The organism is Streptococcus koreensis (genome assembly GCF_003627135.1).
Taxonomy (GTDB): domain Bacteria; phylum Bacillota; class Bacilli; order Lactobacillales; family Streptococcaceae; genus Streptococcus; species Streptococcus ilei.
Genome location: NZ_CP032620.1, coordinates 230,686 through 288,356, shown reverse-complemented (window position 1 = coordinate 288,356; position 57,671 = coordinate 230,686). Strand labels below are relative to the sequence as shown.

Genomic DNA, 57,671 nt, shown 5'->3' with positions numbered 1-57,671 from the left:
AAATGCTATTTCCAAAATATAGAAAACTAATTGATAAAAGAAGAAATACAAGATCCTAGCCCTCGAGGCTATTCATTTAAAAGTAAAATAAAATTATGTAAAAAACGTAAAGTAGCCAAATTGGCTACTCATTTTCAAGAATAAATTAAAATTATGTAAACTAGAGGTAACAACTATGAATAACAACTTTAACAATATGGATGATCTTTTCAATCAACTAATGGGAAACATGGGAGGTTTTCGTTCTGAAAGCCGTCGCTATATGATCAACGGTCGTGAAGTGACACCGGAAGAATTCGCTATTTACCGTCAAACTGGACAACTTCCAACTGAAGGAAGCGAGCAAGTGCAACACCATCAAGGTAAAGGCATGAAACAAGATGGGATCCTTGCAAAACTTGGTCGTAACTTGACTGAAGAAGCTCGTGAAGGAAAATTGGATCCGGTCATTGGACGTAACAAAGAAATTCAAGAAACAGCTGAAATCTTGTCTCGTCGTACCAAGAACAATCCTGTCCTTGTCGGGGATGCAGGTGTTGGTAAGACGGCTGTTGTAGAAGGATTGGCTCAAGCTATCGTGAACGGTGATGTTCCAGCAGCTATCAAGAACAAAGAAATCATCTCCATTGATATTTCTGGTCTAGAAGCTGGTACACAATACCGTGGTAGCTTTGAAGAAAATATTCAAAACTTGGTCAACGAAGTTAAAGAAGCTGGAAACATTATCCTCTTCTTTGACGAAATCCACCAAATCCTTGGTGCAGGTAGCACAGGGGATGGTCAAGGATCTAAAGGTCTTGCGGATATCTTGAAACCAGCTCTTTCACGTGGGGAATTGACCGTGATTGGGGCAACCACTCAAGATGAATACCGCAACACCATCTTGAAAAACGCAGCTCTTGCACGTCGTTTCAACGAAGTCAAGGTTAATGCTCCATCTGCTGAAGATACCTTCAAGATCCTCCAAGGAATCCGTGAATTGTATCAACAACACCACAATGTGGTCTTGCCTGATGAAGTCTTGAAAGCGGCAGTTGATTATTCTGTTCAATACATTCCACAACGTAGCTTGCCTGATAAGGCCATCGACTTGGTCGATGTGACAGCTGCTCACTTGGCAGCACAACACCCAGTGACAGATGTCCATGCTGTGGAACATGAAATTGAAGAAGAAAAAGCGAAACAAGAAGTTGCAGCTGCTAAAGAAGATTACGAAGCAGCCCTTAATGCAAAAATTCGGATCGAAGAACTTGAAAAACAAATTGCAAACCATACAGAAGATCACAAGGTGACGGCAACTGTCAATGACGTAGCAGAGTCTGTCGAACGGATGACTGGTATTCCAGTATCACAAATGGGTGCAACTGATATCGAACGCTTGAAAGATATGGGTCACCGTTTGCAAACCAAGGTTATTGGTCAAGACAAGGCTGTTGAAGCCGTTGCCAAAGCGATCCGTCGGAACCGTGCAGGCTTTGACGAAGGAAACCGCCCAATCGGTAGCTTCCTCTTCGTAGGTCCTACTGGTGTCGGTAAGACTGAGTTGGCTAAACAATTGGCCCTTGATATGTTTGGTACTAAAGATGCCATCATCCGTTTGGACATGTCAGAATACAGCGATCGTACAGCCGTTTCTAAGTTGATCGGTACAACTGCCGGTTATGTCGGTTACGACGACAACAACAATACCTTGACAGAACGTGTTCGCCGTAATCCATACTCTATCGTCCTTCTTGACGAGATTGAAAAGGCGGATCCTCAAGTGATCACCCTGCTCCTTCAAGTCTTGGATGATGGTCGTTTGACAGATGGTCAAGGAAACACCGTTAACTTCAAGAATACGGTCATTATCGCTACTTCAAACGCTGGCTTTGGTTATGAAGCTAACTTGACAGAAGATGCGGACAAACCAGAACTCATGGATCGTTTGAAACCATTCTTCCGTCCAGAATTCCTCAACCGCTTCAATGCTGTCATCGAATTCTCACACTTGAGCAAGGAAGACCTTTCTAAGATTGTTGACTTGATGTTAGCAGAAGTGAATAAAACGCTTGCTAAGAAAGACATTGATTTGACAGTTACCGATGCGGCTAAAGAATATATGACTGAAGAAGGATACGATGAAGTCATGGGTGTTCGTCCACTCCGTCGTGTGGTTGAGCAACAAATCCGTGATAAGGTGACAGACTTCCACTTGGATAACCTTGACGCAAAACACTTGTTGGCTGATATGGAAGATGGAGAATTGGTTATTAAAGAGAATGGAACCTCAGAAGAATAACCGAGACGTCTAGCTCCATAAACAAGAGAAAATCAGTTTGAAAAAGAAGGCTAGGAAGAAATTCTTAGCCTTTTTTATGTCAACAAAAGAAAATATATGAGGTATAGTTTTATCGTTTTTTTTCCCAGAAAGTGAAAAATGATAAAAAATAGGTATGTTTTTTCATAAATTAGTGCAAAATACAGCATGAAAATGCCTTAGAAAGCGTCTGTAAGCAAGATTTTCTTATAAATGAACAAATAAATTATATAATATATAAAAGACTAAATTTAAGGGGATAGGATGATTTTATGAAAAATCCAATTGATATTTATTCGACAAAAGATTATAAGAAAGTTGAAGCTGTCGTTCAATTGATGGTGGATGGAAAGGTGACAAGTTATAGAGTAGCGACTGAGACAGATATTAGCAAGATGAGTCTAGCTACCTTGACAAAAGGAACCAGTAAAATAAAAAACATTACCTACCAAACAGCCATGTTGTTGATTGAATGGTATGATAAAAATCATGAAAAATATGGAATCACAATCGATTAGCAAAAACCTATTTTTTATGGTTTTTTCTTTTTCTAAAAAAAGGAATCACTAGGAAAGCTGTCTGGATCGAATAGTGAGTAGACCATCTCCATCTACCGACTTATTTTTTGAAAATCAGGGGTTCGTATTGAAAATACCTATAAAATTTGCTATAGTAGAGCATATATGATTTAAAAAGGAGAAATGGTATGCAAAGTGGTACAACCTTGCTATTTATGCTTGCGCTAATGGTCGGAATGATGTTCTTCATGAGCCGTAGCCAAAAGAAACAATACCAAAAACGGATGGAAAGCTTGAACAAGCTTCAAAAAGGGTATGAAGTGATTACCATCGGTGGTTTGTATGGAACAGTTGATGAAGTAGACACTGAACGTAAAACCGTTGTCTTGGACGTGGATGGCGTATACCTCACATTTGAATTGACAGCTATTAAAACAGTTTTGCCAGTTTCAGAAGGAGTGACAGCTGGTGCAGTTGAAGGCGCTGGTGACTCAGATTCTATCATCGACGGTGAATAATAAGAAAGAGCGATCAAAGGGTCGCTTTTTTCATTTTTAGCTTGATGCCCCCTAGAAAAGGGGCTAGACTGCCAATTTAAGCGGATTTATGATATAATGAAGCGATAAAAGCAGTGAAATAGGTAGAAAAACATGTTTCGTTTTAAAAAGAAAGAAAAATTAAGTGTTCCCTTAGAAGTGCCCAAGCACATTGGAATCATCATGGATGGGAACGGTCGTTGGGCCAAAAAACGGATGCAACCTCGTGTCTTTGGCCACAAAGCCGGCATGGAGGCTCTGCAAGAAGTAACCATCGCAGCCAAGGAGATGGGAGTGCAAGCCCTAACGGTCTATGCTTTCTCAACGGAAAACTGGACACGTCCTCAACAGGAAGTGAGCTTTATCATGAATCTTCCAGTTGAATTTTACGATCGTTTTGTTCCAGAACTTCATAGAAATAATGTGAAGATCCAGATGATTGGCGAGGTTTCTCGTCTTCCGAAGGAAACCTTAGAGGCTCTGGAAAAGGCAGAGACGTTAACCCACTCCAATACAGGCTTGATTTTGAATTTTGCCTTGAACTATGGAGGACGGGCGGAACTGACCCAAGCAGTCAAACAAATCGCCCAGGAAGTTCTCGATGCGCACTTAAATCCGGGTGACATTTCAGAAGAGACCATTGCCAATTATTTGTATACCAGTAGTCTACCCAAGGACTTGCGAGATCCTGATCTGATTATTCGGACCAGTGGCGAGCTTCGCTTGAGCAACTTTTTACCTTGGCAAGCAGCCTATAGTGAGCTTTACTTTACCGATGTGATGTGGCCTGACTTTGGAGAAAAGGCCTTGCATGAAGCAATAGAAGAATACAGCCATCGTCATCGACGTTTTGGTGGTGTATAGGAGAGAAATAGATGAGAAAAGATTTACAGAAGCGAGTGATTTTTGGAGGAATCGCCCTAGCATTCTTTATCCCAGTTGTTCTTATGGGAGGCCTTGTGTTCCAGATTGTAGTGGGACTTATCGCTATGTTGGGTGTTCATGAATTGTTGAAGATGAAAGGTCTGCAGACTGAAACCATCGAAGGAGCCTTGGCCATGCTAGCAGCTCTTGTGTTGGCGTTGCCTTTAGAGAGTTACCTTCCCTTCTTACCAGCGGGTGGCAATTTCATCGCCTATGGCCTTTTGGTCTTATTATTGATGGGAACGACTGTCTTGGCGCAAGGCTACACCTATGACGAGGTTGTCTATCCGATTGCTTCAAGTTTTTATGTTGGCTTTGGTTTCCATGCTTTGATTCAAGCACGCTTAGCAGGTGTAGATAAGATTCTCTTGGCCCTCTTTATTGTTTGGGCTACGGATTCAGGAGCCTACTTTATTGGGAGCCAGTTCGGTAAGAAAAAACTCTTGCCAAGAGTATCACCTAACAAGACTGTTGAAGGAAGTCTAGGCGGGATTGCTTGTGCTGTCGTTGTGACGATGATCTTTATGATGCTAGATCGTACCGTTGCAGGCTCTTACGGTTGGGTGACCATGATTCTCTTTACCATTCTTTTCAGTATAGCAGCTCAGTTTGGTGACCTAGTCGAAAGTGCCATCAAGCGCCATTTTGGAGTGAAAGACTCTGGCCGTTTTATTCCTGGTCACGGTGGTGTCTTGGATCGATTTGATAGCTTGATTTTTGTTTTCCCACTGATGCTATTCTTTGGTCTGTTTTAAACAGAAATCATCCTATCATCAGATAAAACGAAGGAGCGTGTATGCAATTTATTGCCTTTATTATCATTTTTGGCGTCATTGTCCTGGTACATGAGTTCGGCCATTTCTATTTTGCAAAGAAATCAGGCATCCTTGTTCGCGAGTTTGCGATTGGGATGGGGCCCAAGATTTTTGCCCATGTAGGCAAAGACGGAACAGCCTATACTATTCGAATCCTTCCATTGGGGGGCTATGTCCGAATGGCAGGCTGGGGCGAAGATACAACAGAGATTAAGACAGGAACGCCTGTCAGTCTAACTTTGAACCCTGAGGGAACAGTTGTTCGGATCAACCTTTCTGGGAAAAATATCGATCAGACAGCTCTTCCCATGAATGTCACAGATTTTGATTTTGAGGATAAACTTCAAATTACAGGAATCGTTATCGAAGAGACCAAAACTTATCCTGTCCACCATGATGCAACCATCGTTGAGGAAGATGGGACAGAAGTACGGATTGCTCCTCTGGATGTGCAGTATCAAAACGCTAGTATCTGGGGACGCCTGATGACCAACTTTGCTGGTCCAATGAACAACTTTATCTTAAGTATTGTCGTGTACTCTCTCCTTGCCTTTATGCAGGGAGGTGCAGTGGACTACTATAGCAACCATGTTCAGGTCGTTCCCCAAGGAGTGGTGGCTAAGGCTGGTTTGAAAGACAATGACCAGATCGTTCAAATCAATGAATACAAGGTCTCCAACTGGGATGAGTTGACAGATTCTGTCCAGAAGGCGACCCGTAACCAAGGAAAAAATCCAGAAGTAACGATTACCTATGAACGAGACGGGAAAACTCAAAAAGTGACGGTTCAACCAGAAGAAGATGGGGGACGGTATTATATCGGTGTGACCAATGCTGTCAAGACAGGCTTCCTAGATAAGCTTTTCTCAGGTGTGACAGATACTTGGTACACAGCAACTCGTATTTTGACGGCCTTGAAGGATATCATCTTCCACTTTAGTTTGAACAAGTTGGGTGGTCCGGTAGCAATCTACAAAGCTAGTTCGCAAGCTGCGGAGCTAGGACTTCCAGCGATCTTATCTTTGATGGCCATGCTGTCTATTAATATCGGAATCTTTAACTTGATTCCTATTCCGGCTTTGGATGGTGGGAAAATCTTGATCAATCTGATCGAGCTTGTTCGTAGAAAACCTCTTAAACAGGAGGTAGAAACCTACTTGACCCTTGCTGGAGTGGCGGTCATGGTTATCTTGATGATTGCTGTGACTTGGAATGATATCATGAAATTATTTTTGAAATAGAAAAGGAATGAATCTGAATGAAACAAAGTAAAATGCTTATTCCAACACTTCGCGAAATGCCAAGTGATGCGCAGGTCATCAGCCACGCTTTGATGCTACGTGCTGGTTATGTTCGTCAAGTATCAGCAGGTGTCTACTCTTACCTACCACTTGCCAACCGTGTAATCGAAAAAGCTAAGAAGATCATGCGTCAGGAATTTGATAAGATTGGTGCCGTTGAGATGTTGGCTCCGGCCCTTCTCAGCGCTGACCTTTGGCGCGAATCTGGCCGTTATGAAACTTACGGGGAAGACTTGTACAAATTGAAAAATCGTGAGAAGTCAGACTTTATCTTGGGGCCAACTCACGAAGAAACTTTCACAGCTATTGTCCGTGATTCGGTCAAGTCTTACAAGCAGTTGCCACTGAATCTCTACCAAATCCAACCCAAGTACCGTGATGAAAAACGTCCACGGAATGGACTTCTTCGGACCCGTGAGTTCATCATGAAAGATGGTTATAGCTTCCACGCTAACTACGATAGCTTGGATGTGACCTATGATGACTACAAGGCAGCCTATGAGCGTATCTTCACTCGTAGTGGTTTGGACTTCAAAGCTATCATCGGTGACGGTGGAGCTATGGGCGGTAAGGATAGCCAAGAATTTATGGCCATCACTCCTTCACGTACAGACCTTGACCGTTGGGTGGTCTTAGACAAGTCAGTCGCATCATTTGATGAGATTCCTGCAGAAGTGCAAGAAGAAATCAAGGCAGAATTGCTCAAATGGATGGTTTCTGGTGAAGATACGATTGCCTACTCAAGTGAGTCAAGCTATGCAGCTAACTTGGAAATGGCGACAAACGCCTACAAACCAAGCAACCGTGTTGTGACGGAAGAAGAAGTGGCTCGTGTGGAAACACCAGGTGTCAAATCAATTGATGAAGTAGCTGCCTTCTTGAATATCTCTGAAGACCAAACAATCAAGACCTTGGTTTATATTGCAGACCAAGAGCCAGTTGTAGCTCTATTGGTTGGCAACGACCAACTCAATGAAGTCAAGTTAAAAAACCACCTTGGAGCAGATTTCTTGGAACCTGCAACAGAGGCAGAAGTGAAAGAATTGTTGGGAGCTGACTTTGGTTCTCTTGGTCCAGTCAATCTTCCAGAAACTGTCAAAATTATTGCAGATCGCAAAGTGCAAGATAGCCGCAATGCTGTTGTGGGTGCTAACCAAGATGGCTACCACTTGACGGGTGTGAATCCAGGCCGTGACTTTACTGCCGAATATGTGGATATCCGTGAAGTGCGTGAGGGTGAAATCTCTCCAGATGGACAAGGTGTTCTCAACTTTGCGCGTGGAATCGAGATTGGTCACATCTTCAAACTCGGTACTCGCTACTCAGCAAGTATGGGTGCAGATGTCTTGGATGAAAATGGCCGTGCTGTGCCAATCATCATGGGCTGCTATGGTATCGGTGTGAGTCGTCTCCTTTCAGCAGTCATGGAACAACACGCTCGCCTCTTCGTTAACAAGACACCAAAAGGTGAATACCGTTACGCTTGGGGAATCAACTTCCCTAAAGAATTGGCGCCGTTTGATGTGCATTTGATTCCAGTAAATGTCAAAGACGAAGCCTCTCTTGAATTGACTAGCAAGATCGAAGACCAATTGGTCAAGGCTGGCTACGAAGTCTTGGTGGATGACCGTAACGAACGTGCAGGTGTTAAATTTAGCGATAGTGACTTGATTGGTTTGCCAATCCGCATCACTGTTGGGAAGAAAGCAGCTGACGGTATCGTAGAAGTGAAAATCAAAGCTTCAGGAGACACGATTGAAGTGCATGCAGACAACCTGCTTGAAACCCTTTCAATTTTAAATAAATAAGCAACAGTAGAAGGCTAGGATGCTCAACACCCTAGCCTTCTTTTTTGTAAGCTGAGCCAGCTAGACGAAAGGACCTTCTGACAGTCGAAAAGTTAGGCGAAATATGATAAAATAAAGGCTAGTAATTCGTCAGGGAGAAATCATGTCAACTAGCTTTGAAATCTTAATGAATCAGTTAGGGATGCCTTTGGAAATGCGTGAATCAGGCACTTTTGAAGGGGCTGAAATCCAAGAGGTCATCGTCCATAAGCTCAGTCGTGTTTGGGAATTTCATTTTATTTTTGCCGAAATTCTCCCCATCACGATTTTTCAGGAGCTCAAAAACCGCTTGGCCGAGGAGTTTTCAAAGACAGGAAATCGAGCGGTGTTTGAGATTCAGGTAAAGAATCCAACTTTTAGTGAGGAGCTCTTGCAAGCCTATTACCAGGAGGCTTTTGAGGATGGTCCCTGTGCAAGCCAGGGCTTTAAGAGCATGTATCAACACTTGCAGGTTCGTGCACAGGGAGAAGAGCTGATCATTAGTGGTCCTTCATCTGTGGATACGGAGCATCACCGGAAAAACCATCTGCCAAATCTTGCTAGTCAATTGACCAAGTTTGGATTCCCTCATTTTCAGTGTCGGGTAGAAGCTGATGACCAGTTGACAGAAGAACTCCATCAGGCCTTTGAAGCTGAGAAGGATCAAATCTTCCAAGCAGCCAATGAAGAGACTTTGCGGGCCATGGAGTCCTTGTCTCAAATGGCCCCACCGCCAGCAGAGGAAAAACCAGCCTTTGATTTCAAAGCCAAAAAGGCTGCGGCCAAGCCTAAGCTGGATAAGGCAGAGATCACTCCTATGATTGATATCACGACAGAAGAGAACCGCATCGTTTTTGAAGGGGTAGTCTTTGATGTCGAGCAAAAGGTAACTCGGACAGGTCGAGTCTTGATCAATTTCAAGATGACCGACTATACCTCCAGTTTTTCGCTCCAGAAATGGGCTAAAAATGAAGAAGAAGCTCAGAAGTTTGATATGATCAAGAAAAACTCTTGGTTACGGGTTCGTGGGAATATCGAGGTCAATAGCTTTACACGAGATTTGACTATGAATGTTCAAGATGTTCAAGAAGTGGTCCACTATGAGCGTAAGGATCTGATGCCAGAAGGCGAGCGTCGGGTCGAGTTCCATGCCCATACCAATATGTCGACCATGGATGCCCTACCTGAGGTAGAGGAGTTGGTCGCAAAAGCAGCTAAATGGGGCCATAAGGCAGTTGCTATTACCGATCATGGCAATGTGCAGTCCTTCCCTCATGGTTACAAGGCAGCTAAAAAAGCTGGTATCCAACTCATCTATGGGATGGAAGCCAATATCGTTGAAGACCGTGTACCGATTACCTACAATGAAGTCGATCTAGACCTTCATGAAGCGACCTATGTGGTTTTTGACGTGGAAACGACAGGACTCTCAGCAATTTACAATGATTTGATTCAGGTTGCCGCTTCTAAAATGCACAAGGGTAATATCATTGCTGAATTTGATGAGTTTATCAATCCAGGGCACCCCATTTCCGCCTTTACAACGGATCTGACAGGCATTACCGATGACCATGTTCGCAATGCTAAACCTTTGAAACAGGTCTTGGAGGAGTTCCAGGAATTCTGCAAGGATGCGGTTTTGGTTGCCCACAATGCCACTTTTGACGTGGGCTTCATGAATGCCAACTATAAGCGTCATGGCCTTCCCAAAATCACTCAGCCAGTAATTGATACGTTAGAGTTTGCTCGGAACCTTTATCCAGAGTACAAGCGTCATGGTTTGGGCCCCTTGACCAAGCGGTTTGGGGTTGCCTTGGAACACCACCACATGGCCAACTATGATGCGGAAGCGACGGGTCGCTTACTCTTTATCTTTATCAAGGATGTAGCAGAAAAGCATGGCGTGACCAATCTTGCCAAGCTGAATTTGGATTTGATTAGTCCGGATTCCTACAAAAAGGCTCGGGTCAAACACGCAACCATCTATGTCAAGAACCAGACGGGCTTGAAAAACATGTTCAAATTGGTCTCCCTTTCCAATACCCAATATTTTGAGGGAGTTCCTCGGATTCCGCGAACGGTTTTAGATGCTCACCGGGAAGGCTTGATCCTGGGATCGGCTTGTTCTGAAGGAGAAGTCTTTGACGCGGTCGTCTCTCAAGGAGTTGATGCGGCAGTGGAAGTGGCCAAGTATTATGACTTTATCGAGGTCATGCCTCCAGCCATCTATGTGCCCCTCATTGCTAAAGAGCAGGTCAAAGACATGGACGAGCTCCAGACTATCATCAAGAGCTTGATTGAGGTGGGAGATCGCCTTGGCAAGCCAGTCCTCGCGACAGGAAATGTCCACTACCTTGAGCCCGAGGATGAGATTTATCGAGAAATCATTGTCCGCAGTCTTGGGCAAGGGGCCATGATTAACCGGACCATCGGTCATGGAGAAAACGCCCAACCTGCACCCCTACCAAAAGCCCATTTCCGTACAACCAATGAAATGCTGGATGAATTTGCTTTTCTAGGGGAAGACTTAGCACGAAAACTGGTCATTGAAAACACCAATGCTCTGGCAGAAATCTTTGAACCTGTCGAAGTGGTTAAGGGGGACCTCTATACCCCATTTATCGACAAGGCCGAAGAAACGGTTGCCGAATTGACCTATCAGAAGGCCTTTGAAATCTATGGCAATCCGCTACCTGATATTGTTGATTTACGGATTGAAAAAGAATTAACCTCTATCCTGGGGAATGGCTTCGCCGTGATCTATCTGGCTTCCCAACTCTTGGTGCACCGTTCCAATGAACGGGGCTACTTGGTTGGTTCCCGGGGATCTGTCGGCTCCAGTTTCGTTGCGACCATGATCGGGATTACCGAGGTTAATCCGCTCTCTCCTCACTATGTCTGCGGGGAGTGTAAATACAGTGAGTTTATCACGGATGGTTCTTATGGTTCAGGATTTGATATGCCCAATAAGGACTGTCCAAACTGTGGTCACCAACTCAGCAAAAACGGCCAAGACATTCCTTTCGAGACCTTTCTTGGTTTTGATGGGGACAAGGTACCCGATATCGATTTGAACTTCTCAGGGGAAGATCAGCCGAGTGCCCACTTGGATGTCCGTGATATTTTTGGAGAAGAATATGCCTTCCGGGCAGGAACAGTAGGTACAGTTGCAGCCAAGACCGCCTATGGGTTTGTTAAAGGCTATGAGCGGGACTACGGCAAGTATTACCGGGATGCAGAGGTGGAACGGCTAGCCCAGGGAGCAGCTGGGGTTAAACGGACGACCGGTCAGCACCCAGGGGGAATCGTTGTTATCCCTAACTATATGGATGTCTATGACTTCACCCCTGTGCAGTACCCAGCAGATGATGTGACAGCCGAATGGCAGACCACTCACTTTAACTTCCACGATATCGACGAGAACGTACTTAAACTCGATGTCCTGGGACACGATGATCCGACTATGATTCGCAAGCTCCAGGACTTATCAGGCATTGATCCAAACGATATTCCTATGGATGATCCAGGTGTCATGGCCCTCTTCTCAGGAACCGATATCTTAGGAGTCACACCGGAGCAAATCGGTACCTCGACTGGTATGCTGGGGATCCCAGAGTTTGGGACCAACTTTGTTCGGGGCATGGTCGATGAGACTCATCCGACCACCTTTGCCGAGTTGCTTCAGCTTTCTGGTCTGTCTCACGGTACCGACGTATGGTTGGGAAATGCCCAAGACTTGATCAAGGCGGGTATTGCTGACCTATCAACCGTTATCGGATGTCGAGATGACATCATGGTTTACCTCATGCACGCTGGCCTAGATCCAAAAATGGCCTTTACCATCATGGAGCGGGTGCGGAAAGGCATGTGGCTCAAGATTCCTGAAGAAGAGCGCAATGGCTATATCGAGGCCATGAAGGCTAACAATGTCCCAGAATGGTACATCGAATCTTGTGGGAAAATCAAGTACATGTTCCCCAAAGCCCATGCGGCAGCCTACGTTATGATGGCCTTGCGGGTGGCTTACTTTAAGGTTCATCATCCTCTCTACTATTACTGTGCTTACTTCTCAATCCGTGCCAAGGCCTTTGATATCAAGACCATGGGCGCAGGACTAGAAGCCGTGAAAGCGCGGATGAAGGAGATTGCTGAAAAACGCAAGAACAACGAAGCTTCCAATGTGGAGATTGACCTCTACACGACCCTTGAAATTGTCAATGAGATGTGGGAGCGTGGCTTCAAGTTTGGTAAGCTAGACCTCTATCGCAGTGATGCGACGGAATTCATCATCGATGGAGACACCCTTATTCCACCATTTGTTGCCATGGATGGATTGGGAGAAAACGTAGCCAAGCAGATTGTACGAGCTCGCAAAGAAGGAGAATTCCTTTCTAAAACAGAGTTGCGCAAACGTGGTGGCGTCTCCTCAACCTTGGTGGAAAAGATGGACGAGATGGGAATTCTTGGCAATATGCCAGAAGACAACCAGCTCAGTCTCTTTGATGATTTGTTCTGATGGATAAATGATTTTTATTCAAAAGTTATCAATCTTAGATGAACAAAAGTCATAATTACATGACGCAGTAATGAATTGATTTAATTGTTCGTTTTCTAAGTTTGGAAGAATGTTATATTATCTTTTCAGGAGTAGGACGGAACGAAATTTGCTAAAAATCGTACTGTTTTACTCCTATTTTATATACTTTTATTCTCAAATAGAGAAAGTTTATTATAGTTGATCTTAAATTGAGAAAAATAATACTATGTTCTAGATGGATAATATTGATTTTACAGTTTGTACATGCTATACTATCTATAATAATAAATAGTTAATATATAGTTAATAAAAAGTTGAAAGGAGATGGAGATATGACTGAATGGATTGTTATTGATCAGTTTGGTAATATGATTGCACAAGGATTTTGGACAAAGGAAGCAGCAGAGCAGTATTCAAAAAATATTCCTAATACAAGTGTTATTCAAAAGAATTAGCTACCCTTAACTACAGATTCATATGAATTTGTAGTTTTTTTAAAAATACAATAAAGGCGGATGAAATGGAGATTCAATTTACTTCTAAAAAGGTTGGAGAACTATTGAAAAAAGGAGATTTGCGGATTCCTTCTTATCAAAGACCATATAAATGGAATAGAAAGCATATCCGTAATCTTTTTTATGATTTACGAGATGCTATGGGGAAAAAGGAATATCAGGTTGGCTCTGTTATCTTGCATGAGAATGATGGGCACTTAGATATTGTCGATGGACAGCAACGGTTAATTTCAATTTCTTTGTTTCTTCATTTATTAGATGATTTAGAGAATTATAAGGGTGCTAAGCAACTACTAAGTGCTGAATTTGGAGAGCTATCTTGTTATCATGCGAGTGAAAATTATAATGAGTGGGAAAATTTGACTCAATTGGTTGGTGAGAATCAGGCAAAAGATATTTGTAATTTTTTATTGGAAAATTGTTCTGTCTCCGTGATTACTATGCCGCAGGAACGATTATCAGAGGCCTTTCAGCTATTTGATTCTCAGAATAATCGTGGAAAATCTCTAGAACCTCATGATTTGCTCAAAGCCTATCATCTTCGTAAGCAAGATTCTGAAGATGAAAGAATTGTTGAAAAGTGGGAGCAATTTGTAGAGGATAAAGAGTTAAGTCTCAAAGAGTTATTTGATAAGCATCTTTTTCGTATGAGACGTTGGTCTAGGGGAGAAACAGGATTAACAAACAAGCGTTATGGCTCTTATCTACGATTTACAGAGGATTATATTGACGACTTTAAAGGCGTTGATTTGAATCAGAACTTTCCGTACCTAGAATTGTATCGTCATATTGAAAAATTTCCTCTTTCAATTACTATGCCAATCATTGATGGAAGTAAATTTTTTGAGTATATTGAATCTGCTCATGAAACTATTAAAGAACATAAAGATTTTTTAAATGAAGAGTTAGGATTTTTTGATGAGCCTGAAGAGGGAGAAAAAAATGTAGATTACCCAGAAGGCATGTTGAACATTTACAATAGCTCAAAGGGACGCTATCTCAAATGCTACAATCTGTTTCTAAATATTTGTTCGCTTTTTGCAGATAGATTTGGAAAAGATGAGCTATCAAAGGAGATAGTAGAGACCCTGTTTATTTGGTCTTACTACCCTAGAGTTAAGTCTAAAGCTATATATGATGCAACGGTAGGAAACTATGCTGCTGGTGGAAAGTTTAGACAAAAAGAGGCTCAAAAACTATTTCAACTTTTATCTCATGCTGTCACTCCGAATGATTTCATGGTCAAGATAGATAGAGAGTTATTTGAAAATTATACTGTGGACAAGATTATAGAAGAGGAAAAAGGTAAATGGTAGAAACACATATAAGCTTATCAGTTAATCGTTTGTTAAATGAAGATACCTATGCTATTCCTCTTTATCAGAGAAATTTTGCTTGGACTTATGATGAAATTGAGCAGTTACTGAATGATGTAGCAGATGCTTTTCAAGAAAACAGAGACAATTACTATTACTATATTGGAACATTAGTCGTTAATAAAGAGAATGACCTTTTCAAAATTATAGATGGGCAGCAGCGAACAACGGCCCTTAATTTGATTGCCTTAGCTTTGAAGCATGAGTTTGGTTTTGATAGATTGAAATCTGTTAATCTTATCTTCCCAGCTCGGAAGAAATCAAATGAGAATATTCAAAAACTATTTACTAAGCAAAAAATCTCTGAGGACGATGAAAATGAATTAACTAGAGGTTACGGGCATGCTAAAGATGCATTGAAAAAAGTGCTAGAGGAGCGCCAGCTTAATCCTCAGTCTTTCGTTGATTATCTTTTTGAGAATGTCATCATTTTTCGGAGTATACTTCCTGAAGATTTAGATTTAAATCTTTATTTCGAACGTTTCAATTCTCGTGGAGAACAACTAGAGGCTCATGAGATTCTTAAGGCACAAATGATGGCTAAGTTTGGAGAAGATCAAGATACGTCACAAAAATTTGCGAGAATCTGGGATGCTTGCGCAGAGTTTGATAAGCCGGTAGCAAGTCAATTTAAGATGAGGCAGAAGAGGGCAGATAGTTTTCAAGAACGTGAACGTATTTTTGGGTGGCACTTTTCAAATTACTCATTTCATAATATTTATGATGATATTGATTTTTATCAAAATGAAAGAAGAAAGTTATCAGATATAATAGGAATAAAGGTAAATGAAAAAATTACAGAAGTAGAAAAAGATTTTGGTGACTATACCCAAGTTATTGATTTTCCGACCTTCTTACTCCATGTATTGGCAATTTGGGAAGGTAAGGATACCAGTGAGGTTCAGTTAGATGATAAGAAACTCTTAACTCTATTTGATATAAAAAATAAAAATAAAACTTGGGTTATTGAATTCAGTGAATTCCTTCTTAAAATGAAACATATTTTTGATAATTTCATAGTTAGAAATTCAAATATGGATTCTTCAAGCAGAAATAAGGATGAGTGGTTTTTGCAGAAGGGTACTTATTATGAATACCAACCAAATGGAAAAGCAAAAGAGCATTACATAGTTGAGGAACGCTTTACTAAAAATACATTTTCAGATTCGGAAATTAACAAAAACATCATTCTTTTGCAATCAATGTTTGCTGTGACCTTCACGGCCAATCGTGACAGTCGTTGGTTATATGAAATCTTGCAATTCCTCTTTAACCATATTGAAAAGTTAAATCAGCCAGAATTTGGTTCTTATTTTAAAGATTTTCTTGAAATAATGGCTGTAAGATATGCTGATGGAAAATTGTTTACCAAGGAAGGTATTATCAAGAAATATGGTGACATCCCTGTTTATGCATTCAATTTTATTGATTACGTTTTATGGAAAAATCGTGGAGAATTAGGAAGAAAGTATGAAGGTATTAAATTTGATCAGTTCAAATTTGCATATCGTCGTTCTGTAGAGCATTGGTTTCCACAACATCCAAATAGTGATGAAAGAGTTGAGAAAATGGATGATCAATTCTTACACTCATTTGGTAACCTTTGTATTATTACTGATAGTCAAAATTCGAAATTTGGAAATTTAGTTCCGAGTGCAAAATATAAACAGTGGGAAGGAATTTTTGATCGTCAGAGTCTAAAATTACAAATAATGGCTAGCATAACAGAAAAAACTAAATGGGAATCGGATCAGATAAAAGGATTAGAAAAAGAAATTTTACCTATGGTCAAAAAATTTATAGAAAGTAAGTCATAAGAATTGCCTTAATCATCAATGTTAAAACGCTATTGTATATCTAATAGATTTACAATAGCCTTCTTTTTTGTTACAATAATCAATAGAAAGAAGGTGAGAATATGTCTAAGACGAGTATGAGTATTCGTTTGGATAGTGAGGTTAAGGAACAGGCTCAACAGGTTTTTAACCATTTAGGGATGGATATGACTACAGCCATCAACATTTTCCTCCGTCAGGCTATTCAATATCAGGGTCTACCGTTTGATGTAAAGATAGATGAAAACAGGAAATTGCTTCAAGTCGTCACGGATGTAGAGCAAAATCGGAATATGAGTCGGTCTTTTGAATCTGTCTCAGACTTGATGGAGGACTTGCGTGCTTAAGATTCGCTATCATAAACAGTTTAAAAAAGATTTTAAGGTGGCAATGAGGCGTGGATTGAAAGCAGATTTGTTTGAAGAAGTCTTGCATTTTCTGATTCAAGAAAAAGAACTTCCTGTCAGATATCGTGACCATCAATTGACTGATTCCAAGCATTTCCAAGGTGTTCGGGAGTGTCATATCCAGCCGGATTGGCTTTTGGTGTATAAAGTGGACAAGGATGAATTGATTTTAAACTTGCTGAGGACAGGAAGTCATAGTGATTTGTTCTAATGGATTCAAGGATCCTCGCTCGCTTTGAGGTTAGCTAATGATAGAAAAGAAAAAAAGAGCAACACCCTGGAAGTCAGGGAAAGTCATTTCCATTCGCCTAAGGAATAGCGTCTATGTCTTAGCACAAATGGTCCGAGAGCCCTATCTGGTATTTTTTAACCATTTTAAGGAGGAAAATAGTTGGAAGGGAGTGACCTTGAAAGAGGAGAATATTCTCTTTTGTAAAGCAGTCACTCGTCAGTTTCTACGCTATAGTCCTGTAACGATTGTCAAAGATCTTGAGCCACTCTTAGATTATCGGCTACCTAAAGAATGGATTTATAGCCATATGGAAGGGCATCCGATTACGGTTTCGGTGAAGGGACGGGAGCGCCAAGTAGCTGGTTTTGGCCAACGGCTTTCTTTGGTTCAGGCGGATAAGGAAAGTGGCCTACCAGAGGATAATCCTCTAATGGGACTCTTCCAAGCCTATATCCTACCAGATATCCAAGAGCAGGATTGGGAGCGGGTAGGTCAGGCTGAGCTCATGTCGATCGAAGTCTTTCCGACGCTCAATGAACGTCTCTATCTCTGCTTTCTTCATGGGAAAAATGTGAATCCAGAGCTAGATATCTCTTTAGGAAAGCCCCTGCCCGATGATTATGAAACCTATATCGATATTCTTACCAACAGCCCAGAGGCACGACGTCTCTATCTAGGTGAGGAGGATGACTAAGAAAGGAATGGAACGATGAGGGTGAAAATTTTTGCAGAAGACAAACCTGCTCAAAAAACATTTAGCTATCAATTAGAGCTAGATACCGATACAATTTTAAAAGTCACTGGCTTGGTCTGCTCCACTGTCGTGGTAGCAAGCCTCTTGTCACTTTTAAAGGATTAATATAGAAAAGGATTGAAAATGGTTTTACCAAATTTTAAAGAAAACTTAGAAAAGTACGCTAAATTGTTGGTTGCGAACGGAGTTAACGTGCAACCTGGCCATACCTTGGCCTTGAACATCGATGTGGAGCAAAGAGAATTAGCCCACTTGATTGTGAAGGAAGCTTATGCTTTAGGGGCACACGAAGTCATTGTCCAATGGGCCGACGACTTCACTAACCGGGAAAAATTCCTCCATGCACCGATGGATCGCTTGGACAATATACCTGACTACAAGATTGCAGAGATGAACTACCTCTTGGAACATAAGGCCAGTCGCTTGGGTGTTCGCTCGTCTGACCCAGGTGCTTTAAATGGTGTCGATGCAGAGAAGCTTTCTGCCTCTGCTAAGGCTTTGGGCATGGCCATGAAACCCATGCGCATCGCCACTCAGTCTAATAAGGTCAGCTGGACAGTTGCTGCTGCAGCAGGGTTAGAATGGGCGAAGAAGGTCTTCCCAAATGCGGCTAGCGATGAAGAAGCAGTGGATCTCCTGTGGGATCAAATCTTCAAGACCTGCCGGGTTTACGAAGAAGATCCAGTCAAGGCTTGGGAAGAGCATGCTGCTATTCTCAAGAGCAAAGCAGATACACTTAACAAAGAGCAATTCTCAGCCCTTCATTACACAGCGCCTGGAACAGATTTGACCCTTGGTTTACCGAAAAACCACGTTTGGGAATCAGCCGGAGCTATTAATGCCCAAGGCGAAGGATTCTTGCCAAATATGCCGACAGAAGAGGTCTTCACAGCTCCTGACTTCCGTCGCGCAGAAGGTTATGTCACTTCTACAAAACCGCTTAGCTACAATGGGAATATCATCGAAGGGATCAAAGTGACCTTTGAAAATGGGGAAATTGTAGATATTACAGCTGAAAAAGGCGATCAAGTCATGAAAGATTTGGTCTTCAAAAACAAGGGAGCGCGTGCCTTGGGTGAGTGTGCCCTCGTACCAGACCCAAGCCCAATTTCCCAATCAGGGATTACCTTCTTTAACACTCTCTTTGACGAAAATGCCTCTAACCACTTGGCCATTGGGGCAGCCTATGCAACCAGTGTAGAAGGTGGTGCAGAGTTTACAGAAGAAGAACTCGAAGCAGCAGGACTTAACCGCTCAGACGTCCACGTCGACTTTATGATCGGCTCAAGCCAAATGGATATCGACGGCATCCGAGAAGACGGCACCCGCGTCCCAGTATTCCGCAACGGAGATTGGGCAATATAGGGAGCAGGACAGAAATCGGTAGACGCAGTCTCGATTTCGTAGTCCTGCCCCCGCACAGTTGATTAGGAAGTACGAGTACCGTAGGTAGGAGTAGTTCCAATCAACCACTGCGCCGAGAGACAGAAATCAGTAACTCGAAGAGTTTGATTTCGTAGTCCTGCTCCCGCACAGTTGATTAGGAAGTACGAGTACCGTAGGTAGGAGTAGTTCCAATCAACCACTGCGCCGAGAGACAGAAATCAGTAGACGCAGTCTCGATTTCTTCCTCGCTTTTTTGGATTTAAGGCTCGGGCAAAAAAGGTCCACCGGACCTTTTTAGTACCCCCGTCCAGTTGCTTAGGAAGGGCCTTACTTCGCAATCCCTATCCGCCACTCAAAACAGTGTTTTGAGCATTCAACCACTGCGCCAAGAAATAAAAATCAGGCACTCAGAGCGGTTGTTTTTTGAGAATAAAAATAAAGAGTTTGGTTTTAACAGTCAAGCTCTTTTTCTTGTGTCCTCTAGTTTAATGAAATATAGGGATAAAATTTTATAGCTTCTTCTCTTAATTAAAGAACCTTGCAAAGAAGCCTTGACGAGGGCCTACTTTCTAGATAGACTGAAAGTAAGCGTTTACACACAACAAATTTTAGGAGGTCCTGATGAAATCACATCAACCACGTTATGCTATTCGCAAGTATGCTGTAGGAGTTGCTTCGGTATTGGTTGGCTTTTTTGCCAGTGGTCAAGTCGTAGCAGCAGATACGCCGAGCGTTACAGAAAGCCCTGCAACGGCTCTACCGACGCAGTCAAGTGAAGGAGACTTGCCTCTCCCTGCTACTGAGGAAGCTACTCAGCCGGCAGTAGAAAAACCAATTGTTCCTGCTCCGATCGTCGATCAAAGTCAACCGACCCTACCTGATCGAGAATTACGCGCATCCGATCTTGATCGCTTGATTCGTGAAGAAGCAATCTCTGTCACAGAAGCTGATGTGGCAGCTCAACCGGTAACAGCAACGACTGAAACACCAGCTAAAGATCCAGAGCAAGAAGAAAAATTGGCCAAGAAAAAGGTCATCTCTATCGATGCTGGTCGCAAATACTTCTCACCTGATCAAATCAAGGAAATCATTGATGAAGCTAGTAAGACGGGCTATACCGATTTACATCTCTTAGTTGGAAATGATGGTTTGCGCTTTGTCCTTGATGATATGTCCTTGCAAGTAGGAGATACGTCCTACTCGAGCCAGGCAGTGAAGGAAGCAGTCGAAAAAGGAACCAAGGCTTATTATGATGATCCAAATGGGACAGCCTTGACTCAAGCTCAAATGGATGACATTTTGGCTTATGCCAAATCCAAGAATATAGGCGTGATTCCAACGATCAATAGCCCAGGTCACATGGATGCCATTCTGACAGCTATGGAGCAATTGGGGATCGAAAACCCTCACTTCAATTACTTTGGTACGAAAAAATCAGAACGGACCGTTGATTTAGACAACCAAAAAGCCCTAGATTTCACCAAAGCCTTGGTGGACAAGTATGCGGCTTATTTCAGTGGCAAGGCAGAAATCTTTAACATTGGTTTGGACGAATATGCCAATGATGCAACAGATGCCCATGGTTGGCAAGTCCTTCAAGCCAGCAAGCATTGGCCAGATGAAGGCTATCCAGACAAAGGATACGAAAAATTTATCCAATATGCCAATGATCTAGCGGCTATTGTGAAAAAACATAAGATGAAGCCAATGGCCTTCAACGATGGAATCTACTACAATGGCGATACTTCCTATGGAACTTTTGATAAGGATATCATTGTATCCTACTGGACAGGTGGTTGGAATGGCTATGATGTTGCTTCATCCAAGCTTTTGTCTGAACTAGGCCATCAAATTCTGAATACCAATGATGCTTGGTACTATGTCCTCGGTCGTGACAAGGCTGGATCGGGTTGGTACAATCTTGATCAAGGTCTCGAAGGAATTTCTAAATCAGCGATCGATTCCGTTCAGAAAAATGATGGGGCTAAGGTTCCCTTCATCGGTGGAATGGTAGCTGCCTGGGCAGATACGCCATCCGCAACCTACAAAAAAGACCTTCTCTTTAAGCTCATGCACGCTTTTGCGGACAAGAATGCGGACTACTTTGTAGCGGATCCTGAAGTGGTTGAAAAAGCTCTTGCAGAAGCTCCAACTGATTTGGATCACTATACACCAGAGTCTCTAGTAGCCTTTACAGAAGCTAAAAAAGCTTTGGAAGGGGTAGGAGCAGACACGACTCGAGCAGAAGCGAAAGAACTGATTGCTTCTCTCAAAGCCGCTCAAGAGGCTTTGGTCCATACAGAAAGCTATGCCAAAGAGTTGGCGGACAAGGAAGCTGCTGAAAAACTAGCTAAGAGCAAAGTGATTTCCATTGACGCAGGGCGCAAATACTTCTCACTGGATCAGTTGAAACGAATCGTGGACAAGGCCAGTGAGCTAGGGTACTCTGACTTGCACCTTCTTGTCGGAAATGATGGTATGCGCTTTGTCCTCGATGATATGAGCCTGGAGGCAAATGGCAAAACCTACACTAGCGACGATGTGAAGGCTGCTATCCTTGAAGGAACCAAGGCCTATTATGACGATCCAAATGGTCAAGCCTTGACCCAAGCAGAAATGGATGAGTTGCTAGCTTATGCTACCTCAAAAGGCATTGGTTTGATCCCAGCAGTCAATAGTCCAGGCCACATGGATGCCATCTTGGTAGCGATGCAAAAACTAGGTATCGAACATCCGCAAGCGACCTTTGATACGGTTTCTAAGACAACTATGGACCTGACCAACGAAGAAGCAGTCAACTTTACTAAGGCCCTAATTGGCAAGTACATGGACTATTTTAAAGGTAAGTCTAAGATCTTTAACTACGGAACAGACGAATACGCCAATGATGCTACCAATGCCCAAGGTTGGTACTACCTCAAATGGTATGAGCTCTATGGTAAATTTGCGGACTATGCCAACAGTCTCGCAGCCATGGCCCGCGAAAAAGGCTTGCAACCAATGGCCTTTAACGATGGTTTCTACTATGGAGACGAAGATGATGTTGCCTTTGACAAGGATGTCTTAATTTCTTACTGGTCTAAAGGATGGTGGGGCTATAACCTCGCATCTCCTCAATATCTAGCAAGCAAGGGGTATAAGTTCCTTAACACTAACGGAGATTGGTACTATATCCTCGGTCAAAAACCTGAAGATGGTGGTGGCTTCCTCAAGAAAGCTATCGAAAATACTGAAAAAACTCCATTCAACCAGCTAGCTTCAACTAAATATCCTGAGGTTGATCTTCCTACTGTTGGTAGTATGGTAGCTATCTGGGCAGATAGACCAAGCGCTGAGTACAAGGAAGAAGAAATCTTTGAACTTATGACTGCCTTTGCCAACCACAATAAGGACTATTTCAAAGCTGACTATACGGCCCTTCGTTCGGCTCTTGCCAGTGTTCCAACAGATCTTTCCATCTATACAGAGGAATCTCGTTCAGCTCTTGCAACGGTGCTAGACCAGTTAAATTGGACGATTAGTCGTGCCCACCAAGAAAAAGTGGTAGAACAGGTTGAACAATTAACTCAAGCTCTCAGCCAGTTGAAACCAATCACCCAAGTGGGAAGCCAAGCAGAAAATGATGTCAGAGCCTTGGTAGAAGACAAACCAAGCTTGGAAATCGTTGAAAAAGAAGTGGACTTTGAAGTTGTCGAACGTACGAATCCAGACTTAGCTAAGGGCGAACGAAAAGTGGTTCAGACAGGTGTCAAAGGCCAACATCGTGAATTTGTTGCAGTATCTGCTCTTGATGAGAGCCGCCAAGTGATAGGAACAGAAGTTTCGAAAGAAGCTGTTTCTGAGATTGTGGAAGTGGGAAGCAAGGAGGCAGAAGTGGTCACTCCGACTCCAGGTTCACAGGATAGTCCGAGTCCTCAAGCAGACCTACCTCAAGTCGATCAAGGAGGTCATCATCAAGTCAGACCAGTAGCTCCTGAAGTGAAGCCGCTTGTGAACCCTCAACCAGCTCCAGTCGCTTCAAAACAAAAACCAGTAGAAGAGGCTAAGCTAGCACCGGTGCAAGATCAAGCACCTTCTAGCCAACAGCTTCCTGAAACTGGCCAAGAGTCTATCTTAGGTTTAGCCTTACTTGGAGCCATCTTAGGAGCGACAGGTATGAGTCTCAAAGGAAGGGAAGAAGACTAATCAGCCCCCCGATTGAACTAAGTTTTTCTAGTTTTCCAGAGATGGAAAAGGAAAGACTTGGTTCTTTTTTTGTCCTAAAAACTGTACCCGGACAGTTGTCGCTTTTCTGCCTTGTTCCGCTTGGATGAACTTGATAAAATAAAAACATGACACGATACAAAGCAACTATTTCTTACGATGGAACTCTATTTGCGGGTTTCCAACGACAACCGCATGCGCGTAGTGTGCAAGAAGAAATCGAGAAGACCTTGATGCGTCTGAATCAAGGAAATCCTGTGACCATTCACGGAGCGGGACGGACGGATGCAGGTGTCCATGCCCTTGGCCAGGTCATCCATTTTGATCTCCCCCAGTCGCGGGATGAGGAAAAGCTCCGCTTTGCCCTCGATACCCAAACTCCAGAGGATATTGACTTTATCCGGGTGGAGCAAGTACCTGATGACTTCCATTCGCGCTACCAGAAGCATAGCAAGACCTACGAATTCATCGTGGATTATGGCCGCCCCAAAAATCCCATGATGCGCCACTATGCAACTCCCTATCCTTACCCCTTGGATGTGGCCAAGATGCAAGAAGCCATCCAAAAATTTGAGGGGACCCACGATTTCACTGGCTTCACAGCTTCGGGTACCAGTGTGGAAGACAAGGTTCGGACGATTACAGAGGCTCGCTTGATCGAGGATGCGGCAAATCATCGCCTTCTCTTTACCTTTTCGGGCAATGGTTTTCTTTACAAACAGATCCGCAATATGGTGGGGACCTTGCTAAAGATTGGCAATGGACGAATGCCGGTTGAGCAAATTGACTTGATTTTAGAAAAAAAGGACCGCAATCTAGCAGGTCCAACAGCAGCGCCAAATGGCTTATACTTAAAGGAGATCCGTTATGAGTATTGAATTGATTCTAGCTATTTCAGGAAATGATATTTTTAGTGGGGGAGGCCTTCATGCGGACCTTGCGACCTATACGACCAACAAGCAGCATGGTTTTGTAGCGGTGACTTGTTTGACAGCCATGACCGAGCATGGTTTTGAAGTCATTCCGGTGGATCCGACGACCTTTGCCCAACAGCTCAACTCTCTCAAGGATGTTCCTTTTTCTGCTATTAAGCTCGGCCTCTTGCCAAATGTTGAAGTAGCAGATCTGGCCTTGGACTACGTCAAGGACCATGCGGATATCCCTGTCGTCTTAGACCCTGTCTTGGTCTGCAAGGAAACCCATGATGTGGAGGTATCAGCCCTTCGAGATGAATTAATCAGATTCTTCCCTTCTGTGACCATCATCACACCAAACTTACCAGAGGCTGAGATCTTGACCCAAAGCAAAATTCAATCGCTCGATGATATGAAGGAGGCTGCTCGTAAACTCCATGAATTGGGAGCAGCCAATGTCGTGGTCAAAGGGGGCAATCGCCTCAACCAAGAAAAAGCCATCGATGTCTTTTATGACGGAAAGGACTTTACGGTCTTCGAAGAAGCCGTCCTAGAAAAGAATAATACAGGAGCTGGTTGTACTTTTGCATCTAGTATTGCAAGCCAGTTAGTCCAAGGGAAGGGACCTTTAGAAGCTGTCGAGGCTTCAAAAGTTTTCGTCTACCAAGCCATTCAAAAATCAGATCAATACGGAGTAGTTCAATATGACCAATAAACGTACCCAAGTAATCGCCCGCTTAGCCATTTTATCTGCCTTGACGGTAGTGCTAGGCTATTATACCAAGTTGCCAACTCCTACCGGGATGGTGACCTTGCTGGATCTAGGTGTATACTTCACCGCCTTTTATTTGGGGCGCAAAGAAGGAGCAGTAGTTGGTGGTCTTGGTGCCTTTCTCTTAGACCTCGTCTCCGGTTATCCTCAATGGATGTTCTTTAGTCTTCTTTTCCACGGAGCTCAAGGCTACTTTGCTGGCTTTAAAGGAAAAGCCCGCTATATCGGTCTGTTACTTGCTACTGTCATCATGGTAGGTGGCTATGCACTAGCTTCAGCGCTCTTTTTAGGAAACAACTGGGGGCCAGCCTTAGCGGAGATTCCTCATAATTTGGTTCAAAACTTCGTTGGTATGGCTCTAGGATATGCTCTTTATCATTTCTTACCAAAGAAGGGGAATTAGAAGATGGAGTTGGAGCAATTAAAAAGAGAAACCCAGGAAATCTTGCTGGATCTTTTATCCAAGGCTCATCTGCGTCAGGGGCAAATCCTTGTGTTAGGCCTGTCAACCAGCGAGGTCGCTGGAGCAAGTATCGGTAAGAACTCAAGTTTAGAGATTGGGCAAGCCATTGTGAAAACCATCCTAGATACCCTAACTCCCAAAGGGATTTATTTAGCGGTTCAAGGATGTGAGCACCTTAACCGAGCTCTGGTGGTCGAACGTGAACTAGCAGAAAAGAAAGACTTAGAAATCGTTAATGTACTACCGAGCCTCCATGCGGGTGGTGCCGGTCAGTTGGCAGCTTTCAGTTATATGAAAGACCCAGTCGAAGTTGAATTTATCACAGCTCAGGCAGGATTAGATATTGGAGATACCTCTATCGGGATGCATGTCAAGCATGTGCAAGTACCTGTTCGTCCTGTCTTGAAAGAACTGGGGGGCGCTCATGTGACGGCTCTAGCTAGTCGTCCGAAGTTAATCGGAGGGGCGCGTGCTTCTTACCAAGAAGATCCGCTTCGAAAATCTTAATAAGAAGGAAACTAGTTCAAGACATGGACTAGTTTTTTTGTTTCGGGACCAATTTTGAGAGAGGAAAGGGATTTGAAATCTATTGGTCTGCAGAAACCACTATAAAATTGCTAAAAAAGAAGCAGTTTCCACAAAACCAGGATGCCCAAAAACTTGCATTTTCGAAGTTTTATGGTAAAATTATTAGGAATGACTATATTATTTTAAGGAGAGACAGAATGTCTGTATCATTTGAAAACAAAGAAACAAACCGCGGTGTATTGACTTTCACCATTAGTCAAGAACAAATTAAACCAGCTTTAGATCGCGTGTTTGAATCTGTTAAGAAAAACTTGAACGTACCAGGATTCCGTAAAGGTCACCTTCCACGTCCAATCTTCAACCAACGTTTTGGTGAAGAATCACTTTATCAAGATGCTTTGAACGATCTTCTTCCAGCAGCTTATGAAGCAGCAGTAAAAGAAGCAGGTCTTGAAGTGGTTGCTCAACCAACTTTTGACGTTGTATCAATGGAAAAAGGTCAAGATTGGACATTGACAGCAAATGTTGTTACAAAACCAGAAGTAAAATTGGGTGCTTACAAAGACCTTGAAGTATCTGTAGAAGTTTCTAAAGAAGTAACAGATGAAGATGTAGATGCACGTATCGAACGCGAACGCAACAACTTGGCTGAATTGGTCATCAAAGAAGGACCAGCAGCTGAAGGTGATACCGTTGTGATCGACTTTGTAGGTTCTGTTGACGGTGTTGAATTTGACGGAGGAAAAGGAGATAACTTCTCACTTGGACTTGGTTCAGGTCAATTCATCCCAGGTTTCGAAGACCAATTGGTTGGACACTCTGCTGGTGAAACAGTTGATGTTATCGTAACTTTCCCAGAAAACTACCAAGCAACTGACCTTGCAGGTAAAGAAGCAAAATTCGTGACAACCATCCACGAAGTAAAAGCAAAAGAAGTACCAGCTCTTGACGATGAATTGGCAAAAGACATCGACGAAGAAGTTGAAACTCTTGCTGAATTGAAAGAAAAATACCGCAAAGAGTTGGCTGAAGCAAAAGAAGAAGCTTACAAAGATGCAGTTGAGTCAGCAGCGATTGACCTTGCAGTAGAAAATGCAGAAATCGTTGACCTTCCAGAAGAAATGATCCACGAAGAAGTACACCGTGCTGTTAACGAATTCCTTGGAAACATGCAACGTCAAGGAATCTCTCCAGATATGTATTTCCAAATCACTGGTACAACTCAAGAAGATCTTCACAAACAATATGAAGCAGATGCAGCAGCACGTACTAAGACAAACCTTGTCGTAGAAGCAGTTGCTAAAGCAGAAGGCTTCGAAGCAACTGACGAAGAAGTAACTGCAGAAATCGAACAATTGGCAGCAGACTACAACATGCCAGTTGAACAAGTTCGTAGCTTGCTTTCACCAGAAATGTTGAAACACGATATTGCTGTGAAGAAAGCTGTTGAAGTGATCACAAGCACTGCAAAAGTAAAATAAAAAAGACGATCTTCCATCTTGATGGAAATAAGTCATAAGAAGAAAAGCTGAGGCCATGTGTCCCGGCTTTTCTCTTCTTATTGGCACGGAATTTTCCTTTGACGAAAGGGGAAAATTATCGTACAATAGAGTGTAACGATAAATGATGTATTCTAGGGGTATCCTCTTTTTTAATGAAAAGAGTGTTGCCTTGAGATAAAAATGAAGGAGATCTACCTTGGAATTAGAAGTATTTGCTGGACAAGAAAAAAGTGAACTTTCAATGATTGAAGTAGCCCGTGCGATTTTGGAGTCACGTGGCCGTGATCATGAAATGTATTTCAATGACCTGGTCAATGAAATTCAAAACTACCTCGAAAAATCAAACAGTGAAATTCGTGAAGCTCTTCCATTGTTCTATACGGAATTGAATGTGGATGGAAGCTTTATCCCACTAGGAGATAACAAATGGGGACTTCGCTCATGGTATGCCATCGATGAGGTAGATGAAGAAATCATCGCTCTTGAAGAAACAGATGAAGACGAAGAGCCTAAGAAACGTAAGAAAAAACGTGTCAACGCCTTTATGGATGGAGATGAAGACGCGATTGATTACAATGCGGATGATCCAGAAGACGAAGATGTCTATGAAGCAGATCCAGCGCTTACTTACGACGATGAAAACCCAGAAGATGAGAAGGATGAAGTGGAAGCATATGACGCTGAAATTAATGAAATCTCACCAGATGAGTTGGATGTGGAAGTTGAGTTAACTGACGAAGAAGACGAAGAAGAGTCTTACGAAGAAGAAGAATAATCCAAAAAAGAGGCTGGGACAAAAGTCCTAGCCTCTTTATTTTCTTTGGATTGTCGAGCAAGACGCAGTGGTTGAGTAGGCTCTACTACGCTGATTTCATCAGCTTTTACAGCCCTACTCAACTGTGAGGAGGTGGGACGACGAAATCGAATTCTAACGAATGACCGATTTCTGTCCCACTCTCTTTTCTTTACTTGAAGGATGGTTCAAGGAGGAGTATAATGAGGGTGTAAGCCTAACCTAGTGCAGAAGGAGGAAGGGAATATGGACTGGATACTGAATCAAAGTTTGGTGGATTTAGGGATTGAGACGGTAGTGATTGGAGTGGCAAAACAGTTGAATCCACAAGCTCCCTTATCTGCAGATTTTTTAGCTAAAAAGAAGGACATGGAAGCTTGGGCTTTAAATTGCGATCTCAGCTCAGTGAAAGAGGAGCCGGTTGTACAAGGCTACATTGACTTGTTGAAGGAAGTAGGTCGTAGTGTTAAGAAGAACCCACCAACTATTCTTGCTTTGATTAAGAATATTCAAAGTCGTGGCTTCCTTCCTACGATTAATAGTGTGATTGATATCTATAACGTCGAATGCCTCAGTTCTTTTCTAGCCATCGGAGGGCATGATTTGGATAAGACCCAGGGGCCAATCGAGTTTACGATTAGTCAAAGAGAGGATAGCTTTTTGCCCATCTTATCAACCGAAAAGCATGTTAGTGAAAGCGATCCGGTCTACCGAGATCAACAAGGTATTATGGCCTGGCTAGATGTGAGAGATGGTGAACGCTACAAGATGGAGGAGACGACCCGCAATGTCCTCTTTATCATCCAAGGGAATCGAGCGACCTCTGTAGAGATGCGCTTGGAAGCACTTGATCGGATCAGAGAAGATTTGGCCTCATGCATGCCTGATTTAGAATTTGAAAAATATCTGGTTACCCCCAGTGAGACAATTCCAGTCCCTTAAAGGAGCCCTTCTGTAATAGGGATGAATCCTCATTTGAACAGGAGAGACAAGTGAAGCTGCCGACGCTCTGCTTAACCTGTGAAAATCTGCAACCTTTGAAAAAAGTTTGAAAAAAATCTTGACAAGAAAGTAGAAGATTGATATACTAGTAAGGTACTCAATCGCGGGGATGGCGGAATTGGCAGACGCGCAGGACTAAGGATCCTGTGACCGCTTTAGGTCGTGAGGGTTCAAGTCCCTCTCTCCGCATCAGATGATCAAGACAGCTTCGGCTGTCTTTTTTGTTTTTCAAAACTTTATGATAGAATAGGTGTGAGATGAGGTGTGAACATGAAGAAGAACTATCTGGTTTTGATCAATGGGCTCCTAGCGCTCATAGGAAGTGCCATTAATTTTTTTGCTCCAGTCATGATTTTGGCCATGGGGCTCGCTGCTCATGAAGATTTCGGAAGTGCCTTGATGGCTTTAATTAGCTGGAACTTCTTTGTCTGTATTCTAGCCATCGCTTCTAGGTGGCTCCTAAAAGATGAAAAGAGGATTCATAAGTGGATTTCCAATCTCTTTCTGGTAGCGGGTCTCATTCTTTTATTTGCGAATCTCCTTATTTTGTCCTGGAGTTTTTCGTATCTTGAAAGTCCCTTGATGTGGCTATTTGGAAAAATCTTTGGGAAAGTTCATGAATTTACTTATTTCTTCTATTCTCAATGGGTCGCAGGAGGATTCCTAGTGATTTCCGGGATTGCATTTTTAGTTTCATTAAAAAATTTTAAAGCAGAGGATTAAAAAGAGGGAGCTTGGGCTCCCTTCTTTTGCGTTTCTATGGGCTGTAGAAGTCTTGGGAAAGTAAGCATTCCTCCTCATTTATCATAAGAAAGCGCTTAAAGCTACAGGAAAAGCTAGCATTTTCATCTAAAAAGTGATAAAATAAACAATGTAAGTGGTTTAACCACAATAAATTAGAGGAGGCCTACTACTAATGGCAATCGTTTCAGCAGAAAAATTTGTCCAAGCAGCTCGTGACAATGGTTACGCAGTTGGTGGATTTAACACAAACAACCTTGAGTGGACTCAAGCTATCTTGCGTGCAGCAGAAGCTAAAAAAGCTCCAGTTTTGATCCAAACTTCTATGGGTGCTGCTAAATACATGGGTGGTTACAAAGTAGCTCGCAACATGATCGCTAACCTTGTTGAAGCAATGGGTATCACTGTACCAGTTGCAATCCACTTGGACCATGGTCACTACGAAGATGCTCTTGAGTGTATTGAAGTTGGCTACACTTCAATCATGTTCGACGGATCACACCTTCCAGTTGAAGAAAACCTTAAATTGGCGAAAGAAGTTGTAGAAAAAGCTCACGCTAAAGGTATCTCAGTTGAGGCTGAAGTTGGTACAATCGGTGGTGAAGAAGACGGTATCGTTGGTAAAGGTGAATTGGCACCAATCGAAGATGCTAAAGCAATGGTTGCTACAGGAATCGACTTCTTGGCAGCAGGTATTGGTAACATCCACGGTCCATACCCAGCAAACTGGGAAGGTCTTGACCTTGACCACTTGAAGAAATTGACAGAAGCTCTTCCAGGATTCCCAATCGTATTGCACGGTGGTTCAGGTATCCCTGATGACCAAATCCAAGAAGCTATCAAACTTGGTGTTGCGAAAGTTAACGTTAACACTGAGTGCCAAATCGCATTCGCTAACGCAACTCGTCAATTCGTACGTGAATACGATGCAAACGAAGCAGAATACGATAAGAAGAAACTCTTCGACCCACGTAAATTCTTGAAACCAGGATTCGAAGCAATCACAGCTTCAGTTGAAGAACGTATCGACGTATTCGGTTCAGAAAACAAAGCTTAATTTCGCTTGAAACGATAGTAACCAGAGGTTTATCCGTAAGGATAAACCTTTTTGATTTCTCTTTTTTGGAAAAATGTTTGTTTCAAACAAATAATGATTGCGATTCTGACAGTTTAAGGTTATAATAAACAAAAACGAAGCAAGTAGGTAGGAAATGAAGAAACAGGAAAGACTGAATGAGATTATCAATCTGGTTAATAAGGCTGGAACCGTTTACGTTCAAGATATAATGGAAAGTATGCAGGTGTCGGATATGACGGTCCGTCGTGATTTGATTGAACTGGAAAAACAGGGGCTGATTATTCGGGTTCGAAACGGAGCTAAAAGTAACCAATTCCTCCCTTCACGAGAACTTCCTCATGAAGAGAAGTTGCTCAAGAATATACTGGCTAAGCGTGAGGTAGCGAAGAAAGCTTGCGAACTGATAAAAGAAGGTGAGAGTATCTTCCTTGGACCGGGGACCTCTGTTGAAGTTCTTTCCGAAGCTATTAATAATAAGGAATTGCGCGTGGTGACCAACTGTCTGCCGATTTTCCAAGAGTTGTTAAAGAAGAAAAGTGATACCTTTAAGGTGATCCTCTTGGGAGGGGAGCTCCGAGAAACCAGTCAAGCTTTTGTCGGCGAGATAACGAACACTCTCATGGAAAGAATGTACTTCCACAAGATGTTTTTCAGTGGGAACGGCATAGTGGATGGACGCGTTCTAACATCTTCTTTCGAAGAAGCCTATACGCAAAAGTTGGCTTTAGAACGTTCTTCCGAAGCCTACCTACTGATTGATTCCTCCAAGATTGGTAAAGAAGACTTTACCTCTATCTGCTCCTTAAAGAAAGTGACGGCAGTGATAACGGACGATGCATCTGAGAAAGCACATGAAGAATTAGAGGAGTATACACGAGTGATTGTATAAATGATGAACTGAAAAAAGAGAGAATCATTCTCTCTTTTTGTTTGTTATAAACAGAATAAGATTGAAAATTAAAACAAAAATGAAAAAAATAAACAAATATAGTTGACAACAAACAAAATTAGCGCTATACTATGTTTGTGAACAACAAAACGAAGTCGGATGAAGAAAGAGGAGAACTTTCTTTGTTGACGGAAATATAAAAAGGAGAATCATATGGCAATTGTAGTTGGTGCGGATGCAGCAGGTATTCGCTTAAAAGAAGTAGTCAAAGAGTGTTTGGAAGCAGAAGGTTTCCAAGTGGTGGATGTTACTGAAGAAGGGCAAGACTTTGTTGATGTGACCTTGGCTGTTGCAAAAGAAGTGAAACAAGCAGAAGACAATCTTGGGATTGTTATTGACGCTTATGGAGCAGGTCCTTTCATGGTCGCAACTAAAATTAAAGGAATGGTTGCGGCAGAAGTTTCAGATGAGCGTTCAGCTTATATGACTCGTGGTCATAACAATTCTCGCATGATCACCATGGGTGCTCAAATCGTGGGTGACCAATTGGCCAAAAATATTGCCAAGGGATTTGTTAACGGTAAGTATGACGGTGGTCGCCACCAAATCCGTGTGGATATGCTCAACAAGATGTGCTAAAGGGAGGAGTAAAAGAATGAAAATTGCAATTGGATGTGACCATATTGTCACGAATGAAAAAATGGCTGTTTCAGAATTTTTGAAATCAAAAGGCTATGAGGTCCTTGATTTCGGAACCTATGACCATGCTCGCACCCACTACCCAATTTTTGGGAAAAAAGTCGGAGAAGCTGTAGCTAGTGGTCTTGCAGATTTTGGAGTATGTATCTGTGGAACTGGCGTTGGGATTAACAACGCGGTTAACAAGGTCCCTGGAATCCGTTCAGCCTTGGTCCGCGATATGACAACTGCACTTTATGCCAAAGAAGAACTCAATGCCAACGTCATTGGTTTCGGTGGGAAAGTAACTGGTGAATTGCTCATGTGCGATATTATTGAAGCTTTCATTCATGCAGAATACAAACCAAGTGAAGAAAACAAGAAATTGATCGCCAAGATTCAACATTTGGAAACCCACAACGACCATCAAGAAGATGAGGATTTCTTCACAGAATTCCTTGAAAAATGGGATCGTGGTGAATACCACGACTAAGAGGTGGGATTATGATCTTAACAGTAACCATGAACCCATCTATTGACATTTCCTATCCATTAGAAACCTTACAATTGGATACGGTCAATCGAGTAGGCAAGGTAAGCAAAACTGCAGGAGGTAAGGGACTCAATGTCACACGGGTCCTAGCAGAGATTGGAGATCCTGTCTCAGCGACTGGTCTGGTTGGCGGTTCAACAGGCCAATTTATCTTGGAACATCTGGATCAGAAGATCGGCAAAGAATTCTTTGAAATTCAAGGGGAGACCCGCAATTGTATTGCTATTCTCCACGAAGGGCAACAAACTGAAATCCTGGAAAAAGGTCCATCTGTTTCTGAAGAAGAAGGGAAAGCCTTTCTGTCTCACTTTGAAGCTTTGCTTCCAGCTGTAACAGTTGTTGTTATCTCAGGAAGTTTACCAGCTGGGTTACCAGTTGATTATTATGTGAAATTGGTCGAGCGTGCTAAGAAGGCAGGAAAACCAGTCGTTCTGGATTGCTCAGGTGCTTCCTTAGAAAAAGCTCTAGCAGCCCCTATTAAACCAACGGTTATCAAGCCAAATAATGAAGAATTGTCCCAATTACTGGGCTATGAGGTAACCAAGGATTTTGATCAATTAAAAGAAGTTCTTCAAACTGACTTATTTGAAGGCATTGACTGGATCATCGTCTCCCTAGGAGCTGACGGTGCCTTTGCCAAACACGGAGATGTCTTCTATAAAGTGGATATTCCAAAAATTGAAGTCGTCAACCCAGTGGGCTCTGGTGATTCAACGGTTGCTGGGATTGCCTCAGCTCTCTATCATCAGGAAGATGACCAAGCGCTTTTAACCAAAGCCAATGTCCTTGGCATGTTGAATGCTCAAGAAGCAACGACAGGCCATATCAATATTCATCACTATGATGATTTGTATCAACAGATAAATGTAAAAGAGGTATAAGATGGTATTAACAGAACAAAAACGCAACTATTTAGAAAAATTGAGCACCAAAGAGGGTGTGATCTCTGCCTTGGCTTTTGACCAACGCGGTGCCTTGAAACGCCTCATGGCCCAATACCAAGACACAGAACCAACAGTGGCTCAAATGGAAGAATTGAAGGTCTTGGTGGCTGAAGAATTGACACCATTCGCATCTTCTATGCTCTTGGACCCTGAGTATGGACTTCCAGCGACCAAGGTCTTGGATGCAGAAGCAGGGCTCTTGTTGGCATATGAAAAAACAGGCTATGACACTTCTAGCACCAAGCGTCTGCCAGACTGCCTCAACCTTTGGTCAGCTAAACGCATCAAAGAACAAGGTGCAGATGCAGTGAAATTCTTGCTCTACTATGATGTGGACAGTGCAGACGAACTCAACCAAGAAAAACAAGCCTACATCGAACGCATCGGTTCAGAATGTGTAGCAGAAGAAATTCCATTCTTCCTTGAAATCTTGGCTTATGATGAAAAAATCGCTGATGCAGGTTCTGTAGAATACGCTAAAGTGAAACCTCGCAAAGTCATCGAAGCGATGAAAGTCTTCTCAGACCCACGCTTCAACATCGATGTCTTGAAAGTAGAAGTGCCAGTTAACGTCAAATACGTAGAAGGATTTGGCGATGGAGAAATTGTGCATAGCCGTGAGGAAGCTGCAGCCTTCTTTAAAGAACAAGAAGAAGCAACCAACCTTCCATACATCTACTTGAGTGCAGGTGTTTCTGCCAAACTCTTCCAAGAAACCCTAGTCTTTGCCCATGAAGCAGGCGCAAACTTCAACGGGGTTCTTTGCGGACGTGCAACTTGGGCTGGATCTGTAGAAGCCTACATCAAGAATGGGGAAGAGGCGGCTCGTGAATGGTTGCGTACCGAAGGTCGTCGCAACATTGAAGAACTCAACCAAGTCTTGGACCAAGTCGCAACTTCTTGGAAAGAGCGTATTTAAAAGTGTAGACCACTCCTTTAACGATGGGCGTTCAAATTTCCTTGAAGAGCCCAGAGAAGACAGCTATAAACAGCTATTTGTTAGGAAAAAACAAAAAAGTTAAAAAGTTGTTAAGAAAGGGTTTACAAAAACAAAAGCGTATGCTATACTTAGTCCATAAGTGAATACAAGGTGAGTGTTAGTAAGTTAGATTACGCATGATCACAGATGAATCGGGGAGAACCCTCTCTGATCTCATTTGTGGTCATTTTTTATACCCTAAACCTTAAATAAACTAGCAAGGAGAGTACCATGTATCGGATTTTAAATCCACTCAATCACAATGTTGCTCTGGTGAGAAATGACAAAGGGGAAGAACTGATTGTCATTGGAAAAGGAATTGTTTTTGGGAAAAAGAAGGGCGACCTAGTCCCTAAAGAAAAGGTAGAAAAGCTCTTTCGGATGAAAACAGAGGAATCCCGAGAGAACTTTATGACCCTGCTAAAAGATGTTCCGTTAGACTTCATCACAGTGACCTACGAGATGATTGATTACTTGATCAAAAAGTATCACTATCCCGTTCAAGAATATATCTATGTGACCTTGACCGACCACATGTTTTGCTCTTACCAAGCAATGACCCAAGGCAGGTATAAGGAAAGTAATCTTTTGGATATCTCGGAGAACTATCCAGTGGCTTTTGAGATTGCCAAAGAGGCAGTAGATATCTATCGGGAGAAGCTCACAACTAGCTTCCCTGAAGATGAGATCACTCGCATCGCCTATCATTTCATCAACGCAGAAGGTGAAAATGGAGTGGAAATCGTGGATTCCATGGACCAGCGCAAAGAAATCTTAAAAGGTGTGGAAGAGGTTTTGGATAGTTACTCAATCAAACGAACCGAGACCAACAATAACTTTTATGATCGCTTCATGATTCATCTCAACTACTTCTTGGATTACCTGGATCGCAATCGAGACGATAATCAATCACTTCTAGATATGGAGGAGCACATCAAAAGCTCCTATCCCAAAGCCTTTGAGATTGGTTCCAAGATTTATGATGTGATTTCTAGGGAGACTGGAGTTGACTTGTACAAGAGCGAACGGGTCTATCTTGTCTTACACATTCAACGATTATTGTAACAACTTTTAAAAATTAAGAAATTCAAATTGGAGGAATTGGTCATGACCAAAGAAGAAATGACACTATTAGGTTTTGAGATCGTTGCCTATGCAGGGGATGCTCGCTCTAAACTTTTGGAGGCCCTCAAGGCAGCTGAGAAGGGTGACTTCGCTCAAGCGGAAAGCTTGGTAGAAGAAGCAGGAAGCTGCATCGCAGAGGCTCACAAGTCTCAAACAACTATGCTAGCGCAAGAAGCAGCCGGAGAAGACCTCCCTTACAGCATTACCATGATGCATGGGCAGGACCACTTAATGACAACGATCCTATTAAAAGATGTGATTCATCATCTCATTGAACTATACAAAAGAGGAGTAAAATAATGCATAAATTAATTGAATTTATTGAAAAAAAGAAACCTTTCTTTGAAAAATTATCGCGGAATATTTATCTCCGCGCCATCCGTGATGGCTTTATTGCGGGAATGCCAGTCATTCTCTTTTCAAGTATCTTTATCTTGATTGCCTTCGTACCAAACTCATGGGGCTTCCAATGGTCTGATGATGTAGTGGGCTTCTTGATGAAACCTTACAGCTATTCCATGGGGATCCTTGCTCTATTGGTAGCAGGAACAACAGCCAAGTCCTTAACAGACTCTGTCAATCGTAATATGGAAAAAACCAATCAAATCAACTATATGTCAACACTTTTGGCAGCAATCGTTGGTTTGTTGATGCTGGCTGCTGACCCAATTGAAGGTGGTATTTCTACAGGTTTCCTTGGAACAAAAGGTTTGCTTTCTGCTTTCCTTGCGGCCTTTGTTACTGTTAATATTTACAAGGTCTGTGTGAAAAACAATGTTACCATCCGCATGCCGGACGAAGTTCCACCGAATATCTCTCAAGTTTTTAAAGATGTGATTCCATTCACACTCTCAGTTGTTTCTCTTTATGCTCTTGATTTGATTGTTCGTCATATTGACGGGGCAAGTGTGGCCGAATCGATTGGTAAACTCTTCGCTCCTCTCTTCTCTGCAGCAGATGGCTATGTAGGAATTACCATTATCTTTGGGGCCTTTGCTTTCTTCTGGTTTGTTGGGATTCACGGACCATCTATTGTTGAACCTGCTATTGCAGCGATTACTTACGCAAATGCCGAAGTTAACTTGAATTTGCTAAAAGAAGGGATGCATGCGGATAAGATTCTCACTTCTGGTACGCAAATGTTTATCGTTACCATGGGTGGAACAGGTGCGACCCTAGTAGTTCCATTTATGTTTATGTGGCTATGTAAATCGAAACGAAATCGTGCTATTGGACGTGCATCAGTCGTTCCTACTTTCTTCGGTGTAAACGAGCCAATCTTGTTCGGTGCACCACTTGTATTGAACCCAATCTTCTTTATTCCATTTATCTTTGCGCCAATCGCTAACGTTTGGATCTTCAAGTTTTTTATTGAAACGCTTGGGATGAACTCATTCACGACCAACCTTCCATGGACTACTCCAGCACCACTTGGACAAATCTTGGGTACGAACTTCCAAGTCTTGTCCTTTATCTTGGCGGCCCTCCTGATTGTTGTAGACGTTGCTATTTACTATCCATTCCTCAAGGTTTATGATGAGCAGATTCTTGAAGAAGAACGCTCTGGTAAAGCAAACGATGAATTAAAAGAAAAAGTAGCTGCAAACTTCAATACTGCCAAAGCAGACGCTATTCTTGAAAAAGCAGGTGTTGAAGATGCACCAGCTGAAAATACGATTACAGAAGAAACAAACGTCTTGGTTCTCTGTGCAGGTGGAGGAACCAGTGGCCTCCTTGCCAATGCCTTGAATAAGGCTGCAGCTGAATATAAGGTTCCTGTCAAAGCGGCAGCAGGTGGTTACGGTGCCCACCGTGAAATGTTGCCAGAGTTTGATCTAGTCATCTTAGCTCCTCAGGTTGCTTCAAACTTCGAAGATATGAAGGCAGAAACAGACAAGTTGGGCATCAAACTGGCTAAGACAGAAGGTGCTCAGTACATTAAACTAACACGTGATGGACAAGGTGCTCTCGCCTTTGTTCAAGCTCAATTTGAAGAATAAGAACTAAGAACTAAGAAGTGAGATGGAGATGGATGGCTCACTAGCTCCTCTCCTCTCACTTTTCATTTGATTCAATCAAGAAATAGGTGAAATAATGACAAAAACACTTCCTAAAGATTTTATTTTTGGTGGGGCAACGGCTGCCTATCAAGCAGAAGGTGCTACTCATACTGATGGAAAAGGTCCAGTTGCTTGGGACAAATACTTAGCTGATAACTATTGGTATACAGCAGAACCAGCAAGTGATTTCTACCACAAATATCCAGTAGATCTTCAATTGGCTGAAGAATACGGTGTCAATGGCATCCGGATTTCCATCGCTTGGTCGCGGATCTTCCCAACTGGCTACGGGGAAGTCAATCCTAAAGGGGTTGAATTCTACCACAATCTATTTGCGGAATGCCACAAACGCCATGTGGAGCCTTTTGTAACCCTCCATCACTTTGATACACCAGAAGCTCTTCATTCAAATGGAGATTTCTTGAATCGTGAAAACATCCAACACTTTGTAGATTATGCTGCCTTCTGTTTTGAAGAATTCCCAGAAGTTAACTATTGGACAACCTTCAATGAAATTGGTCCCATCGGTGATGGTCAGTACCTGGTAGGTAAATTCCCGCCAGGAATCCAGTATGATCTTGCCAAAGTTTTCCAATCACACCATAATATGATGATTTCGCACGCCCGTGCTGTGAAATTGTACAAAGACAAAGGTTATGCGGGTGAAATTGGTGTCGTACATGCTCTTCCAACTAAGTATCCTTTGGATCCGAAAAATCCAGCAGATGTTCGTGCGGCTGAGTTGGAAGATATCATCCACAACAAATTTATCTTGGATGCTACTTACCTTGGACACTACTCAGATGCAACCATGGAAGGGGTAAACCACATCTTATCAGTAAATGGTGGTAGCTTGGATCTTCGTGACGAAGACTTTGTAGCGCTTGAAGCAGCTAAAGATTTGAACGACTTCCTTGGAATTAACTACTACATGAGTGATTGGATGGAAGCATTTGATGGTGAAACTGAAATCATCCACAACGGTAAAGGGGAAAAAGGAAGCTCTAAGTACCAAATTAAAGGTGTTGGTCGTCGTGTAGCTCCTGACTATGTACCTCGCACTGACTGGGACTGGATCATTTATCCTCAAGGGCTATATGATCAGATCATGCGTGTGAAGGCGGATTATCCAAATTATAAGAAAATCTACATTACTGAAAACGGACTGGGCTACAAAGATGAGTTTGTGGACAATACGGTTTATGACGATGGACGGATTGATTATGTGAAACAACACTTGGAAGTTCTGTCCGATGCGATTGCGGATGGGGCAAACGTCAAAGGCTACTTCATTTGGTCACTCATGGACGTCTTCTCTTGGTCAAATGGTTACGAAAAACGCTATGGTCTCTTTTATGTGGACTTTGAAACCCAAGAACGTTATCCAAAGAAATCAGCTCACTGGTACAAGAAAGTAGCAGGAAGCCAAGTGATTGAATAAAGAAATAAACATGTGAGAAGGCTTATCCGTAAGGGTAGGTCTTTTTGACTCGATAATATTTTTTGATAATTTTCTACTAGCTACTATTGACAGCCTTCTTCAAAGTGCTATACTATAGGGGTAATTGCCGAATTAGCTCAGTTGGTAGAGCAACGCACTCGTAACGCGTAGGTCACAGGTTCGATCCCTGCATTCGGCATCAAACTACACAAGAAAAAGCCTATTGTGACGGGCTTTTTTTGATGTTGAATCACTTTTTGTACCAAAATTTGTACCAAATTATTATAAAAGTTTTCGGATGCTTTCAAATTCATCATTAATCTTCTCTTGTAATGTATGACCATATACTTCAACTAACATAGAAATATCTTTATGTCCTAAGATTTTAGCAATTACCCCTAAATCAATTTGATTATGCCATAGATAACTACCGTAAGTATGACGTGCTCCTTTGGTAGTAATGATAGGTGAGATATTTAGTCTCATTAAAACATTCTTTAATTCTTTATTAACAGTAGCATTATTTGGAATATCTTGGACATATCCATAATGTTGAAAAATAAAGTTGTTCTGATTAATGATTTCAAGTTCTTTATTCAATCCTATTTGCGACCTTTTTAGATTCACCAGTATATCTATTTCTTCGTCAGAAATAGGAATAGTTCGTATTGATGTTTTATTTTTTGGTGGAACAAATTTACGAGTAGACGTGTTGTACCGTCTGTATGTCTTGATTACTTTTTCTTCAAAATTTACATCTTCCCAAGTTAAAGCAATGAGTTCACCGAAGCGCATTCCAGTTTTGAAAAGTAAATAAATAACATAAGGTACAACAGATCTTCTATAATCCACCTTTTGTTTTAAATGTTTGAGGATATCGTTTAGATCTTTTTCACTATGAATATATTTTTCTTCAACAGGTTGAGACTCTTTTGACGAGAATAGTTCAGTAAAAAAAGTAAAATCATCAATAAAAACTTTATCAGCTTGAGCCGTTTTAATACATTCCTTAATACTTGTATGTAGCCTTGATAATGTATCCCTAGTTACTGTTTTACCATACTCGTTCATTATTCTCTGATATTTACTAGGCTTTATTTGAGATACAGGTGTATCTCCAAATAATTTTTTAATAACTTTCTTTCTCATGATGTACTTGTTTTTTGTGGTTTGACTTCGTTTGCTAGGGATTATTTTTAGATTAAGCCACTCTTGATATAGTTGATGTAACGACATTTTGCTATCAATTGAAAAACCTATGTTCAATTTTCTTAATAATTTTTCTGCTTCGATTTGAGCTTTTTTTTTAGTCTCAAAACCACTTTTATAAGCAATTGTCTTACTTGTTTCATCCCTTATAGTATAGGTCCAAAGATTCTTTTTACCTCGTTTTAAATATCTAACACTTGCCATACTACAACTCCACACCCAATACTTCTGAGACTGCACTTTTAGGCACAACCATAAGTCGTTTTCGCTCGTAGAAGCTATACCCTTTATTTACCATTAGTTCTCTTGCTTGGTGGATAATTTGAATGGCAGTGTATTGTTTATAACCCATGTTGATTAAATCTTTTTGTGATATTGTATTATTTGTCATTTTTGATTGTCCTTTCTAATTTCCTAAAACGTATGTAAATTGTTTTGCTGTTTGTCCGTCAAAGGTTCGGTAACTAATCACCCCAAGTCCCTTCACATTACATTCTGAGATTAGAATAGAGCCATCCGATTTAACTTGCTCCACAAAGGCAATATGCCCGTATATTGGATTAGCTCCAGCTTGTCCAGGACTAAATGATAAAGCAGAGTGTTCAGTTGGTGTATGGGTTGTAATAAAGCCTGGCTTATTCATCCATTGGCCACCATTTCCCATGAATGGATCGAAGTTAACTCCGACTTGTTTTCCACGGTTAAAGACATACCAAGTACATTCTCCCCATGGATAGGTGCTAGTGATATATCCGTTTGTATCGATAGCTTTTGTAAGACTATATCCTACCGGAATATCATTTGATGTAACTCCACCTCCATCTCGAGTTTTTCCTGTTAATTGGATCGGTGCTTTCGGTGTTCCACCATGTTCATCGATATACTGATCTAGCTTTCTCATCGTTTCAGCTCGACGCTTGCCAGAGCCTGTAGTATCTGTAAAATAGACACCTCCATCAACGGTCTGATTCAAAGAACCATTCGCATATTTTTGAGCCTTATCATCTTGAATTTTGAAAGTTTCATTCTTATTTCCAATAATCGTCTGTTGGGTTAGGGCAACTACGGCAACCTCATCATTGAAATTGTTGGCATTCTCAGGATTTGAATCAAATGCTCCATAGCCGAACATATTGGCTCCAGTGTTTGTTGCGACACCAGCAGTTCCGAGTGAGCTTTCATTTAAGGCAATTGCTACAATACCTCGGACATCTAGATTTGATTTAGCCTCCCATTCTAGGAGTTTTTTACCGTTAATCCGATTCTTATCATAGGAGATCCCTAAAGTGTCTAAAAAGCCATCTAGTTGAGTTGCTGTAATGCCATATCGATGAACTAATAGATTATGCGTATAAGGATCTCCAGAGGACCAGTGTTCCGCATAGGTGGCTCCCTCTACCCCAGATCCTCCAGTTGGACTTCCTGCTGTGGCAACCGCAAGAATGATAATGAGAAGAAAGGGGAGAATGATGGGGATTAGTCCAACCAGTAAAAACCATTTTAATTTCTTCATAGGACCTCCTTTCTAGTTAGTGTTTGATATAAGCTGTGAATAGCACTGTCCCAAAGCGCCACTTGGCATCTAGTACGACAGAATGAGCTTTGACTTGATCCAGTATAGAGTCTTTTTCACGTTCTTTGATAGGAAATAAAAGAAGGAAATCGACTGAGCGTTTCCCTTCTTGGTAAGCTTGAAAAAGAGTCTCTTCAAGAATCCTTGGAAAAGATATTCTTGAGTGAATTCTAATATTCATTGTATTCTCCTCTCAATTGATTGAGTCGTTCGGTTAGTTTGTTTCTTCGTTCAATATTTGTGCGTAATTTCTCATCTCGAGTCATGGTCTTTCGATAGGCACGAGTAAAGGCATTGGATCCTTGAGCTTTATACATAGCTTTAGGATCTTTATATTTATCTAGTTCACGTTCCAATGAATTGATTTGGTGTTGTTTAAATGGGGAAATCCATTCTTCTTTCAGTGTCTGAAATTCATCTTTTGTATTCGAAGGAAGCTCTGGTTGAATAGGTGCATTCGTGTTCTCACTAGACTGTTCTGGATTACTTTCTGGAATACTTGGACTTTTTGTAGACTTAACTTTTGGAGTAGTCATGTTATCTGAGCTTTGTGTTGTTTCAATCTCAGGAGCTACTGTGCTCTCTTGTTTAACAAGTGTTTCAGTTGGAATATCTGGCTGGTATTCATCTTCCGGCATCGTGTCTTTCTGGGTAAAGAAAGAGCCTACTTGTTGGAAGTGATCTTTAGAATGCATGAGCATTCCTGCTCCAATTCCTGCTCCAGCTAAGGCGAAATTTCCTAAGTGTTGAGCGGTTGAAAGACTGCGAGTTGGAACTTGAGAGGCAACCTCTTTTGTTCGAGTCATTCCGTGCTCCATACGATTTCCAAGATCACTTGCCATCATGCGAGCTTTGGATCCTAAAATGAATTGTATCAATTCTGCCTTGTACTTCCACATGAGAATGTAAATGGTACCTTTTGAAACAACTGATACTAAGAGTTTAAAGACAAGTCCGAATAGGATAAGAGAAGGCAGAGTTTTTAAAACTTTATCAAAGCCACTGGTAACTAAATTTTCTAAGAGCTTTTCGATGTAAAAGATAAGAAGGGTTAAAAGACTTGTAATTGCTGGAAATGCTAGACCTCCAAACATGACTTTTAAAACTCCGAAAATCAGATCTTGCATTCGAGGAATGAAGGATACGAGAAGGACAATCGGAAAAAGCAGAATCATCATGAGCACCAAGAGTTGAGCTAGGACATTTAAAAGTTGAATCAAGATAACGGGGATGGCTAAAACAAAGGCCTCTACAATTTTAAAGATGACATAGAACATACGAATGAAGATGAAGTCTGGCATAGCAGATACCCAGCGGTTTTTTTCATTATCTTCATTAGCCCCATCACCTTTTTCTTGGAGATAGTCTGACCGAGTTTTGGCTTTCACGGGTTTAAAGTTTCCATTCTTGTCACCCGTTCCTAGAACTTTACTATCATCAAAATTCTCCTCTTTTCCGTTTTGACTATTCTTGAATTTCCCATTTTCCTGACCCGTATTGACAAAGACATAGGCCTTATAAGATGTTTCTGCGATATAGTTATCTGCCATTGTCTCCCCAACTTTTAGGGATTTGTCTTTTCCATAGTTAATCTCGATGTTTGAAATCTTGGAAGAGACATCTTTGGAAAGGGAGTTGATGGTATCTAGTAAATAGAGACCTCCAGATGTTCCAGCAATGGTCCCAAAGTAACTAAAGCCAAGAAGTATCACCATACAGACATGAATCATAGTTCTTGTGAAACTTCCTTTTGAGAAGAAATACTGGTAGAAGAGATAAAAGGCAAGTACTAATAACAAAATAGAAATCAAGGAACCACTTGTGACTCCCCCATGAGAAGTGCCAGTGAAACCATTCCAGATTTTACTAGCTCCTTTATAGACGTAGTTCTTATAGGCAGAATATAAATCAACACTTTCTAATACACGAATTAAGAGAGAAAAAAAACCAACTACCGCATTGAGAATGAAAAAGAAGAAGTTGACGAAGAGTTCGTTAATTAAGACCCAAGCCCCATTGAAAGAACCAAAGCTAGTCGGCTCCATATAGGACTTGAGAGAGAAGATATCGACTCCTCTTAATTTCTCAAAAGCTTCTTGCATGGATTCACCTCCTTAACTAGCATATTTATTTTCAAGACTTGACGATACCGTAGCTTTCATTGGTTTTAGAAGCATATCAATATCTTCAAAGATGTTGTGAACAGAAATCATATTGAGGTTGCCGTAGACATCAGAATAAAGGCACTGACCAGAGATCATATTATCAATCCATTCTAGGTTGTTTTCAGTCACTTCAAGGTTGACGTGTTTCAATATATCTTCTCGTTCAGACTTTTCATAAAAGGCGAAGATAGTCCCAAAACCTGTTGTATCATCATCATTTTCTGCATCATGCACAGACTGAGTAATAAGGGCAAGCGTATTATTTTTAGATCGTCCAATCCGGCGCATATTTTTGATAACCGCTTTTCCTTCTGCGGACTTCATAAGGATCCAGGCTTCATCGAAGAACTCAATCGTATCTTCGTGTTCATTGCGTTCTCCAAAGTGAGTACAAAAGGCCCCGAGCGCAAACATGAGGGCAATAGAATTTCGTTCATGGTCTGAGATCTTAGTGGAATCATCCTTTGGAAGTTTTAGATTATTAACCTCTAAAACAGTCACACGAGACTCATAATTGAGTCCTTTTGTAGTTCCGTCTGAGAAAGCTAACTCTAAAATTGAATTATTGACAATGGATGTTAAGTAACGTCCGACTGAGGCTATGTCTGATGAAGCAGCTTCTCTTAAAACTTTTAGAACATGTTTAAAGCCGACCAACTCACCAGCTACTCGACGTTCGACAATGGTATTGATGGCTTCTGTAATAGCTGTCTTTTGGTCCATCGATACATCATCTACAGCTTGAAGAAGAAACTCGAGCATATTCTTTGCGACCTCTACAGCTTGTTCCTTATCAAGAACCACAATAGGATCTAAGACTCCGTGGTTTGATGGTAGTGAGCTATCCAGCGTCACAAAATTAAAGTTCTCAATCTGTTTCTTGCGTTCAGGATAAAGACGAGCGAATTCCGGAGAGTTAATTACTTTTTGGTAGTGATTTCTAAGTTCACGTTTCGGGTCAATGTAGAGAGTTTTGACATTCTGTAAAGCGACACTTAAAAAGATAATCTGAGCGAGGAAGGATTTCCCTTGGCCTGTTGCCCCAGTGATAATGATATGCGGGTTCTTGGTGATCTTTCCTGCAATATCTTCTTTGTTTCCCACTGTCGCATTGTAGAGGACGATATTTTTTGATGATTCGATGGCTTTTGAGATAGCGTCCCAGCGTCCCGTCCAATTATCAACCCGGCCGATATACCAACCAATTCTATTTCCAGAAGTGGTATTGGTAAAGGGCATAAGTTCCGCAAAGCCTCGAGGTGTTACCATGTGAGTCCAGGTACGAGTTTTCTTTTGAAGAGGTTCCCCGTATAGGAGAGCTTGAAAGAGATAAGGGCCGTCTTGTGAGGCTTCACTAATCTCAACTCCCATATCATCAAAATAGTTAAGGACCACTTGTCGTCTTTGGCGGAGCTGGTGAACACTTGAAGCTGAGACAATCAAGTAGGCTCCATATTCAATAATATCTTCTTTGTTTCCGACTTTACGCATCAGATCTTTTAGAGAGATGGATCCCATAATGATCTCATCTTGTTGGACGGTGTCGGTATTCTCAGCTTCTTCCATAATGTTTCGATAACGAGTGTTGGAGCGTCCCATCTTGCCTTTAATCTTATTGGTATCGATGAATTCAGATTTGATTCGTAACTCAACTGGAAAATTCAAGCGTTGGATGAATTCTCCTAAGTGAAAACCATTGAATTGAACCGGAAACTTTCCAACAGGAAGAATCGTCACAAAGGAGGATCCATAAGGGCTTTCGAGCTTAAGGAAGCCTCCTTTTAGGACTTTAATCAAGGTATCTGTAATATTGAATGAAGCACGATTGGCGATCACTTCTTTCTTGTAGTGAGGGATATAGCGGAGGTATTGCATCCGCTGGTAGTAGAAGAGTTCTTCATTGGTGAGGCGCTGTGCTCGAAGAACAGATAGCGCTTGAAAGATAGTAAGCTCATCACTTTGATATTCTTCATACCAATTTGGACTCAGTTCTAACTCATAGCCAAGCCCTTTTGCGATTTTTTCTGAAAAGTCTGTAAAGCTTTCATAGGCCAAGTCTTTAATGGTTGCCCCGTGATTCTGTTTTCGAAGGGTAACTCCAATCACCCAGTCAAACTGATAAGGGATCTCCATCTCGTCTGTCAGACGCTCAACACTGTAAAGAAGCAATTCTTCTCCTAGTTCACGGCTGTCATCTGCTAGAGCATCGGAAAAGTCCCGCATTTTTTCTTCTAGGAGATAGTCTTTTGGAATCAATGAAATCTCAAAGTGTTGATTCTTTTGGAGCTTTTTCATCATTTGCGCAACAGTAATTTTGTGTTTCCATTTTTTCTCATCATCCGTAATGGTGATGGGAGTATTGGGGATTCGATAGAAAGCGACAACGGAATGATCCTTTTTCAGAGCTAGGTTGTCATGTGTTTCTCGAATCGGGTAGGTTAAGGTAATACTCATAGGACCTCCTTTTCTATAGGTTTGTTTTTTCAAAGACAATTTCATCAATTGATTCTATTCGGTCCTCCTGGTAGATGGCTTTTTGATTGAGTTTGAAGTCCCAGAGATACATCACGTAGTCAGAGAGAAAGAGATGCATCTTCTTCCCATGAGGTTCATATTCAGTGTAGAACTTGGCCAGCTTATAGGGTAGATACCAATAGAGCAAGAGAGAAATGGAGTGAGTCATTTTAGCTAATGGAACAAGAATGACTCCTCCAAACAATAACATCCCCACAAAGACGAGGATGAAGACAATAAAAAAGGACAACTGCATCGGTGTCGCAAAGTACCAAATTCGTGTGCCCTTTTTCGTCTTAATTTCTTGGATCCAATAAGGAGCATTTAGCCCCTTACTGTAATCATATAGTTTTTCTTCTTTCATGATTAAAGTCCTGTTTCAATTCCAAAGAGGCGTAGGAACCATCCAAAGGCTTTGAGGATATCCTGTCCTTTGGCGATGGAGACAATCACGGCATAAAAGCCAACGACCGAAAAGAGTTGGAGCCAGGAGCTGTTGCGCCAAGCCTTGATGGCTAAAAGGACCGCAATAGCTGTTAGAATCCAAATTCCGTCTCCTTGAAGGAAACTTCGTAGGTTGTCTGTGTTCATATAAATTCTCCTATTCTTGGTTATTTGCGTAGTTTAAGGGAATAGTGTGCTCTAGTTTAGAGACATAGTAGGTTTTTTCTTTTTCGATAAGGGTAAAGGTAAAGTTTTCAGAGTGAGTAGTTCCTCCCACTTCAAAGGTTGCTTGAACATAGGCTGTAAGCCCCTTTTTATTCTTTTTGAGATAGGTGTAGTCTATACTTTTAAAGGTTGTATTTGCGACAACATCTATATCTTTTGAGATCAAGTTGAGATTATCTTGATTGGTGGTGTAGTTTGTGAAAAAGACAGTCAGGAACTTATCTACTTTCTTGTGTACTGAATCAGAAAGACGATCTGTAGTGGTAAGAGTGAGTTTGTCTTCTTCCTTGAAGGATCCAGCTTGTGAGCTTTCTAGGGTAGTGAACCAAGGAAGGCCAGAGATATAGTAGCTGTTTCCTTTTTGAGCATAAGGGATATTGAAACCTGTCACAATTTCTGTTTCTTGTGTTTCCTTGTCATGGCGTATCCATTCCTTGTACTTGATCCGGTAAGTTGCCACATTGTTTTCTACAGTGATTAGTTGAGCAGATAGTAACTCACTAGGATTTCTGACTTGGCCTTGGGATTTTACATCCGGAACAAAGTTATAAAAGCTATTGAGGTAGTCGATCTGTCCTTCTTGTTTTTCAACTTCTTGAGGGAGAGTGAAGTAGGCATAGACAAAATCATTGAGATAGTACTGGAGCTTATAGTCATACTGTTTTTCTTCTACAGGTGCCTGAGCTTTTTTGGCATGGAGGACCTCCACATTCTTTTCTAGTTTAGAGACTTGATTCGAGAGAGTGATAGCACGAATAGCACCCGATAGACCAACAAAAAGGAGGAAAGAAATTCCTCCAATAACCACTAGATTGATTGTTTTCTTGTTGGTGATTTTCAGTTTAGGTGGACCTCCTTTCTTTTCCATCTTTTTGAATTTCGAGAGGTAGTCCCTTGCTTTTAGTAAGTAGTGTTTAGCTTTATCCATAAGACCTCCTTTTAGAGTCCAGCCAGTTCAATTAGTTTAGTTCCCTTGGCATAGAGGCGTTTATTAGCTTTTTCAATTTCTCCGTTAATGTAGTAGTAGCCTCGTAGCTCAGTTTGGAGTTGTTCGATCAAGTCAGGTTTTAGATCCTTGGCTTCTTCTTTTTTGAGTAGGCTATTTAATTCGCCAGCCTTGGTCCAAGCTTCTCTATGATCTTTCTTTTTAAGTAATTCTCCCAGTTCATTGGTGATTTGAGAGACTTTCTTTTCAAATGTTGTTTTCGTTGCCATTTCAATTTCCTTTCTAAATGTTTCTTGATTGCTTTTAATGGTTTGTTGGATAAAAGCGATAAGTGAGGGACGCATTCTTTTGTTTAGACTAAGAATTTCCCCGTCTAGCGTAAAACAGGCATGTTCATAGTCATAAAAACCTTTCGCATCCGGTAGCTTCTCGGTAGATCTTCCAGCACATTCATAGTAGAAGTTTTTGCCTTTCCGTAAGAGAATGTACATATGCCAGAATTCTTGTTCGGGCAAAAGGAAGAAGTCCGTCTGATAGATCTTCTTAAGCATCTTAAGAAGCCTCTAGGAGATCATCATAGCCCAGAGCTTGGTAGATAAAATCAGAATCAAACCAGAGCCAGTCATTAATCCTAGTTTCTGTAGGTATATCACCAGAGAAGATATCTTCACAGATGACGGTTAAAGTATCAACTCCACCACGTTCACGTACAGTGTTTAGTGTTTCTAATCCACCTGACCAGGCTTTAAAGTTTTCTAATGAATTGATTTCTACTTTGTATTCCATAGGTTGTTTTCCTTTCTAATGTTCATAGTGTTTACTAACTTTGAGGAGCTTTAACATAGCTTTTCCACGATCGGTAATTTCTCCGCTATTTTTGATCATCTTCATGTATTCCGTCTGTAAAATCTTATCTGCTTCAGAAACGAGGGCTAGGGAGTTTGCGACTTGGTAGGTTAGCCAGCGAATCGTTCGCTCAATGCTATAAGGTTGAGGGTTGGTTGAGAGTTTCATGGGTTCGACTCCTCCAAATAGTCGTTGCCATTTTTCATCGGGTTTGTAGGCTCCAAATTGATTGATTCCGTCATAGACTTGGATCTCTTTATTTATGATGCCTCTAGCGATTTCGCCAAGATCGACACCAGAGATAAATTCTTCTACAACTCCTTGCGCCTTCTGGTCTGAAAAGCGGAGTTCGTAGCGATTCCAGATACCAAAAATCTCCAAGGATTCGTCCAAGGAGATATTTTCCATTCTAGCTATTTCATAGCGCTTTTCATAAAAGTTGAAGTAGAGCTGACTTTGACGACTTCCAAAGTAAATGGACAATCCATGATTAGCTTCCATGTCTTCGTTATCAGTGAAAGAGCCACCACCAGTAATATTCCACTTTTTGAGAGTATCAAGGACAATCTCTTTGGAATGGAGTTTCTTTATCAAATCCGGTATTAGAATTTGTTGGTCTTCATTCCCATAACCTTTATAGAGTTCATCAAGGGCTATATCTAGCCGTTTAACTCGTACATCCTGATAGGAATAGAGGATATGTTGGAGAAAGACTTGCCAGGTGATACCCTTGTGCTCTAGAATAACTTCCATCTCACGGCATCCTTGACCAGATAGTTGAAGGCAGGCTTGGTAGTCATTCGTAATCGCCTTATCGAAAAAATCAAAGATCCAGATATTTCCTCTTTGCCAGAGATGAGTATAGTTCATGAGACGTGTTTCTTGTTCGGTAAACTCACTCAAGGGGCAGTGAAGGAAGTTCTCACAAAAGCCATCTAAATCTTTGAGTCTTGGGAAGGACAAGCGGAGGTAGTCAATCTGAGCCCGAAGGCTATCTCGTTCACAGTCTTTGTGGTAACCCAGTTTTTCTTTTAGTTCTCGAAACTTGTCAATCGTTAGTCCTCTTTCGCCAGCTTCATAAGAGCGATAGGTTCTAGGTGGAAGATCTACAGCTTGTGCAAAATCTTTTTGGCTAAGTCCTGTATGTTTTCGGAATTTCTTGATATGAAAAGGACTAATTTTGTCCATTCATCGCAACACCTCCTTCTAACTAAGTGACACACTTTTTTGACGAAAGTGACACACTTTTTAAAATTCGAAAACCCAACTCCCACAAGGAATGAGGAGGGGTTGGTATGGCGTTTTTGCCAATTGTAACCCCCCTATTAGAAACGGGGGTTCCTTGTCATCATGAGCCAGGAACGGCGGGCTTCGGTCTTCGCCTGACCTGCGGTCAGGCTTGCCCTTGCCCTTGTCCTAGCCCATGATGACTGACAATCGCTTCAATAGCTTTTGGATAAGACTTTCGTCCATCTTCCTCAAATTGAGCGATTATTTTAAGGAGTAACTTTTCTTGGAAAGGTTCAATGAGAATAGCAGAGTCACTCCGTTCAAATAAGATTCCGTGCTCCTCCATATAAGGAATGATTTTTCGAAGAGTTTGCATCTTTAGATTGTGCTCATCCGCAAATTCTTTGAGAGGACGATGAAGAATTTCTAGTTCTTGTAATTGTTCATCTACCTTAATTTCCTCTTTCGATTTCTTCTCCTCCAGGTATTCTTCAAAGACTGAAAACTCTTCTCCTTCAAATTCCATAATCGGGATTTTAGCGTATTCATCATAGAAAGAAAAGCCCTGGTCAAGTGGAATATAAGGCGAATAAAACTCACCAGCTAGATTCCCGCTTGAAGCAATATAACCACGACCGACTACTTTCACTCCATTAATTTCGTCCAGTTTTTTAAACTCTTTGGTTTTATTGGCATCCCCAAACATCATGTCATAGCCTGTTGATTCCAAATGACCGACGGAAAGACGCATCATGAAGTTGTCCCGAAGAGAAGTCTTGATATATTCCCCATCAGGCCGTTGCATGGCAAAGATCACGTAGACTCCCGCTTGACGGCCCTCTAGAACGATTTGAGTGAGGTATTCCATGAGTTCCGACTGTTGGCTATAGTCACGGTCAATCTTGGCCATGAGAGCAGCCCACTCATCGACTAGGAGGAATTTAGGTTTTAAGTTGTAATGGGTGTAATAGGTACCTGGTCTATAGTCTGGAAAAGACGTTAAGACTTCGTAACGTTTCTTCATAAACTCAACATTCTCTTTAAAACAATTAATGATATCCTCTTTACTTGAATAGACTCGACCATGGAATACTGGAAGTTTCTTCAAAGAAGCTAAGTCTGAGTTTTTAGGATCGCAAATATCTATATATCCGACTTTTAATAAGGCATAGATAATGGACATGAGAGTGACGGTTTTTCCTCCTCCAGTACCTCCACCAACAAGTAAGTGGGAGTCTTTGACATAGTCCCAGTAGACATCTTTCATAAGACGGATCTTTGAGCCTTTGACTTCAACTTGATCAATTGAAATGCGACTCTCAATCCTATTGATAGCGATTTTATATTTGATAAACCGATTGTCAAAACTCTTGTCACGAAAGTCCCCATTGAACATGACTTCAAGAGTAGAGCCAAGGTTTAAAAATCGATCTTGAAATTTGTTTCCTTCCAGAATAAAACTGACTTGAAGCTCATAGCGACTTTGTTTGAGGTAGACTTTTGGAAGTGTGATCTTTTCAACCATGCCTTTATCTCGTTTGACTTTCTTGACCAGATACAAGTTGTTCTCTAGTAAGAAACGGGAGAGGATGCGAAGACTGTTGAGTTTTTGAAAAAATAGAATCTTCTCGTAACAGAGATAATTGATCCCCAAAGAAAGAAGAACCGACAGTAGAACTCCAGATCCAATGAAATATCCTTGAGGTAAGGGATGAACTTTTAATTCCTCTAAATGAAGGTAGGTATAATAGATAGAAGCTAATAAAAAAGGAAACCACCAGATAAACCATGTGATTCCCTTAATGTTTCGATGAAAGATTTGAACTCTTTTTCCTCGGTAGGTAAAGAGTTTCATGAGTGATCACCCCCTAATTATCTTTCTTGTTTTCTGTTTGTTTTACTTCCTTAGTTTCCTTGACTGGAGTGGCTCCCGCTTTCTTTTTGATTTTTGAGGCGAAGAGTTTAAAGATATCCCGATTATTCACGTGAATATGGGCGACAACAATATCTTCTAATTCTACTTCTTCTCGGTATTTAATTCCCAGATCTTCAATTTCAGACTCGGACATATCTGCGATAGTGAAAAAGAGGGTTTCGTGCTGGACAGAGGAATGAATCCCTACAACGATTCCACGGATCTCGCCTGTATTGACTTGGACAAATGATCCGTCAGGATTTCGTTGCGATTGATCTACTTCAAAGATGACTTCAGGACCTTCAATGCCTCGGAAAGTCAGTTTTCCAAGGATTGCCGGGACATCCAGTCCCTCTGTGATGACACGATAAGTTTTATCCGCAATTTGTAGTTTTTCTCCGTAGTTTAATCCAATTTTAGCCATGTGATTTTCTCCTTTTATTTCTTATTTTTTAAGTACCAATTTTTCCGCAAAAACATTGCGGTAAGGTGCAACATTCTTACCATTTAAAATAGTGTCTGAGAAAAAGATTGGGTTAACCGCTTCTACTAGAGCATCTTCTGGAAAGACCGTTGTAGAGGCTGGTGTGATGACATGAAAGGCGCCGTGCTCTGCACTGTTTAGAATGTGACGTTGGTATTTTCCTTTTTTACCAAATACAGACTGAGGAGCTTTCCCCAATTTTTCATAATAAGCTTGACCAATAAATTCTGGTTTCATTTTTAGTGTTTCTGGAATCATAGGATTCTCCTTTCAAATGTTGAGTAAAAGAAAAAGAGTTAAGCTAGTTTCTTAACTCTTGAGTAATAGTGATTAAAAATTTTACGTTTATACATGCGACTATAAAGATCAATATCCCCATAAGCAAATCCTGTTTCTTTTGCCTTAGAGACCAAATGATCGATATCTACCAGGGCTTGACTATATAGTTTAGCTAGTAGACTTTCTGAACTAGCAAACATCCCATAGGTAAATAGATAGTTTTCATAGAGTCGTTTACATTGTAGTGCGAAAAAAGTTTGTCATAGAGTTCTCCTTTATTGTAATAAGTAAAAAAGCTACTAAGTGAAAAAAGGAAAGAACTTAGTAGCTTGAGAGTAGGTCTATCAACAATGATAGACTGCAGTAAAGAAAAGTTATTTGGTTGAAGGATCCCTCCTTCACGGTGGCAACGTTTAGCAAGGTGCTTTGCGTCAATTACCATCGCTTTCCCAGCCAATCTCATTGGGGAGTCATCATCATGCCCAAAAGATTCTCTTACGCCCTTTGGCGAAGCCAGTTCACTTTACTATTCGGAAAAGTGCGAAAGTCCGAAATGCGTGGAAGCCCACAGGGATTGAATCTTGTTTTCTATCTTCACTTCAACCACAAACGGACTTGACTTTACCTATCAAATATATTACAATAAAGTTGCTAAGTTAATTGTGTGATTTGATAATCAGTCCTCTGGTTGTCAGACGCACTTTTTATTTAATTGTCAATGATCTCATTTGGTAGGGATTATTATTTTTAGTCGCAATATCGCTACCAGCTATATTTATATTTTATCGCCAAAAGCGATATTTGTCAAGGGGTTATTTGAAAATAATTAAAGATTTTTCAGAGGTTAAAAATGGAATTTTCAGAACGCTTAAAAGAGCTTAGGAAGCAGGCTAGTCTAACACAAGTTGAACTGGCCGGAAAAATAGGAATCGGTCAGTCTTCATATGCAGATTGGGAAAGAGGTAAGAAAAAGCCAACACAAGATAATTTAGTGAAGATCGCTCAAGTTTTGAATGTTTCAGTTGACTATTTAGTTGGAAACTCAGAAGAAAATTCGGATGATTTAGACAATATTGAATTGCTTTTCCGTATGAATTCAAAAGGTTTGACTGATGAAGAGAAAGAAGTATTTAAAAAAGAGCTTATAGCTTTTATGGAAGAACGGAAATTAAAATTTAAGAAAGGTTGAGAAGGATGACTAAAGAAATGACCACAATAATGAAGACGATGCCACTTCCAGTGGTAAAAGAACTAATGGTTGCAGAAATAAACTCATCTGATCATCCGAAATTACGTTTTAATCACAAAGAAATGACCACAATAATGAAGACGATGCCATTTCCAGAGGTAAAAGGACTAATGGTTGCAGAAATAAATTCATCTGATCATCCGGAATTATGTTTTAATCACTATGAATATATTTTTTCAAAATTCCAACTATGGCCAGTGGGACAAGGACTATTTTATTCTGGAAATATTAAGACAGAATGTAACTTTAACTTTGTTTATGACTGTGGGGGGGGCAGCATTAATATTAATGATGTTGTCGATGATTACATAAGTCAACAGTATTCTAAAGATATAATACTCGATATGTTAATTATTTCTCATTTTGATGATGATCATGTTAATGGTATACCTAAGTTATTGAAAGAAGTAAGTAAAGTCAGAAAAATTTTTTTACCTTATAATGATGAAAATAAAAATTATTTACTTTTCTTAGCTCTGGTATATGGTAATGGGATAGATATGGAGAAAAAAGTTGATGAAATTATACTTGTTAATACTAAACATATGGAAAATGATGAAGAACAAACTTATGAATTTAATAATATTAAAACCTCAGAATTAGAAGATGAAGAGTTATATCTGCCTAATACAAAAACAGGTATATTAAATGGTTCAACTATCTTTGTTAAAAATAAATGGAAGTTTAAGTTTTATAATACTTATTTGAAACAAACTGAGTCTTCAGCAAATATAAAGAAAGAAATTAATAATCTTATACATAAAGTAGGTGGAAAAAATTTAGGCGATTTGTTGTTAAAACTAGATGGGACTCTACAGTCTGAAAGTATAAAAGAATCGTTAAAAAAAATATACAATAAATATTGCTCAAGTAGTTATGGGAACTCTAAACAAAATCAATCTAGTTTGTGCCTATTTCATTCACCTGTAGAAAAATATAATGATATTTATATTATTGAGAGTGAAGATAACCCAAAAATTTTTTTTAAGCAACATTTCTCTTTCGAAAGAATAACTGGAACTTTATTGACAGGTGATATTTCTCTTAAACAACCTAAAAGATATAATGATTTTAAAAGATACTATAAAGATGAATGTAAAGATGTGCTATGTTTTTTAATTCCACACCACGGGGCCAAAAATAATTGGAATAAAAATGTATTAATAGATTTTCCATGTGCAAACATTTTTCTCAATTCATCTGGATCTTCAAATCCGTATAAACACCCATCTAATGAAGTAATTACGGATTTAAATAAAATTGGTAATTCTTTGCTTCGTTGTAATGAAGGGAATTCGATAACATACTATATATAGTTTTATACGAACAGTGGACATTTGTCCACCTTTTTTACACAACATACTCAACCAAATAGGTTTAGCTTTGTAATTTACACTTAATGGAGGTAGGATTCTTTGGATGAATTGTATACAAGAATAAGTAAGTCTACAAAACACGTGTTATATCAGTATATGAAGGATCATGACATTTCATTACTAAATTATAATTTCAACTACTTCTTTCAACATTGTATTCAGAAATATCAGATTCAAGTGATTAGTCACCACTTCTCAAATCATAAGATTGAAGGATTAACTGTTATTGATGAATTAGGTATTAGTTTTTCTTTTGAAAAAGATAATCCAATCGTAAAGCAAAATTTCACTCTGTGCCATGAACTAGGACATTTCATACTTAAGCATGAAGGTAATTATTTTGCAGAATCTATTGATAATCAGGAGAACCTACTAGAGCGAGAAGCGAATATTTTCTCTGCTGTAGTATTAATGCCTGACATTGTTTTGTTGTCAAAGATTTATTATAGTTGCGACACCTTTCAACACATTCAAAATAGCCTCGATGTCTCAAAACAGGCATTGTTCTTTCGCCTTTTAGATCTTCTTAGAGAATATTATCCTAGAAAAGAAAGTACCATTAAGCAGGCTATCGATGCTTATATTGATGGACAAAATGCCACACTACTCCTTTTGTTTCACGGTGTCAAAAAACAGATTATAAAGGAGTTCAACAACTATCAGACTTCTCTAATCAATAAGATTCAGCAATCAGTGATCAAAAAAGGCTTCGTGACTAGTCAAGAATATCCGGAACTTCTAGATCAAGAGAATTGGAAAACAATAAAGACTTACTGTAATAATTTAAGAGTATGGCTCATTTATGATAGAGGAAAATCAATAGCTTATGTTTGGGATAAAAATAAGCTAACAGACAAAGAAGCAAAACAAAAAGCTGAATTGAAATTATTGTTAATGTGAGGTAAATGATGTACCAACCAGAAAAACTAAAAGCTCGTAGAAAAGAGCTAAAAATGACTCAAAAAGATATTGCAGATCAATTAGGTATTACCTACCAGGCCTATTCTGCATGGGAGCGTGGAATAAAACAACCATCTAGAAAAAAATTAAAGCTTTTGGAGCAGATTCTAAATGTTCCAAAAGGTTATTTTACAGAGGTCGAAATCATCCGACTATATAATACTTTATCGGATGAAGGTAAGAATAATGCACTTAGTTATGTCAGAGGACTAGTTCAAAAAGAAAAATGTAAGAACATTGTTTCAATGTCAGAAAAACTATACGAATATCATGTTTACGAAAAAATGTCTGCAGGTATTGGCTCATCGGTTTATAGCGATCAGAACTATG

54 protein-coding genes and 2 tRNA genes (1 of these 56 running past the window's edge) are annotated in these 57,671 nt (G+C 41.0%); 41 read left to right on the top strand and 15 right to left on the bottom strand.

Annotated features, from left to right (window positions below):
* Positions 1 to 175: 175 nt before the first annotated feature.
* From D7D50_RS01505 to D7D50_RS01330, 37 genes are all read left to right on the top strand, one after another.
* Positions 176 to 2,281 carry an ATP-dependent Clp protease ATP-binding subunit gene (locus tag D7D50_RS01505; protein WP_120701295.1) on the top strand — a complete coding sequence of 702 codons (2,106 nt, stop codon included), beginning with the start codon at positions 176 to 178 and terminating at the stop codon, positions 2,279 to 2,281.
* 290 nt (positions 2,282 to 2,571) lie between these two features.
* Positions 2,572 to 2,817, top strand: a complete 246-nt coding sequence (locus tag D7D50_RS01500; protein WP_023022151.1) for a hypothetical protein — start codon at positions 2,572 to 2,574, stop codon at positions 2,815 to 2,817.
* Positions 2,818 to 3,005: 188 nt separating this feature from the next.
* Positions 3,006 to 3,335, top strand: a complete 330-nt coding sequence (gene yajC, locus D7D50_RS01495; protein ID WP_006595033.1) for a preprotein translocase subunit YajC — start codon at positions 3,006 to 3,008, stop codon at positions 3,333 to 3,335.
* A 132-nt stretch (positions 3,336 to 3,467) separates the two neighbouring features.
* Positions 3,468 to 4,217, top strand: a complete 750-nt coding sequence (locus D7D50_RS01490; protein WP_120701294.1) for an isoprenyl transferase — start codon at positions 3,468 to 3,470, stop codon at positions 4,215 to 4,217.
* Between the two features lie 11 nt (positions 4,218 to 4,228).
* On the top strand, positions 4,229 to 5,032 hold the full coding sequence (locus tag D7D50_RS01485) for a phosphatidate cytidylyltransferase (protein ID WP_023027645.1): 804 nt from the start codon (positions 4,229 to 4,231) through the stop codon (positions 5,030 to 5,032).
* A 41-nt stretch (positions 5,033 to 5,073) separates the two neighbouring features.
* A complete protein-coding gene (gene rseP, locus D7D50_RS01480) occupies positions 5,074 to 6,333 on the top strand; it encodes an RIP metalloprotease RseP (RefSeq protein WP_023022155.1) in 1,260 nt (419 codons plus the stop codon).
* A 17-nt stretch (positions 6,334 to 6,350) separates the two neighbouring features.
* A complete protein-coding gene (locus D7D50_RS01475) occupies positions 6,351 to 8,201 on the top strand; it encodes a proline--tRNA ligase (protein ID WP_120701293.1) in 1,851 nt (616 codons plus the stop codon).
* A gap of 142 nt (positions 8,202 to 8,343) precedes the next feature.
* Positions 8,344 to 12,735 carry a PolC-type DNA polymerase III gene (locus D7D50_RS01470; protein WP_120701292.1) on the top strand — a complete coding sequence of 1,464 codons (4,392 nt, stop codon included), beginning with the start codon at positions 8,344 to 8,346 and terminating at the stop codon, positions 12,733 to 12,735.
* Positions 12,736 to 13,088: 353 nt separating this feature from the next.
* Positions 13,089 to 13,211 (top strand): hypothetical protein, encoded by a 123-nt coding sequence (locus tag D7D50_RS10325; protein ID WP_257375148.1) that lies wholly within the window; start codon positions 13,089 to 13,091, stop codon positions 13,209 to 13,211.
* A 65-nt stretch (positions 13,212 to 13,276) separates the two neighbouring features.
* Positions 13,277 to 14,587 carry a DUF262 domain-containing protein gene (locus tag D7D50_RS01465; protein ID WP_120701291.1) on the top strand — a complete coding sequence of 437 codons (1,311 nt, stop codon included), beginning with the start codon at positions 13,277 to 13,279 and terminating at the stop codon, positions 14,585 to 14,587.
* On the top strand, positions 14,581 to 16,464 hold the full coding sequence (locus D7D50_RS01460) for a GmrSD restriction endonuclease domain-containing protein (protein WP_120701290.1): 1,884 nt from the start codon (positions 14,581 to 14,583) through the stop codon (positions 16,462 to 16,464). The genes D7D50_RS01465 and D7D50_RS01460 overlap by 7 nt, the downstream gene beginning before the upstream one ends.
* Positions 16,465 to 16,565: 101 nt before the next feature.
* Positions 16,566 to 16,829, top strand: coding sequence for a type II toxin-antitoxin system RelB/DinJ family antitoxin (locus D7D50_RS01455; RefSeq protein WP_120701289.1), 264 nt, complete (start codon positions 16,566 to 16,568; stop codon positions 16,827 to 16,829).
* Positions 16,822 to 17,100, top strand: a complete 279-nt coding sequence (locus tag D7D50_RS01450; protein WP_120701288.1) for a type II toxin-antitoxin system RelE/ParE family toxin — start codon at positions 16,822 to 16,824, stop codon at positions 17,098 to 17,100. Before D7D50_RS01455 ends, D7D50_RS01450 begins: the two co-directional genes overlap by 8 nt.
* 37 nt (positions 17,101 to 17,137) lie before the next feature.
* On the top strand, positions 17,138 to 17,815 hold the full coding sequence (locus D7D50_RS01445) for a hypothetical protein (protein ID WP_120701287.1): 678 nt from the start codon (positions 17,138 to 17,140) through the stop codon (positions 17,813 to 17,815).
* Between the two features lie 15 nt (positions 17,816 to 17,830).
* Positions 17,831 to 17,980: a hypothetical protein gene (locus D7D50_RS10120; protein ID WP_167444695.1), complete on the top strand. Its 150-nt coding sequence runs from the start codon at positions 17,831 to 17,833 to the stop codon at positions 17,978 to 17,980.
* A gap of 18 nt (positions 17,981 to 17,998) precedes the next feature.
* The gene (locus D7D50_RS01440) at positions 17,999 to 19,240 is read left to right on the top strand and encodes an aminopeptidase (RefSeq protein WP_120701286.1); all 1,242 of its coding nucleotides are present in this window, start codon (positions 17,999 to 18,001) and stop codon (positions 19,238 to 19,240) included.
* Between the two features lie 642 nt (positions 19,241 to 19,882).
* Complete coding sequence (locus D7D50_RS01435; RefSeq protein WP_120701285.1) at positions 19,883 to 23,446, top strand: family 20 glycosylhydrolase; 3,564 nt, start codon at positions 19,883 to 19,885, stop codon at positions 23,444 to 23,446.
* A 146-nt stretch (positions 23,447 to 23,592) separates the two neighbouring features.
* Positions 23,593 to 24,342 carry a tRNA pseudouridine(38-40) synthase TruA gene (gene truA / locus D7D50_RS01430; RefSeq protein ID WP_120701284.1) on the top strand — a complete coding sequence of 250 codons (750 nt, stop codon included), beginning with the start codon at positions 23,593 to 23,595 and terminating at the stop codon, positions 24,340 to 24,342.
* A complete protein-coding gene (locus D7D50_RS01425; protein WP_120701283.1) occupies positions 24,332 to 25,093 on the top strand; it encodes a bifunctional hydroxymethylpyrimidine kinase/phosphomethylpyrimidine kinase in 762 nt (253 codons plus the stop codon). Before truA ends, D7D50_RS01425 begins: the two co-directional genes overlap by 11 nt.
* Positions 25,083 to 25,553: an ECF transporter S component gene (locus tag D7D50_RS01420; RefSeq protein ID WP_023022167.1), complete on the top strand. Its 471-nt coding sequence runs from the start codon at positions 25,083 to 25,085 to the stop codon at positions 25,551 to 25,553. Before D7D50_RS01425 ends, D7D50_RS01420 begins: the two co-directional genes overlap by 11 nt.
* Positions 25,554 to 25,556: 3 nt before the next feature.
* Entirely contained in the window at positions 25,557 to 26,120 is a 564-nt protein-coding gene (locus D7D50_RS01415) for a TIGR01440 family protein (protein WP_023022168.1), read from the top strand.
* Between the two features lie 218 nt (positions 26,121 to 26,338).
* Positions 26,339 to 27,622, top strand: a complete 1,284-nt coding sequence (gene tig, locus D7D50_RS01410; protein WP_048691525.1) for a trigger factor — start codon at positions 26,339 to 26,341, stop codon at positions 27,620 to 27,622.
* 217 nt (positions 27,623 to 27,839) lie between these two features.
* On the top strand, positions 27,840 to 28,418 hold the full coding sequence (gene rpoE / locus D7D50_RS01405) for a DNA-directed RNA polymerase subunit delta (protein ID WP_023022170.1): 579 nt from the start codon (positions 27,840 to 27,842) through the stop codon (positions 28,416 to 28,418).
* Between the two features lie 264 nt (positions 28,419 to 28,682).
* On the top strand, positions 28,683 to 29,378 hold the full coding sequence (locus D7D50_RS01395; protein ID WP_120701282.1) for a B3/B4 domain-containing protein: 696 nt from the start codon (positions 28,683 to 28,685) through the stop codon (positions 29,376 to 29,378).
* A gap of 163 nt (positions 29,379 to 29,541) precedes the next feature.
* Positions 29,542 to 29,627 (top strand) — tRNA-Leu (locus tag D7D50_RS01390).
* 81 nt (positions 29,628 to 29,708) lie between these two features.
* Positions 29,709 to 30,161, top strand: coding sequence for a hypothetical protein (locus tag D7D50_RS01385; RefSeq protein WP_117744904.1), 453 nt, complete (start codon positions 29,709 to 29,711; stop codon positions 30,159 to 30,161).
* A 193-nt stretch (positions 30,162 to 30,354) separates the two neighbouring features.
* Positions 30,355 to 31,236 carry a class II fructose-bisphosphate aldolase gene (locus D7D50_RS01380; protein ID WP_023027660.1) on the top strand — a complete coding sequence of 294 codons (882 nt, stop codon included), beginning with the start codon at positions 30,355 to 30,357 and terminating at the stop codon, positions 31,234 to 31,236.
* Positions 31,237 to 31,390: 154 nt separating this feature from the next.
* Positions 31,391 to 32,146, top strand: coding sequence for a DeoR/GlpR family DNA-binding transcription regulator (locus D7D50_RS01375; RefSeq protein WP_023027661.1), 756 nt, complete (start codon positions 31,391 to 31,393; stop codon positions 32,144 to 32,146).
* A gap of 213 nt (positions 32,147 to 32,359) precedes the next feature.
* Positions 32,360 to 32,785, top strand: a complete 426-nt coding sequence (gene lacA, locus D7D50_RS01370) for a galactose-6-phosphate isomerase subunit LacA (RefSeq protein ID WP_023027662.1) — start codon at positions 32,360 to 32,362, stop codon at positions 32,783 to 32,785.
* A 16-nt stretch (positions 32,786 to 32,801) separates the two neighbouring features.
* Positions 32,802 to 33,317 carry a galactose-6-phosphate isomerase subunit LacB gene (gene lacB / locus D7D50_RS01365; RefSeq protein ID WP_023027663.1) on the top strand — a complete coding sequence of 172 codons (516 nt, stop codon included), beginning with the start codon at positions 32,802 to 32,804 and terminating at the stop codon, positions 33,315 to 33,317.
* Positions 33,318 to 33,328: 11 nt separating this feature from the next.
* Complete coding sequence (locus tag D7D50_RS01360) at positions 33,329 to 34,258, top strand: tagatose-6-phosphate kinase (protein ID WP_117745227.1); 930 nt, start codon at positions 33,329 to 33,331, stop codon at positions 34,256 to 34,258.
* 1 nt (position 34,259) lies between these two features.
* Complete coding sequence (gene lacD / locus D7D50_RS01355) at positions 34,260 to 35,240, top strand: tagatose-bisphosphate aldolase (RefSeq protein ID WP_120701281.1); 981 nt, start codon at positions 34,260 to 34,262, stop codon at positions 35,238 to 35,240.
* Positions 35,241 to 35,531: 291 nt separating this feature from the next.
* On the top strand, positions 35,532 to 36,365 hold the full coding sequence (locus D7D50_RS01350; protein WP_023027667.1) for a PRD domain-containing protein: 834 nt from the start codon (positions 35,532 to 35,534) through the stop codon (positions 36,363 to 36,365).
* Between the two features lie 42 nt (positions 36,366 to 36,407).
* Positions 36,408 to 36,725 (top strand): PTS lactose/cellobiose transporter subunit IIA, encoded by a 318-nt coding sequence (locus D7D50_RS01345; protein WP_117745228.1) that lies wholly within the window; start codon positions 36,408 to 36,410, stop codon positions 36,723 to 36,725.
* Positions 36,725 to 38,425, top strand: a complete 1,701-nt coding sequence (locus tag D7D50_RS01340) for a lactose-specific PTS transporter subunit EIIC (RefSeq protein ID WP_023027669.1) — start codon at positions 36,725 to 36,727, stop codon at positions 38,423 to 38,425. The genes D7D50_RS01345 and D7D50_RS01340 overlap by 1 nt, the downstream gene beginning before the upstream one ends.
* A gap of 94 nt (positions 38,426 to 38,519) precedes the next feature.
* A complete protein-coding gene (gene lacG, locus D7D50_RS01335) occupies positions 38,520 to 39,926 on the top strand; it encodes a 6-phospho-beta-galactosidase (RefSeq protein ID WP_023027670.1) in 1,407 nt (468 codons plus the stop codon).
* Positions 39,927 to 40,052: 126 nt separating this feature from the next.
* Positions 40,053 to 40,125 (top strand) — tRNA-Thr (locus tag D7D50_RS01330).
* Positions 40,126 to 40,208: 83 nt separating this feature from the next.
* Here the strand turns inward: D7D50_RS01330 and D7D50_RS01325 are convergent.
* From D7D50_RS01325 to D7D50_RS01255, 15 genes are all read right to left on the bottom strand, one after another.
* The gene (locus D7D50_RS01325) at positions 40,209 to 41,339 is read right to left on the bottom strand and encodes a site-specific integrase (protein ID WP_120701280.1); all 1,131 of its coding nucleotides are present in this window, start codon (positions 41,337 to 41,339) and stop codon (positions 40,209 to 40,211) included.
* 1 nt (position 41,340) lies between these two features.
* Positions 41,341 to 41,526, bottom strand: coding sequence for a DUF3173 domain-containing protein (locus tag D7D50_RS01320; protein ID WP_120701279.1), 186 nt, complete (start codon positions 41,524 to 41,526; stop codon positions 41,341 to 41,343).
* A gap of 15 nt (positions 41,527 to 41,541) precedes the next feature.
* Positions 41,542 to 42,648, bottom strand: a complete 1,107-nt coding sequence (locus D7D50_RS01315; RefSeq protein WP_120701278.1) for a CHAP domain-containing protein — start codon at positions 42,646 to 42,648, stop codon at positions 41,542 to 41,544.
* Between the two features lie 16 nt (positions 42,649 to 42,664).
* On the bottom strand, positions 42,665 to 42,889 hold the full coding sequence (locus tag D7D50_RS01310) for a hypothetical protein (RefSeq protein ID WP_120701277.1): 225 nt from the start codon (positions 42,887 to 42,889) through the stop codon (positions 42,665 to 42,667).
* Complete coding sequence (locus D7D50_RS01305; protein ID WP_120701276.1) at positions 42,879 to 44,810, bottom strand: conjugal transfer protein; 1,932 nt, start codon at positions 44,808 to 44,810, stop codon at positions 42,879 to 42,881. The genes D7D50_RS01310 and D7D50_RS01305 overlap by 11 nt, the downstream gene beginning before the upstream one ends.
* 12 nt (positions 44,811 to 44,822) lie before the next feature.
* Positions 44,823 to 47,327: an ATP-binding protein gene (locus D7D50_RS01300; protein WP_120702303.1), complete on the bottom strand. Its 2,505-nt coding sequence runs from the start codon at positions 47,325 to 47,327 to the stop codon at positions 44,823 to 44,825.
* Positions 47,328 to 47,340: 13 nt separating this feature from the next.
* Positions 47,341 to 47,751, bottom strand: a complete 411-nt coding sequence (locus tag D7D50_RS01295) for a conjugal transfer protein (RefSeq protein WP_120701275.1) — start codon at positions 47,749 to 47,751, stop codon at positions 47,341 to 47,343.
* A 2-nt stretch (positions 47,752 to 47,753) separates the two neighbouring features.
* Positions 47,754 to 47,978: a TcpD family membrane protein gene (locus D7D50_RS01290; protein ID WP_048789269.1), complete on the bottom strand. Its 225-nt coding sequence runs from the start codon at positions 47,976 to 47,978 to the stop codon at positions 47,754 to 47,756.
* Positions 47,979 to 47,988: 10 nt separating this feature from the next.
* Entirely contained in the window at positions 47,989 to 48,984 is a 996-nt protein-coding gene (locus D7D50_RS01285) for a conjugal transfer protein (protein ID WP_120701274.1), read from the bottom strand.
* Between the two features lie 11 nt (positions 48,985 to 48,995).
* Positions 48,996 to 49,553, bottom strand: coding sequence for a conjugal transfer protein (locus D7D50_RS01280; protein WP_120701273.1), 558 nt, complete (start codon positions 49,551 to 49,553; stop codon positions 48,996 to 48,998).
* Between the two features lies 1 nt (position 49,554).
* The gene (locus D7D50_RS01275) at positions 49,555 to 49,788 is read right to left on the bottom strand and encodes a hypothetical protein (protein WP_120701272.1); all 234 of its coding nucleotides are present in this window, start codon (positions 49,786 to 49,788) and stop codon (positions 49,555 to 49,557) included.
* A gap of 15 nt (positions 49,789 to 49,803) precedes the next feature.
* The gene (locus D7D50_RS01270; protein ID WP_120701271.1) at positions 49,804 to 51,036 is read right to left on the bottom strand and encodes a replication initiation factor domain-containing protein; all 1,233 of its coding nucleotides are present in this window, start codon (positions 51,034 to 51,036) and stop codon (positions 49,804 to 49,806) included.
* Between the two features lie 205 nt (positions 51,037 to 51,241).
* On the bottom strand, positions 51,242 to 52,933 hold the full coding sequence (locus tag D7D50_RS01265; protein ID WP_120701270.1) for an FtsK/SpoIIIE domain-containing protein: 1,692 nt from the start codon (positions 52,931 to 52,933) through the stop codon (positions 51,242 to 51,244).
* A gap of 13 nt (positions 52,934 to 52,946) precedes the next feature.
* Positions 52,947 to 53,417: a hypothetical protein gene (locus D7D50_RS01260; protein ID WP_049503788.1), complete on the bottom strand. Its 471-nt coding sequence runs from the start codon at positions 53,415 to 53,417 to the stop codon at positions 52,947 to 52,949.
* A gap of 21 nt (positions 53,418 to 53,438) precedes the next feature.
* Positions 53,439 to 53,735: a hypothetical protein gene (locus D7D50_RS01255; RefSeq protein WP_048789262.1), complete on the bottom strand. Its 297-nt coding sequence runs from the start codon at positions 53,733 to 53,735 to the stop codon at positions 53,439 to 53,441.
* Between the two features lie 871 nt (positions 53,736 to 54,606).
* On the opposite strand from D7D50_RS01255, the gene D7D50_RS01245 reads away from it, so the two are divergent.
* The 4 genes from D7D50_RS01245 to D7D50_RS01230 form a co-directional block, all read left to right on the top strand.
* A complete protein-coding gene (locus tag D7D50_RS01245; protein WP_120701268.1) occupies positions 54,607 to 54,945 on the top strand; it encodes a helix-turn-helix domain-containing protein in 339 nt (112 codons plus the stop codon).
* Between the two features lie 5 nt (positions 54,946 to 54,950).
* The gene (locus tag D7D50_RS01240) at positions 54,951 to 56,321 is read left to right on the top strand and encodes a ComEC/Rec2 family competence protein (RefSeq protein ID WP_162614519.1); all 1,371 of its coding nucleotides are present in this window, start codon (positions 54,951 to 54,953) and stop codon (positions 56,319 to 56,321) included.
* A 99-nt stretch (positions 56,322 to 56,420) separates the two neighbouring features.
* Positions 56,421 to 57,281 carry an ImmA/IrrE family metallo-endopeptidase gene (locus D7D50_RS01235; protein ID WP_120701266.1) on the top strand — a complete coding sequence of 287 codons (861 nt, stop codon included), beginning with the start codon at positions 56,421 to 56,423 and terminating at the stop codon, positions 57,279 to 57,281.
* Positions 57,282 to 57,289: 8 nt separating this feature from the next.
* Positions 57,290 to 57,671, top strand: partial view of an XRE family transcriptional regulator gene (locus D7D50_RS01230; protein ID WP_120701265.1) — the 5' portion only. 308 nt of this gene lie beyond the right edge of the window; the window shows 382 of its 690 coding nt (coding positions 1–382); the start codon lies at positions 57,290 to 57,292; its stop codon lies beyond the right edge, outside the window.

Bases quoted from the DNA above. Each gene is read 5' to 3' on its own strand.
- D7D50_RS01505 (WP_120701295.1), top strand. From the start codon at position 176: ATGAATAACAACTTTAACAATATGGATGATCTTTTCAATCAACTAATG.
- D7D50_RS01500 (WP_023022151.1), top strand. From the start codon at position 2,572: ATGAAAAATCCAATTGATATTTATTCGACAAAAGATTATAAGAAAGTT.
- yajC (WP_006595033.1), top strand. From the start codon at position 3,006: ATGCAAAGTGGTACAACCTTGCTATTTATGCTTGCGCTAATGGTCGGA.
- D7D50_RS01490 (WP_120701294.1), top strand. From the start codon at position 3,468: ATGTTTCGTTTTAAAAAGAAAGAAAAATTAAGTGTTCCCTTAGAAGTG.
- D7D50_RS01485 (WP_023027645.1), top strand. From the start codon at position 4,229: ATGAGAAAAGATTTACAGAAGCGAGTGATTTTTGGAGGAATCGCCCTA.
- rseP (WP_023022155.1), top strand. From the start codon at position 5,074: ATGCAATTTATTGCCTTTATTATCATTTTTGGCGTCATTGTCCTGGTA.
- D7D50_RS01475 (WP_120701293.1), top strand. From the start codon at position 6,351: ATGAAACAAAGTAAAATGCTTATTCCAACACTTCGCGAAATGCCAAGT.
- D7D50_RS01470 (WP_120701292.1), top strand. From the start codon at position 8,344: ATGTCAACTAGCTTTGAAATCTTAATGAATCAGTTAGGGATGCCTTTG.
- D7D50_RS10325 (WP_257375148.1), top strand. From the start codon at position 13,089: ATGACTGAATGGATTGTTATTGATCAGTTTGGTAATATGATTGCACAA.
- D7D50_RS01465 (WP_120701291.1), top strand. From the start codon at position 13,277: ATGGAGATTCAATTTACTTCTAAAAAGGTTGGAGAACTATTGAAAAAA.
- D7D50_RS01460 (WP_120701290.1), top strand. From the start codon at position 14,581: ATGGTAGAAACACATATAAGCTTATCAGTTAATCGTTTGTTAAATGAA.
- D7D50_RS01455 (WP_120701289.1), top strand. From the start codon at position 16,566: ATGTCTAAGACGAGTATGAGTATTCGTTTGGATAGTGAGGTTAAGGAA.
- D7D50_RS01445 (WP_120701287.1), top strand. From the start codon at position 17,138: ATGATAGAAAAGAAAAAAAGAGCAACACCCTGGAAGTCAGGGAAAGTC.
- D7D50_RS10120 (WP_167444695.1), top strand. From the start codon at position 17,831: ATGAGGGTGAAAATTTTTGCAGAAGACAAACCTGCTCAAAAAACATTT.
- D7D50_RS01440 (WP_120701286.1), top strand. From the start codon at position 17,999: ATGGTTTTACCAAATTTTAAAGAAAACTTAGAAAAGTACGCTAAATTG.
- D7D50_RS01435 (WP_120701285.1), top strand. From the start codon at position 19,883: ATGAAATCACATCAACCACGTTATGCTATTCGCAAGTATGCTGTAGGA.
- truA (WP_120701284.1), top strand. From the start codon at position 23,593: ATGACACGATACAAAGCAACTATTTCTTACGATGGAACTCTATTTGCG.
- D7D50_RS01425 (WP_120701283.1), top strand. From the start codon at position 24,332: ATGAGTATTGAATTGATTCTAGCTATTTCAGGAAATGATATTTTTAGT.
- D7D50_RS01420 (WP_023022167.1), top strand. From the start codon at position 25,083: ATGACCAATAAACGTACCCAAGTAATCGCCCGCTTAGCCATTTTATCT.
- D7D50_RS01415 (WP_023022168.1), top strand. From the start codon at position 25,557: ATGGAGTTGGAGCAATTAAAAAGAGAAACCCAGGAAATCTTGCTGGAT.
- tig (WP_048691525.1), top strand. From the start codon at position 26,339: ATGTCTGTATCATTTGAAAACAAAGAAACAAACCGCGGTGTATTGACT.
- D7D50_RS01395 (WP_120701282.1), top strand. From the start codon at position 28,683: ATGGACTGGATACTGAATCAAAGTTTGGTGGATTTAGGGATTGAGACG.
- D7D50_RS01385 (WP_117744904.1), top strand. From the start codon at position 29,709: ATGAAGAAGAACTATCTGGTTTTGATCAATGGGCTCCTAGCGCTCATA.
- D7D50_RS01380 (WP_023027660.1), top strand. From the start codon at position 30,355: ATGGCAATCGTTTCAGCAGAAAAATTTGTCCAAGCAGCTCGTGACAAT.
- D7D50_RS01375 (WP_023027661.1), top strand. From the start codon at position 31,391: ATGAAGAAACAGGAAAGACTGAATGAGATTATCAATCTGGTTAATAAG.
- lacA (WP_023027662.1), top strand. From the start codon at position 32,360: ATGGCAATTGTAGTTGGTGCGGATGCAGCAGGTATTCGCTTAAAAGAA.
- lacB (WP_023027663.1), top strand. From the start codon at position 32,802: ATGAAAATTGCAATTGGATGTGACCATATTGTCACGAATGAAAAAATG.
- D7D50_RS01360 (WP_117745227.1), top strand. From the start codon at position 33,329: ATGATCTTAACAGTAACCATGAACCCATCTATTGACATTTCCTATCCA.
- lacD (WP_120701281.1), top strand. From the start codon at position 34,260: ATGGTATTAACAGAACAAAAACGCAACTATTTAGAAAAATTGAGCACC.
- D7D50_RS01350 (WP_023027667.1), top strand. From the start codon at position 35,532: ATGTATCGGATTTTAAATCCACTCAATCACAATGTTGCTCTGGTGAGA.
- D7D50_RS01345 (WP_117745228.1), top strand. From the start codon at position 36,408: ATGACCAAAGAAGAAATGACACTATTAGGTTTTGAGATCGTTGCCTAT.
- D7D50_RS01340 (WP_023027669.1), top strand. From the start codon at position 36,725: ATGCATAAATTAATTGAATTTATTGAAAAAAAGAAACCTTTCTTTGAA.
- lacG (WP_023027670.1), top strand. From the start codon at position 38,520: ATGACAAAAACACTTCCTAAAGATTTTATTTTTGGTGGGGCAACGGCT.
- D7D50_RS01325 (WP_120701280.1), bottom strand. From the start codon at position 41,339: ATGGCAAGTGTTAGATATTTAAAACGAGGTAAAAAGAATCTTTGGACC.
- D7D50_RS01320 (WP_120701279.1), bottom strand. From the start codon at position 41,526: ATGACAAATAATACAATATCACAAAAAGATTTAATCAACATGGGTTAT.
- D7D50_RS01315 (WP_120701278.1), bottom strand. From the start codon at position 42,648: ATGAAGAAATTAAAATGGTTTTTACTGGTTGGACTAATCCCCATCATT.
- D7D50_RS01310 (WP_120701277.1), bottom strand. From the start codon at position 42,889: ATGAATATTAGAATTCACTCAAGAATATCTTTTCCAAGGATTCTTGAA.
- D7D50_RS01305 (WP_120701276.1), bottom strand. From the start codon at position 44,810: ATGCAAGAAGCTTTTGAGAAATTAAGAGGAGTCGATATCTTCTCTCTC.
- D7D50_RS01300 (WP_120702303.1), bottom strand. From the start codon at position 47,327: ATGAGTATTACCTTAACCTACCCGATTCGAGAAACACATGACAACCTA.
- D7D50_RS01295 (WP_120701275.1), bottom strand. From the start codon at position 47,751: ATGAAAGAAGAAAAACTATATGATTACAGTAAGGGGCTAAATGCTCCT.
- D7D50_RS01290 (WP_048789269.1), bottom strand. From the start codon at position 47,978: ATGAACACAGACAACCTACGAAGTTTCCTTCAAGGAGACGGAATTTGG.
- D7D50_RS01285 (WP_120701274.1), bottom strand. From the start codon at position 48,984: ATGGATAAAGCTAAACACTACTTACTAAAAGCAAGGGACTACCTCTCG.
- D7D50_RS01280 (WP_120701273.1), bottom strand. From the start codon at position 49,553: ATGCTTAAGAAGATCTATCAGACGGACTTCTTCCTTTTGCCCGAACAA.
- D7D50_RS01275 (WP_120701272.1), bottom strand. From the start codon at position 49,788: ATGGAATACAAAGTAGAAATCAATTCATTAGAAAACTTTAAAGCCTGG.
- D7D50_RS01270 (WP_120701271.1), bottom strand. From the start codon at position 51,036: ATGGACAAAATTAGTCCTTTTCATATCAAGAAATTCCGAAAACATACA.
- D7D50_RS01265 (WP_120701270.1), bottom strand. From the start codon at position 52,933: ATGAAACTCTTTACCTACCGAGGAAAAAGAGTTCAAATCTTTCATCGA.
- D7D50_RS01260 (WP_049503788.1), bottom strand. From the start codon at position 53,417: ATGGCTAAAATTGGATTAAACTACGGAGAAAAACTACAAATTGCGGAT.
- D7D50_RS01255 (WP_048789262.1), bottom strand. From the start codon at position 53,735: ATGATTCCAGAAACACTAAAAATGAAACCAGAATTTATTGGTCAAGCT.
- D7D50_RS01245 (WP_120701268.1), top strand. From the start codon at position 54,607: ATGGAATTTTCAGAACGCTTAAAAGAGCTTAGGAAGCAGGCTAGTCTA.
- D7D50_RS01240 (WP_162614519.1), top strand. From the start codon at position 54,951: ATGACTAAAGAAATGACCACAATAATGAAGACGATGCCACTTCCAGTG.